We start from the raw sequence: 57170 nt of genomic DNA on the forward strand, positions 1-57170 counted from the left end.
GTTCCTTCGGCGTCGGCCTACACCGATCTATTGTCAGTCTGTCCCAGGACATCCGTTGATGGCGTTCTCGCGACGCCAAGCACATTGACCGAACGGATTGGACGCTTCTGGATCCCTAACGAACCAGTCCTCTACATCGGCATGGCTGGCACTTCAATCCGGACCCGAGTTGGACAGTACTACTCGACCAAGTTGGGCGCTCGCGCACCACACGCTGGTGGCTGGTGGTTAAAGACTCTTGAAAGTCTTGATCAGTTGTACGTGCATTTCGCATCTTGCGACGAGGTCTCGACTCGTGAACAGTCCATGCTCGCTGCCTTTGCCACCAGCATCGATCCCGGGCATCGCCGTCATCTGTTTGATAATGAGAGGGTGGCACCATTTGCCAATATCGACGTAGGCAACGGCCTCCATAAGCGCCATGGCTTGTCGAACTACAAGGTCCCGCGTAATCAGCGTCAATCGTTGGTTACACAGAACCCATTGATGGTTCGTCTGCCGAATCAATAGTCCAGTCGCAACCAGTGACAGACAAGGACCGCATGCGGAGCGAACTTCGTATTCCTTTCGAAGCCAAACATGCATTTCCTGATGTGACTACCAAGCTCCAGGTCGTCCTCGATGGTGTGCACGTCGATGTCCTTTGGCGGCCCAATGGGTCTCGTTCCGGAACTATTGGAGTGGGCGCTGCGTACATGCGAAGACTGCGGGAGAGCGACGAGCCGCTTCAGATCAATGTCAACAATAGAATCTACACCATCTTGCGTAAGTAACCATAAGCCGGCCTGCACGGACAGAATATCAACTGACGTCTGTTCCGATCCCAGGATTGGTCACGCTGCCGCACGATGGCCATTTCGTTTTGCCGGGCGCCGAACTGGCGCCTGCAGCAAGTCTCGAATCTCCTCTACCTCCAAGTCGAGTCCAGCAGCTTCGGTCCGATTTCGAGGGCGCTGAAATCATTTCAATGGATGAGCACCAACAGATAATCCACCAGAGCACCGGGCAACTCGGAGAGAACTTTCGTTTGCCGTTCCCCCGAGAAGTTATGGCAATTCTTAGCCACATCGACAGGAGTGGGCGGCGGGTCGAGTCGGCTCGGCTCGCAGCTTGGACGATTGTGAGGAAGACACATGGATCGGCAAGCTTTCGAGCCACCAGATCTATGGTGGCCAGTAGGCACCAAATGTGACCATGTGGTTATCTTCAGAGCGAGAAGCAAGGTTACTAAAGCGAAATGGTGTCTACGCGATACGAGGGGCATAAAGTATGGAGGTGACGTGGATCAAAACCGCTGGTTGGAAGTTAGCCCGTCGCAATTCGCCCGCGAAACCGTGGGCCTCAAGTACCCTAAAGCCAAGGTGCCGTCCCAGAGACTCTTCGGGAGTCTCCTCGAAGACCGCTAGTTCCTGACGATACAGCGATCAGCGGCCTGACTGCTTCCGAACATGCGAATAACGACCGCGTCGCTGACCGAGCCGATGAATGTCATTTCCCCATACTGGTCAGGCGCGCAACATCCGGGTAATGCCGCTGGACGGACCGTTTCGCAGGCCATCCCGCGGCCAGCTAAGAATTCCGGCTACAACGTAAGTCGGTGCACGAACATGCCGTTCCAGGTGCTTGGATAGAAACCATGAAAATGGATTTCTACTCAGAAGATGTTTGGCCGCACATCACCGAAATTGTTGACGGCTCCGGCAAGATTCACGCCGCGATTGCATTCCTGGGGAACGACGCACCGGACCGACTACCACTCAAGGCTGGCGATGTACTGCTGGTCAATGCACGGGCCAACAATGTATCTTCACGAGCCACCAGCCCATTCGCAATCGAGCGATACATCGACCGAGGCGTCAAGGTTTACAGCTCAGAACGCCTTCATGCCAAAGTAATTGCGACAGACAAGCACGCTATCGTCGGATCAGCCAATGCCTCCGCAAGCTCTGCGCGATCCTCTGAAGCCATCATCGTTACTGACAGCATAAAAAATCGTAGAAGCGTCAAGGAGTTTGTTCTCCGCGAGATCGATGACCATGGAATGAAAATAACCCAGGAGAAGCTGGCAGATCTCAAGCGTCTGTACAAAGAAGGGAAAGCAATATCCGGAATCACCGGAGTCAACACGTCGAAGCCACTGGTTACAGGCTTCCCATGGGCGGTCGAGAACGTGTATTTGGTGACGAGGTACGACGCAGACCTAACGGAAGAAGAGCAGGACGAGATCCTCACCGGCACAACGAGACCCACCGGCTTCAACCTTGACGTCATGCAAATCGAGAACGCCGACGACGCGTACAAGTGTGGAGACATCGTCATATTCTGCGACGATATGTACATTTATCCACCGATCAAAATCGACAGCGGCGTGGTCTTTGTAAACGACGAAGAATCGAGAATGGGGCAGGTAACTCAGCAGAGAAGCAAGGGGATGAGGGTCCTGAAGCGATCAGGATTTTCGCCTCGGTACGTCACGGATACGGAAAGCTTCGATGATCTTATGGATCTTCTGGACGAAGCTTCCGGTCACCTGAAGCTTTCGGGCGGTCGCCGTGATGCAATGATCCGAGTTTGGTTCCCTGAATTCAAGGAACTGTCAGCCCCAATTGAATAACATGGCGTTACTGGCCGACCTTTTCCTCGGCTATTTCCCCCATACGGCGGCCATTCAAATCTCGTGGCGCCGGCTCCCGTTGCGGCTGAGGGCTCTGCGTTAGATCCGTGGTGGACTGCGCGCCTGCTGGTCATCGATTGAGCATGTCTAGCGCGTCCCGGATGCGGATCCCCGGACCGGCATGCAGCTGGCTTTCGTCGACGACCGCCGGTCCCTACTCGCCGATTGTCTAGGCGATCTGGTAAACGGTCGGTAGAGTCCGCCACGTCAGTTCTCGGCCTTCTTGTAATTTTCGATTTGCGACTCCCAATCGCAAGCCTTGGGAAGGTCTCGAAGAGTTGCGCCACCAAGATACTGACCACGACGTCATGGAAAAGTGTGTGACTTATACAGAATTTTTTCGAGCATGGGCCAAGTTAGCGACATTCTGCACCCGCTCCAACAGCCGTTCTGGACTCAATGACAGGTCCAACGGAAAGTGCACGATTTCCTTGTTTGTATTTCTGACTTTCACGATTCTGGGGCTTCCAGCACCTGCATAAAGCAACCATGCCCTCGGCACGTCCAAAGCAGTGCAGTACGCAAGCATCTGGTACTCATCTGCGTTTGAGTAGCTACCGAACTGTGAAGCTTTGTATTTGGCGTCGAATACAACCCGGGGTATGCCAGCCTCGCAATAGACGGCATCAACGTACATGGTCGTACGTGGTCTTTCCCCTTGTCTGGGCTCATCCAAATGAGCTTCGAACTGAGCGTGAACAGTCCCCGGAAAGAAACGCATGGACTCCTTTATCGCTGTCGTCACGAAATCTTCAAATACCTTCGCCATGTCCACAGCAAATGAGCTCATCCTGCTGCGTCCCTTGCCCGACTCTACAGATAGTCCATCACGAATCAGGGCGGCCATACGAAGCGCCGGAATATAGTGGGCGTTGGCCCTACTTTCTTGCCATTGCGGCCATGGAGCAACCCGAGGGAGAAGTTTCACACCATCGAGGTTCCGGTCCAAACGCGAGAGACGTTCCCGCACCGCAGGAGGCACCGCGGTAAGATCGAGAACGATTCTTATTGCGGTCCGAAGTATCCGGTTCTCGGCGATGTCCTTCGTGAAATCGTCAAAGGTGACTTCCAACGGAATGGGAAGTCCAAGGTGTCGTGAGATCTGGTCTCCAACACGGATCTTGCCACGAAGCACTCGCAGTGACTCCTCCACGGTGACGTAGCTAGAGAGCGGCCCGCGTTGCAGGGCTCTCTCGCATTGTCGTGCAAAAGAATGTGCGATCGCCGCAAAAAAATCTGGTTCCTCCACCGCGTCCGTGTCCGCTTCACTAAAGCCCGGGTCAGCAGCGTAGCCGAGCATGAACATCAGCCGACTCAGGCCCACCTTATCTTTGGGACGAACCTCAATCAGCAGTTCCCCCACCTGCACGGCGCCCACCATTCCCGTCGGGCTGATGTCCCAGCCGCCGCACCAGGCACGAGAAACATTAACCAACTTCGAGGCCCGCAGCATTTCAGCGTCGTCCTCGCTTAGTTCCACGGATCGAGGTGTGGTTTCGAGCTCGTGAAATGTCATGGGTGTACACACGTCAGCTCAAGCCTTCTTCAATTACTACTGTCGACTCGACGGCAGAAACTTCGCGGTCTTCATCGCTCGCGACGAGCTTCCTGGCTTTCTTGCGGATGCTGGACAGACCGAACCGACTGCGTACTTCGTCTCGACTGAATCGTCCAAAGTAGTGTTCCTCCAGCAAGGGCAAGAGTTCGTACTTCCAGATCCGTTCCAAGCCAACATCACTCTCGGCATGATTCCCCATGAAGTACGACGGACCGATCATCAAATCACGGTCCGTTCCTTCGATTTCCAAGTTCAACGCCCTGAGCAGATCAGCCCGCAACGAAGGTTGCCCCGTAGCCTGAAGGAATCGATCGAGCATTCCCTCAATTAGGCCATCCTGGGGATGCAACTCAATGAAGGCGAAACGACGGCGGATGGCCGCATCGATCATCGCTACCGATCGATCCGCGGTATTCATTGTTCCAATGATGAATAGATTCGGTGGAAGCTTAAATGTCGATCCGGGACTGTATTGAAGGTTGATGCTCTGGTCTCGGTATTCAAGCAGGAAGTAAAGCTCGCCGAAGATCTTGGCCAGATTGCCGCGGTTCATCTCATCAATTATCAAGAAGAAAGGCTTGTTCCGGTTCCCCTCTGCTGATGCTTCTGCCGCAATGCGTCGCAGTGGTCCAGGCTCCAAAGCAAATCCCAATTGGCCGTTGTCGGCGGCAGACGGACGATAGCCTTCAAAGAAGTCTTCATAGGCGTAGGAAGGGTGAAACTGGACGACCTGGACATGGTCAGAGTGTTCCCCCGTCGCCAAAAACCTGGCAAGTTTGCCCGCGAGGAAGGTCTTTCCCGTTCCCGGTGGGCCATAAAGAACAATTTGTCTGCGAGTACGCAACATCTCCACGACCTCTTGCAGCTGATCCCTCTCGATGTGGATTGAAGCGGCAAACGTCTGGTCAATCTCGGACAGGAGTTCAGGTTGCGTGGCGGGCTCTTGTGCAATCGGGATTTCAGGTTCCTCGGATTCTTCCGCTTCGCCGGTTTCGGAGAGAAAAACCGTCAAGTCAGATAGTGCCGCCGTCGCGTCAACAAACGGTCCCCGTTCGTCAAAAATTCCAAGGACGAGCTTACCTGCACGGTCAGCAGGGAGTTCTACTAGTTGCCAGTCCACGTCGCAGGCCAGATGCGCCGGCTCGTCAGCAACAAAACGGACTTCGGACTCAACGATTCCAACAAATAGTTCATCACCGCGACGGGTGAATACCACGTCCCCCACCCCCATCAAGGTCAGGAATCGGTGGAATGCGTGGGCGCTTTGCTTCCGTTCCGCATAATCAACGTGGTCATACCCCAATTCCACGGCGCGCTGAATCTGTGGCAAAGTACTTCCCGGTTCCACTTCGCCGAGGTGAGTCGCCTGCAGAGAGATCTCCCCGCGATCCAACCAGTCGTCTAAGAGCTGCTGGCTCCCCTGCTGTTGCCGAACCAGCCAGGCCCTCTGTCCTGCCTTCGTCGACGACTTCCTCAGCCAGTCGTTGATGAATAGTTCTCCATACCAATCAACACGGTGGCCTGCCTTGGAATTGTGGATCTTGTGGATAGCAGCAAGATCGTTGGCAATTGATCGTTGATCCGAGCCACTTTGACCGCCAATTTCCCAGGCGTATGCCTCGAGAAGTAATTTTCGATGGTTCTGGCTAACCACCGGTTCGAAGAAGTTCGGCCACATCATGTATTCGACCGCAAAACGGACACCTTGTATCCGATCGTCCACCGCGTCGGTGATTGCGCCGAATGCATCCGGGCCAGCCAGGGCTTCTTCCAATACTTTTTGGGGCTGCGCACGCACCTGCAGCACGAAGCGGGCAAGCCAAACGAAATTATGCCATTTCCGGCTGCTGTAGCCCCGCCCGCCGTTGAAAGCCCCAGAAGATTTCATCCCCTTGAGGATTTCATCAGGTATCTGCGTATCGGCATTCACCCAAGACAGAATCAATTCGATGTGGTCCTGCTTGGTATCACTCCTAACATTGACGAGCGGCAGCTGAGTGAGGGTCATCAGCTCGGCAGCCAGAACAATAACGGCGGTTTCGGCCCCTTCCAGCTGGGCTTGCAGCTTGACCAAGAAATTGCCCGTGCCACCGTCATAGTTGTCGAAAGTCCTGCGGAGCAGTTCCGTCGCGTTGTGTTCAGTCCACGTCGTCTGGTTCCAGAATGGAGAAGGTTCACCACGCAGGCCTCGTTCGAGGATCATTTGGCCAGCTGATTCCAGTTCTGGCGCGGGCCCCCTTCGGTTCGTCATCATCGATTCATCGGCACTGAACTCATTCAAGATGTCTCCCTGGTTACTAGCTTGGCGCTGCGGTCTTGAGAAACACTATATGGCAGGGAAACAGCTGGCTCAGCGAGAACGCGGAGCATCGGTTACGGTGTGCGTGAGCCAAATCAATACGACTAGGAGGTTCCATGCCGTTCTAATGTCTCGACCACTCTGGATCGGTGGTCGGCAAGTCGAATACGTCGCTACCTGCGGCGGATTCTGCTCCGATGACCGCTTCGCACACGATTCCAACTTAGGTAGATTCCGACTCTCGGCTATCGCTATTCACTGAACATTGGTAACCCTCAACTCTGGAGCGTCCAAGTCCAAATGAGCCGTGATGCACCCGTGCGAACTTGAACCCTTCGCTATTCGTGCTTCGAGCGCCCCAACCTTGATCGAGACCTTGGAAGATGCGGACGATTCCAGTGCCAGGACGAAGGTCACCTCGGCTTCGGCCAGCCTGATGATGACTTGTCATGGTCCTAGCTCGGCGATCCGACCCGCCAACTCCATAGGGTCGTCGCTTGGCCCCACGGCGATGGCTGCTTCCTCATCCCCGGCAAAAACAATGCCTGCCTTGGCCAGGATGGCGCCCAGTAGGCCACCCCGGCTTTTCTTCACTCCACAGTGCCGCACGGTAGTCCAATTCGAAAAACACCAGCACTCCAGCGGCATTGCTGTGTAAGTTCTGCTGCGCAACATGGCCGAATCGTGCGAAGTCTCAAACCTAGAGTTCCTTTTAGTCTGCGGCATGGAACATGGCATCGATGGTGGTTTCACCGCGTCCAAACACGCTTGAAAGACCAGCTGCGGCATTCAGCCTGTCGTGCTGCGCCCATCCGGCGACTCGGCAAGGCACACTCGTCATCGACGAGCTGCTCAGGGCAAAAGGCCCTTACCCGGTGGCGTCGAGGAACTGCGCGGTCAGCCGTTCCAGGGTGCGTTCCATATTGGGCCCGGTGCTCCGGGTGAAGCCCATCAGCCTCAGCAGCCATTGGTGCCGCACCCGGCTCGCGTCCCAGGTTTCGCTGACCAGCGTCCCTGACCCGACAGCTTCCAGCTCGTAGCGCCACCGATGCCCGCTGAAGTGCCGCCAGGCGATCTGCCGGTCTTGCTCGAATTCCACCACGGTATTGCTGATCCGGTAGGGGACACCCAGACGCATCTGCATGCCGAACTCGCTGCCCAGGTTGAGCTTACTTCCCTTCGCGTTCGAGGACCGCACCGTTCCGGAGCCGTCGATGACCGGGTGCATGGCCGGATCCCTGAGCAGTTCGAAGATCTCTCGGGGCGCGGCAGCCACGAAGCGGCGGCGGGTTTGCAGATACGGGGATGGACTCATCAGCCCATCCTAGGCAGCATCTGATCCCGTGCCCGGCAGCCGGGCCTATCCGCAACGATGTTATTGTGCCATTCTTGGTTGACCTGCACCATCAGGAAGGGAAATCGATGAGCCACCGAAACGATCAGGACCTTGTACTTGGCCCGATGCTCCGCCACGTGGATGCCACCTCCGCCAGTATCTGGGTGGAGACAGCTCGGTCTGGCACCGTCGAGATCCGTTGCGGTGAAAGCACATGGAGTGCGCCGACTTTTGGTGCCCACGGCCACCACTATGCGTTAGTTGAGGTGACGGGGCTGGAGGTTGGAAGCGTCAATCCCTACAGCGTGCATCTTCAGGGGACAGCGATCTGGCCGCGCGAGGATGGCTTCCCCGATTCCATGATCGCCACCATCGACCCCGCCAAGAATCCACGGCTGGCCTTCGGGTCCTGCCGCACCAGCATCCCGCACGACGCGGCGGGCAACCGCAAGCACGGTGTTGACGCGATGCGCGCCTATGCCCTGTCCATGGCGGGCCCGGCGCACGGACCCTGGCCGGATTTGATGCTCTTCCTCGGCGATCAGGTTTATGCGGACTCCACCAGTGACCAGATGCGCGAGTTCATCCGCAGCCGGCGCGATATCAGGGACGAACCCGGGGCTGAGCTGAAGGACTTCGCGGAATACGCCCACCTGTACCGGTTGGCTTGGTCGGACCCGGCCAACCGCTGGCTTCTTTCCACCCTGCCCAGCGCCATGATCTTCGACGACCACGACATCCGCGACGATTGGAACTCCTCGCGCAGTTGGAAGCAGGACATGGAGCAGACCAGCTGGTGGCACGAACGCATTGTTGCGGGCCTCGGCTCATATTGGATCTATCAGCACCTCGGCAATCTCTCCGCCGACGAGCGGGCTGCAGATCCACTGTGGCAACGCATCGCGGCCCACACCGGCCTCGACGAATTGGACATCACTGCCGACTTGGACCGGTTCGCCGAGCGCGTCGATGCTGCACCGGAAGAATACCGCTGGAGCTACTGCCGCGACTGGGATACGGTGCGGCTGATCGTGGTGGACTCCCGTGCCTCCCGCACCCTCGACACCGAAGCGCGTGCCCTGCTCGATCCACCGGAAAATGCGTGGCTCGACGAGCAGATGCAAGGCGGATTCCGCCACCTGCTGGTCGCTACCTCATTGCCCTTCCTGCTGCCCATGGGCCTGCATCATGTGGAAGCGTGGAACGAGGTCTACTCCTCAGGGGAACGCGGCCAGGTCCGGGCGTGGCTCGGGGAACGACTGCGCCGGGCCGTGGACCTTGAGCATTGGGCGGCGTTCCAACAAAGCTTCCAGGACGTGGCCCGGTGGTCCACCGAGGTCGCCGATGGGCAGCGCGGCCCCGCTCCGCAGTCCGTCACGTTCCTCTCCGGCGACGTGCACTTCTCCTACGTTTCCGAAGTCGAGCGCGAGAACGGGAGCAGGATCCTGCAAGCTGTGTGTTCGCCCATCCGCAACCCACTGCCCCGGTTGATGCGCTACTTTGCCGCAGCCTTGGCCTTGGGGCCGGCCGTTCCGTTCGGGGCTTGGATGGCGCGCAGGGCACATGTGCCAGACCCGCCTTTTCGATGGAACGGCATCAAGGGGCCGTGGTTCGACAACAACCTAGCCATCCTTCAGGACACCGAAGACGGGCTGGTGGTCAGCTGGGTCACGGGGGTGGTTGAGCACGGAGACCACCTGCACCCAAGGCTGGAAACCGTCGTAGTGGCAGCGATCGAACCGCGCGAGAAATGACGCGACCGTCAGGTATCGGGGTGGGTCTCCACCATGGCTTCGAGGTGAGTGGCGACGTCAGCACGCTTGGCGTGCAAGAAAAACAGCTGCCGAACCATCGGCGGAATGACTAACCCGATTGCATCGGTACCGTTAGTAATGACGCTTTGCTCGTCTAACGCATCCATCATGGCCGCCGCCTATGCGCTATGCCGTTGAGCTCCATGTTTCTTTAGCTTCGCATCGATACGACGGGTGAATTGAAGGGCTAAGAGTTCCTGCGCTTTCTTTAGTCATTGCTCGCCTCCAGGAGTATTAGATCCAGCAGAACTGATTTTCATGTGAAACAGGGAATCGATTCATTTCATCGCTTTTCGGCAAATCCATGCATGGAACGCATTACTGCGTAGAACGATCACGGATCCCGAGGCGACCTCAAGGCAAAAATCCAGAACTTCGCAACTGCCGCACAGTTGCAACAATTAGTCCAAGAAACCGCGCAAGAGAGTCGCAGTGCCATCAAGATGTTCTTGCATCAGCTTCTTTGCGCTGGCTCCATCGCCGCGGAGGATGGCGTTCAAGATGTCCTCGTGCTGGCGGCTGGAGTGCGCGATATTCGGCTTCAGGAACGGAATCCGATCCAGCAGCTCGCTGGTTGCGTCGCGCGCCTCTGCAACCGCTTTTGCCAGCATGCTCGAAGCTGACAAATCGGCGATCATGACATGGAGCCGGGCATCCAGCGGCCGGTAGTTCGTCGCGTCGGCCGAATTGACGGCTTCGTGCGCCAGCATCAAATTATTTCGCTGGGTTGCAGTGAGCGATGCCCCCGCGGCCAATTCAGCTGCGGCAGGTTCCACGACCGACCTGAATGCAAGCACATCCTCAATGCGTGCACGGTCCGAATCATCCAATGGATTCTCATGCGACTTCGGATGAGCAGCAACAACCGTTCCACCGTAGCGACCTCGCTGGACCTGCAAGTAGCCTGCGCTCTGCAATTCCGCCAATGAGTCGCGCAATGTAGCTCGTGAAACACCCAGGGCCTCGGCAAGCTCCCTCTCCGCAGGCAATTTTTCGCCGGGCGGGAAGACGCCTAGCCTCATGGCGCGCAACAGTTGCCCGAGGGTCTCCTCGAAGACGTTTCCCCGGCGCACTTGCCCAAGGAACCTCATCCCATCCCGGGAATCCAATGGTTTAGTTTCGGCCATGATCTAAGAATGGCACACAATTTGGTTCAAGAAAACACCTTTCATTTTCTCTTACCAGCTCAATTTTCAAACTAACCTATTGACTTTACTCCGTGACCCCTGCCACAGTTGAGCGCATGCAAAGGACTGATTTCAGTCCATTAGATTCAGGACTCATGGACCGAGGAAGCTCACATGACCAAGAATTCACACATCGACTACGCATCGGTCGACAAAGACTATCTACGACATAGGCAGCTCAAGAAAGGCGCCGCAGGTTGGATCCTGCTTGCCGGCTTGGGTATTGCCTACGTCATTTCCGGTGATTTTTCAGGCTGGAATCTCGGCTTGGCCGCTGGCGGCTGGGGCGGATTGCTCATTGCCTTCGTGCTGATGGGCATCATGTACACCTGCATGGTGTTCGGCCTGGCAGAAATGTCCTCGACGCTACCCACAGCCGGTGCGGGCTACGGCTTCGCCCGCAGGGCCATGGGACCACTGGGCGGTTTCGCCACCGGCATGGCAGTGCTCATCGAGTACGCCGTGGCCCCTGCCGCTATCGCCACCTTCATCGGCGGCTACATCGAGGCCCTCGGCCTGTTCGGGATGACCAATTCGTGGCCCGTCTACCTGATCACCTACATTGTTTTCATCGGCATCCATATGTGGGGCGTAGGCGAAGCACTCAAGCTGATGTTCGGCATCACCGCTATCGCCATTGTGGCGCTGGTAGTCACCGTCTTTGGCCTGATACCGCACTTTGAGCCAAGCAACCTCTTCGACATCGTGCCAGACGGTTCGGCCGGCTCCTCAGCCTTCATGCCGTTCGGCATTTCCGGAACCCTTGCCGCGCTGGTCTTCGGCATCTGGTTCTTCCTCGCAGTAGAGGGGGTCCCACTGGCCGCCGAGGAATCGCAAGACCCGAAACGCGATATGCCCAAGGGCATCATTACCGCAGTAATCTTCCTGGTCTTCTCCGGTGCTGCCATGCTCATCCTGGTGCCCGGAGTCGCGGGAGCCGAAGCCATGAGCGTCTCCGGTTCCCCACTTCCCGAGGCGCTGCGCGAAGCCTACGGGCAGAATTCAGCGCTGGCGAACTTCGTGAACTATGCGGGCCTGGCAGGATTGGTGGCCAGCTTCTTCTCTATCGTCTATGCCTACTCCCGGCAGCTGTTCGCCTTGTCCCGTGCCGGCTACTTGCCCCGGGTTCTCTCGCTGACCGGCTCCCGCCATACACCATGGGTGGCCCTGCTGGTTCCAGGCACCATCGGATTCATCCTGGCAGCAGTCATCCGCAATGGCGACCAGCTGATCAATATCGCAGTCTTCGGCGCCACCGTCTCCTACGTGCTGCTGAATCTGAGCCACATTGTCTTGCGGATCAAGGAACCCGACCTGCCCCGCGGGTATCGCACCCCGGGCGGTATCGTCACCACTTCCATTGCGCTGGTGCTGGCTGTCATTGCCCTCATCGCAACATTCGTCGTGGACATCCTCGCCGCAGGAATCACCGCAGGAGTCTTCGTCCTGGCACTCGCGTACTTCTGGTTCTATAGCCGGCATCGCCTGGTTGCCAGCGCGCCCGAAGAAGAATTCGCCATCCTGGAGTCCGAAGAAAATGCCCTGAAGTAAACCGGTCCCAGGCCACAGAACCAATCCCCGACAATCGAAGGAACATTCTCCATGCAAGACATCCAAGAACTCGTCAAGGCCTCCAAGAACGAACGCATGCTAAGCGTTGAACAGTTGACCGAGGGCATCCGCACCGGAGTCTATGATTCGGTCATTCTCGCCTTCACCGACATGCAGGGCCGGCTCCAGGGAAAAATCGTCCATGCCCAGTTCTTCCTGGACACCGTGCTGAATCACGGCACCGAAGCTTGTAACTACCTGTTGGCAGTGGATACCGAAATGAACACCGTGGAAGGCTATTCGCTGACCAGCTGGGACACCGGCTACGGCGACATGGAGTTCGCGCTGGATTACGACACCATCCGCCCAGTTCCGTACTTGGAACGCACGGCGCTGATCCAGACCGACTTGGCCACCACGGACGGACGTCCGGTTCCAGTGGCCCCGCGGTCCCTGCTCAAGGCGCAGCAGGAGAAAGCCGCTGCGTTGGGCTTGCGCGCCATGGCAGGTACGGAACTGGAGTTCTTGATCTTCAACGACTCCTACGAAGATGCGCAGCAGCGCGGCTACCGGGACCTCACCCCTGCCAACCAGCACAACGTCGACTACTCGATCCTGGGCTCAATGCGCGTCGAACCGCTACTGCGCGATATCCGCAACGCCATGTACGAATCGGGTATGATCGTCGAATCGGCCAAGGGCGAGTGCAACTTCGGGCAGCACGAGATCGCTTTCAAATACGACGACGTGGTCACCACAGGCGATAACCACACCTTCTACAAGCTCTCGGCCAAGCACATGGCCTCGCAGCGCGGGCAATCCATCACCTTCATGGCCAAGCCCAACCAGCGCGAAGGTTCCAGCTGCCACATCCACATGTCGCTGCGCAAGCTTGATGGCTCGCTGGCCTTCTGGGACGAAGCCCGCGGAGAACGCACGGAAATGTACAACCACTTCATCGCCGGAGTCTTGGCCACGATGCGGGAGTTCACCCTGTTCTACGCCCCGAATATCAACTCCTACAAGCGATTCGCCAAGGGGTCCTTCGCACCTACCGCAGTTGCCTGGGGCCTGGACAACCGCAGCTGCGCGGTCCGGCTGGTAGGCAAGGGATACGGCGCGCGCATGGAGAACCGCCTGCCAGGAGCGGACGCCAACCCGTACCTGGCCATGGCCGCCATGCTGGCGGCCGGTCTCTATGGCATGGAGAAGAAGCTTGAACTGCCCGAGATGGTGACCGGAAGCGCCTACGACTCCGGATCCCAGCATGTGCCCCAAACCATGGCCGAGGCCCGAGAGCTCTTCGCGAACTCGGAAATCGCTTTAGAAATCTTCGGCAAGGAAGTAGTGGAACACTACACCCGCTACGCGGACGTGGAAATCGAGCAGTTCAACACCGCGGTCACCGACTGGGAAGTTTCCCGTGGTTTCGAACGCCACTGATCACGAAGGACAACTACAAGTGAACTATCCATCGGACCCAGCAACGCAGCGCAGGCCGCGCATCGGGCTGACCACCTACTGGCAGGAAGCCAAATGGGGTGTCTGGGAAAGAACCGCGGCCATTGTCCCAGGCAAGTACATCAAGTCAGTGGTTGCGGCCGGTGGTACGCCAATGCTCCTGCCACCGGTTGCCACCGACGCCTCCGTCTTGGACGTCCTGGATGGGCTGATAGTCATCGGCGGCGTGGATGTGGATCCTGCTAACTACGGGCATCAACCGCACCCGCGCACGGCGGCACAGCCGGAGCGGGACCTGCACGACATGGCTTTGGCCGCCGCCGCGCTGGAGCGGGCCGTTCCGCTGTTCGCCATCTGCCGTGGCGCCCAAGTGCTCAACGTGCAGCAAGGCGGAACCCTGAACCAGCACCTGCCCGATCTGCTTCCGGATGCTGCCGAAAAGTACCAGCCAGCTCCCGGCGTCTTCGGCACAGTGGATTTCACCACCGCGCATGGTTCTCTGGCGGAGCAGATCCTGGGCAACCAGGCCAGCGCTCCGTGCTACCACCACCAGTCCCTGCAGGAGGTAGCCAAAGGTCTGGAGGTCACCGCCCGCGCCAGCGACGGGACGGTGGAAATCGTTGAAATGCCGCAGGCCCGAGGCTGGGTTCTGGGCACGCAATTCCACCCGGAAGAGAACTTGGAAGACATCCGGCTCATGCAGGCTTTCGTCCAGGCTGCGCATGACTACGCCACCAGCAAATCTATTTCGACACCACGGGAAGCGCTATGAGCACTGATACCGCAGTGAAAGACACCTTTACCGTGATCAACCCGGCGACGGGGCAAGCAGTCCAGGATGTCGCGCTGGCTGATACCGCGGAGGCGGATGCCGCAATTGCCCGGGCCTCCGAGGCTTTTCCCGCCTGGAGCCAGGTCGCTCCTGCTGAGCGCGCCGCGCTGCTGCGCAGATTCGCGGCCGCAGTAGACCGCGATCTGGAGAATCTGGCCCAGCTGGAAGTGCTCAATGCCGGGCACACCATCGGCAACGCCCGCTGGGAGGCCGGAAACGTCAGGGATGTGCTGAACTACTACGCAGCAGCCCCGGAACGGAACTTCGGCAAGCAGATTCCCGTCGCAGGCGGAGTGAACGTTACCTTCCACGAACCGCTGGGTGTCGTTGGGATCATCGTTCCATGGAATTTCCCCATGCCGATCGCGGGGTGGGGGTTCGCCCCAGCACTGGCTGCGGGCAATACTGTCGTGCTCAAGCCAGCGGAACTGACACCCTTGACCGCCATCCGCCTGGGCGAGTTGGCCCGCGAGGCCGGTATCCCCGAGGGTGTCTTCACCGTCATCCCGGGCAAGGGCTCGGTAGTCGGCGAGCGCTTTGTCACCCATCCTGACGTCCGCAAAGTTGTTTTCACCGGTTCCACCCAAGTGGGCCAGGGCATCATGCGCGGATGCGCGGACCAGCTGAAGCGTGTCACCCTGGAGCTGGGCGGCAAGAGCGCCAATATCATCTTCGCCGATGCCGACCTCGACAAGGCAGCCGCCCAGGCACCGGGCGGTGTCTTCGACAATGCCGGACAGGACTGCTGCGCCCGCTCCCGGATCCTGGTGCAGCGCAGCGTTCTGGATGTGTTCATGGAGCGATTCACCCAGGCTGTCGCGGCGGTTACTGTCGGGGATCCGAGCGACGAAGCTACGGTGATGGGCCCTTTGGTCTCCGCCAAGCAATTGCAGACGGTGTCTTCCTTCCTGCTCGATGAGCAGGGAAATCGCCGCAAGGATATCGCCTACCAGGGCAAGGTTCCCCCGGGCGAGGGCTTCTGGTTCCCGCCTACGGTCGTGGTTCCCGAAGATTCGCAGGACCGGATCCTGCGCGAAGAGATTTTCGGCCCGATCGTCGCGGTGATCCCATTCGAGGACGAGGCCGATGCCATCCGCATTGCCAATGACTCGGAGTACGGGCTCTCCGGATCCATCTGGACACGGGATGTGGGCCGTGCCCTGCGCGTGGCCCGCGCGGTCGAGGCCGGGAACCTGTCGGTGAACTCCCATTCCTCGGTGCGCTATTCCACTCCTTTCGGCGGCTACAAGAAATCCGGACTCGGCCGCGAGCTGGGACCAGATGCCCTCGAAGCCTTCAGCGAGGTCAAGAACGTCTTCATTGACACCGAAAGCTGATTTACCGCAAAGCATCATCCAACTAAAACAAATCACTAGCAAGGAGAACCATCAAATGAGCGAAACTGCCCCGTACAACGGCTTGGTCACCAATCGGCTTGCCGGACGAGTCGCCACTATTACTGGCGGCGCCTCCGGCATCGGCCTGGCCACCGCCAAGCGCTTGGCCCATGAAGGCGCCAAGGTGGTCATTGGCGATATCTGCGCCGAGGAGATCGGCCAGAAAGCCGCCGAAGAAGTCGGCGGGCTTTTCGTCCGCACCGATGTTACCAATGAGGAAGACGTCAAGAACTTGTTCGCCACAGCCAAGTCGACCTACGGTTCGGTGGATATCGCATTCAACAACGCGGGGATTTCCCCGGCAGACGACGCTTCCATCCTGGATACCGGCATCGACGCCTGGCGCAAGGTCCAGGAGGTCAACCTGACCAGCGTGTACTACTGCTGTAAGCACGTGCTGCCGTACATGCAGGAACAGGGCCGGGGCTCCATCATCAACACCGCTTCCTTCGTCGCTGTCATGGGTGCGGCGACTAGCCAGATCAGCTACTCGGCTTCCAAGGGCGGGGTGCTGTCCATGAGCCGCGAACTCGGTGTCGAGTTCGCCCGGCAGGGCATCCGGGTCAATGCGCTTTGCCCCGGCCCGGTAAATACCCCGCTGCTAAAGGAGCTCTTCGCCAAGGACCCGGAGCGCGCCGCGCGCCGCTTGGTGCATGTGCCGCTTGGTCGGTTCGCAGAACCGGATGAACTGGCGGCCTCGGTAGCCTTCCTTGCCTCCGACGATTCCTCCTTCATCACCGCGAGCCAGTTCCTGGTGGACGGCGGCATCGCTGGAGCCTACGTGACCCCGCTGTAAGGGATAGGACCCACTCAAGCACTCCCCTGGATCTGGCATTCGCCTACATACAGGGGAGTGTTTTTGCTTTCGGGGCTTTCCTGTCACTATTCCCGGCGGATTGCCTGTGGCGCGGGATCAGCCAGTTCTAGCCGGCTGTCAGCACGGTGCCTTTACCCCACGAGCAAGTCAGCAGTATCGATGCCGTCGAGGATCCAATCAACGCCATCAATGACGAGGTTCTTCGCCAACGGCAACTGGTGCGAAGCGCTCTCGATAATGTGCATCAAGTACCCGCCGGTATTCGGGAAAGCGACGAGATCTCCCTTGGCCACACCTGCCGGGAACTCGAACCGCCTGCGCAGGATCAATTCTTCTTCAATGCAATAGGCACCCACCAGGAATCCTTCGTATGGCGCCCGATCCTGCACTTTCGGCCCTGTGGGAATCAGCAACGGATCCAGCAAGAAGTCGGCGGAAGTTGAACGGCATTGGGTTCTATTCATATGCAGGCCAACCAATGGTGCTCCATCGCTGCGGTTCTTGACGAAGGCCACTTCAGCAAGCGTCAGTCCGCACCCATCCAAAAGTGAACGCCCCGGTTCGCAGCGAAGCTGGATCCCCCGCTCGATAAGCATCTGTGCGACGGTCCTTCGAGTAGTGGTTTCTTCTGTTGCCAGAACTTTCCGCAACCATTCGCCGCGGATCAGTTTCTGGTGGTACGGGTACAGAGCGATACTGGCTTCAGGCCCCGTGGCTCCCAGACGATCTGATTTCCAAGTCAATGACTCATCGCCCTCGGGGAGTTCGGCGAGCGCTTCCCAGAACCCTGCCCATTGCTTTCCGTCATCCAGGTAGGACATCGGAATGCCTCCGCCCATATCCACAAAGCTTGGGTCGTGCCCGCGGTCCCGCAGCGCATCGATCAGCGCCAGCGCTTCCAAGGCCAGTTGCGCTCGTTGCCCACCGTCATATCCGTTGAGATGGAAGTGGATTCCTTCAACTTTGAGGGTTTCAGGCTTATCCGCTTGATCCAGGAAAGTGAGCCATTCTCCAGCCCGCAAACCGAATCGCGTCGGCGGGATGGATGGGTTATCCGATGCCAGGCGCAGTGCGACGGCAGCAGGTTTCCCGGACTCCTGCACAATCGCTTGCAGCTCTGCCGTCTCATCCAAGTTGTCCAGGCTCAGAACGACACCATGTTCCACCGCAAGCCTCAGCAGGGCCACGGATTTCACTGCCGCGGTGACAATGATCCGATCCGCTGGCACTCCCCGCTTGAGGCACTGGTCCAGCTCATTGAAACTGGCCACATCAATTCCGCAGCCTTCGGCTACAGCATGGTCAATTGCTCCGAGGGTCTTGTTGGCTTTGCGTGCCAGATAAATCTCGAAATCAATCCCGTGCTCATCTGCTGCCTCCCGCAGCTCAGCGATGTTCCGGCTCATCGAAGAGTAATCATGCAGATTCAATGGAGAACCGTACTGCTTGATCAGCTCCTGGCAGAGCTTGGGATCTGCAATCAGGGAATCCATCCAAGGTTCGAGCCGTGCCGTCAACGGAATGGTTCCGTGCATCAGGGGTTGAGTCACTGGGCTACTTTCTGTTGGGAGGCGGCCACCTGCCGCGCTATGCGACGTGCCCAACCTCGGTATTCAAGGTGCAAGCCACGATTCAAGGTGTCATGACCCAACGTGGGGTCTTCTGTTGGACGGCCTAGTGCCGTGAGGGACTCGTTGCGTTCGCCAGTTGAGTCCAGGCAAGTGCCGTCGGTATCAGTGAGCAGTCCACGCTCCCCTGCCCGAACTTGCACCTCGCCCTCGGCGAGTAGATCGCTGAACAAGCTGGACGCGCTGTCACCTCCAGAGGACGAGGCATAGAGCACCCCGGCAGGCGCGGTGACAGCATCTATCGTGAGGGCTGCTCCAGCAAAAACCGATAAATCGGATTGCTCGTGGTGCAATAGCCCGTCCTCGAAGAGCGCCAGCAGCTTCAGGGCCGTAGGTTCAGGCGGGCCGAAGGCCATCCGCTCAAGATTCGCGGCAAGGGTCTTGAATTGCTCTCGCTCATCCGCATTCCAGCTGATCCGCGTCAGCGCGTCAACCAGCTGCGGATACAGACCCGACCAAACGGTTCCCCATACCCACTGTGTGCTGGGAGCCGCCAAGCCATGATTGATGCGCACACTGGCACGTAGCTCTTCGGCAGCGGATGTCCTCTCTGCCATCTGTTCCAATTTTCCATCCCGCAAGGTCTTCCACAAGGCATCCTGGTCAGTCTCCGAACCGCTGGCTTTGGCGCATTCCATCGCACAGGACAGCAGGATCTGCCACAGCTCATCCAACCCCGGATGCAGAAGCTTTCCACCTGTTGCCGTTCCATGGCGTTCGATCCCCCACTGGCGCACCTGATCTCGATAGCCATCAAGGACTTCGTCTACGCTGGCAGGTCGGGTGTTGGGCTTGGGTGTCATGGGAATGCCGCTGCGAGATGTCATGGTTATGGAAACAGGTTCTTCTCCGCTTGGAATATAGCGCAGGAATTCCAAACCATCTGAAGTTGTGGTCTCCCAGCGTCCCCCGCGTCCCTCGGTTAATCGCAACACGACATCGTAGGCAGTCAGCGCGGCTCCCTTGATCACAACCTTGCTTCCGGCCAGCACAGTATCGTCTTCAGCCTGGTCATGTTCTACGGTCAACGCTGCAGCCGATATTGAACCGCGCGGTGAATCCTCTGCCCGATAGCCGCCCAAGCCATGCCCGGTAGCAAGAACTACCTCGTCATAGAGTTCTGTACCGTGCACGGTACGGACCTCCCAGTGCGGGCCCTTTCGCGCCACTCCGTCGACTACGCAAGAACGATGGGCAACTGGCAGGGACCCGTGTTCTGCAAGCCGTTCGAACTGCTCACGCAGGTATTCCCCAACCAGCGCGCGGGCAGGGAAAGATCCATCAGCTGAAGCAATATTCCTTGCCTCCTGCCATCGGTTGAAATCCTGGGAACACAAGTTGGAGGACGCGTCGATAATGCGCGGGTTGACGTTGAGTTTCAGTTCCCTCGGTTGCGCGGTGTTCCATACTCGCCCGGCCCCGGGCGGGTAGGGATCATAAACATCCACTTGTAATTCTCCGGCTAGATGCGGAGGCAGCGAATCGTTGAGTTCAAGCAACGCATATAAGCACTTCGGCCCACCGCCGATCATTGCAATGCGTGTCATCGCACCTGCTGGTCTACAAGGTTCGCCGTGCCGTCTGCCTCGGGTTCTTCGCCCAAGGTCTCGCGTACCCAATCATCGTCATAGACGCTATGCAGATAAGGAACTCCGGAGTCGTGGACCAGGAAGGCTACCCGCGAACCTGCAGGAATCTCCGGCAGCATCTGGCTCATGGCGGAAACGATGGCACCGGTAGACGCGCCAGCCAGGATTCCCTCACGCTGGGCAAGCATTCGGCAGCCGCGAACCATGTCAATCTCGCGGATGCGGAACACATGATCGGGTTCGGCCTGCAAGGCCAGCTCCGGAACGATGCCTGCTCCCAAACCGGGCAAGCGGCGGTTCCCGGATTCTCCGCCAAAGAGCACGGATCCCAATGCGTCCACGGCGACCAGCTTGGTGTTCAAGCCATGCTCCCGGATGTACTTCTGGCATCCGAGAATTGTGCCCGTGGTGCTGGTCGCGACAAAGAGCATATCCACTTTTCCGTCCAGCGCGTCCACGATTTCGGGCATGGTGGATGAGTAATGCGCCTTGGGATTATCAGGGGACCCGTACTGATTGGTGGTCACTGCGCCCGGGTTCTGGGCCAGTAGCTGCTGCACCCGCTGCCGGCGGGCAGCCAGCTTGTTCCCATCGGGCTGGTTGACTACCAACTCAACGGCGGCCCCATAAGCGCGCATGATGTCCAAGGCGGATTTGTTGGCGTTCTCGTCGACTACTGCCACGAATTTGATGCCCCGCACCACGCATTGCCGAGACAAGGCGATACCCAGGTTGCCGGAGGTTGATTCGATGACCATCCCTCCGGGCTGCAGCTGGCCGGATTCCATAAAGGATTCAATCAGGCTTCCTGCAGTGCGTTCCTTGGTGCTGCCCGAGAGCTGCAGCAAATCCAATTTGGCAAATATTTCGATATCCGGACTGTCGAAAAGGCGTTCCAATGTCACGACAGGGGAATTGAACGGGCTAAGAGTTCCTGCACTATCCATGTTCGTCGCTCGCATTCAGGTGTGGCAATTACGGAAAACTGCTCTTCATGCGCGATTAGGGATTTAATCCATTTCATCGCATTTTCGGCAAGTCTAAGTGCGCAATGCCGAACTGCCTAGGATATTCAAGGATTCCTTGGCAGGCTCAAAGCGAATTCACTGGAGTTCCCAGCGAGTGTCGCCGGATATTTGCCGGACATGGAACCAACAGAGCAACAGAGCAACCGCGCAACCGCGCAACCCTGGATGCGCCGCCAGCAGATTCAGCTACCCGGCTTTGAAGGACTCCAGCATTGCGGGACGCTTCCGGGACAACCTAATCCTCCAGGAAGCATCACGCAGCACAGGGAGAATCCAGTGGGATGGGACTGCCAGCAATCCCCGCCATACCGTTTCAAATGCGGTCTCGCACCTGGCGCGGGTTTCCGGCGAACCGAAGCCCAGGCCTGCACCAACCAGCCCGCCCAAACGGAGTTCCTCCGGGTACCGAAGCTCCCCTAATCACTGTGCGAGGCCCCGGCAGAAGACCAGGAGAGCTGCTTGGGCACCGATCCCAGCTTCGAATATTGCCCCTCTCCGACGAGCGCAGCGGCTCATCTGCCGCCGAGCGGAGAAAGGTCCTGCACCCGCCCGTCGCTGCCCAGCTGGACCGTGCGGTGGGCTTGGGCAATTGTCGCGGGACGATGGGCGACCAGGAGAATCGCACGGTCCCGGGATTGCCTCAGGATATCCATGACGGCGTTGTCGGCATCCGGATCGAGCGAAGCGGTTGGTTCATCGAGGATGAGCACGCGCGGGTTCCCCAGCAAGGCCCGCGCGATCGCAACCCGGGCCCGCTGGCCTCCCGACAGGCCGCTCCCGTGCTCGCCCACCGGGGTATCCAGCCCGCCCGGGATCCCTGCAGCAGAATCGAGCAGGCCGGCTGCGGATGCGGCCTGGCGGACTGCGGCATCGGTGGCGCCAGGGTTGCCGAGGGTGATATTCGAGCGGATCGTGCCTCGCAGCAACGGCGAGGACTGCGGCACGGCGGAGACCAGCCGGCGCAGGTCCGCGTCGGGCAGCCCGCGCAGATCAGCGCCGTCGATCCGGATGCTCCCCTCATCCGGATCCCAGATGCGCAGCGCAAGACGGGCGGCGGTGGTCTTGCCCGCGCCCGAGGCCCCGGTGAGTGCAACGATCTCCCCTGGGCTGACACGCATCGAGAACCCGTCGAGGACACGGCGGCCATCGGCGTAGGCGAAGCCGACGCCATCGAACACCAACCCGGGCTCCTGCACTAGTCCGCCGGAGCTCCAGCTGCCGGTGCCCCGGATGGAGGGCGGGTGCTCGAGGACGCCGGTGATGCGTTCGGTGGCGGCACTGAGCGTGCCGGCGTTGCGCAGCAGGTCGGCGATCTGGGCTGCCGGCCCGAGGCCGGCGACCGCCACGGTGATGGCCAGCGGGATGTCCTGCGGCGCGATCGCGGTGCGGTCCAGGAGGATGATGAGGATGCAGCCCAGGGCCGCGAGGGCGTGGGCGGCGTCGCTGATGCCGCGTTCGGCCCCGAGCCGGGGTGCCTCGCGCAGCTGGGTGCGCGCCAGCTTGCGGGTCCTGCCGCTAAGCCGGTCCAGCTGCTGCTGAAGCGCCCCGGAGCCGGCCAGTTCACGCAGGCCGCGCAGCGTATCGAGCAATTCCGAGCGGAGGGCGGCGGACCCCTGCGCCAGCAGCGTGCCGTCCTGCCGGGCGCGGCGGGCGGTGAGCCACGGGACGATGGCGCCGATGAGCAGCAGCGGGATCCACACCAGCAGCAGCGGGCTCAGAAGCAGCGAGACGGCGGTGCTGATGCCCAGCACCAGCAGTGCGCTGAGCGCCTGGGCGGCGGTGTGGGCATAGAGCCATTCCAGGGTCCCGATATCCGCGACCACGGTGGCTGACAGGTCCCCGGTGCGCCGGTAATCGGTGCGGGCGGGCAGCGAACGGCGCAGCACATCGAAGACGCGGCCGCGCAGCGTGGCGATCAGCCGGTAGGCGAGGTCGTGGGACACCCAGGATTCCCGCCATGCGGCCAGCGCGGCGAAGATCGCCAATCCGGCCAGGGCGACCCCGGCGGGGGCGATCGGGAAGTCCTGGCCGGCCAGCAGCTGCCCGCCCATCCAGGCCAGGCCCAGGGCGATCCCGAGCACCGCGGCCTGGGTGGCAGCGCTCCACGCGACGGTCTCGATGAACAAGGCCCCGCCGCGTGGCGATGAGCGGCAGCAGGCGCAGCATCGTCCTCATGGGGTTTGCCTCCTCGATAGGGCGCCATCGGCGGGTGCCCCGGTGCCGGTGGCGGCGATCCGGCCGCCACGCAGCGCCATCCAGCCGGTGGCATGGGCGCAGGCCGAGGCGCGGTGGGCGATGATGATGACCGTGCGGCCACCGGTGGCTTCGGCGAGGGAATCGACCACTTGCCGCTCGGTGCCGGGGTCGAGCGCGGACGTGGCCTCGTCGAGCACGAGCACCGGGGCAGGCGAGAGCAGCGCACGGGCAATCGCGAGCCGTTGCCGCTGGCCGCCGGAAAGCTGCTCGCCGTTCTCCGCAAGCACGGTGCCATACCCCTAGGGAAGGGCGGTGATGGCTTCGTCGATGCGCGCGGTGCGCGCGGCGGCTTCCAGCTCGGCGTTGCTCGCCTCGGGCCGGTACAGCCGCAGGTTCTCGGCCACGGTCCAGGCGAAGAGCACCGGATCCTGCGGGAGCACCACCACGCTGCGCGCCCTGACCGGCGCGGTGAAGTCCCGCAGGTCGGTGCCGCCGATGCGGATGGTGCCCGCGTCCGGATCGATATATCGTTCCAGCAGCCGTGCCAGGGTGCTCTTTCCCGAGCCCGACGGCCCGATCATCGCCAAGGTCTGGCCCGGCGCGACATGGAAGGTGCACCCGGCAAGGCCCGTGGAAGCCCCGGGATACAGGTAGGACACGCCCTGGACCTCGATGGATCCGGTCGTGGCTGGTTGGTTGTGGCGGCCTTCGCCCATCGGTTGCGCGCCGAGTAGCCGGTCGAGCCCGTCAACCGCGGTGAGGCCGAGATAGCCGGCATGCCAGTAGGTGCCCAGGTCCTGCACCGGGCGGAAACACTCCCGGGCGAGCAGCAGCACCATGACCGCAGGCGCCGTGCCCAGCGGCCCAGCGGGCCCGGCGGCCAGAGAGCCCAGCACGGTGCCAAGCTGCATGGCCAACGCGCCCAGCGCGGTGTCGACCAGGGACAGGCGCAGCTGGCGCATGGTGCAGTCCGCCAGGCCGTCAGCTTCCCGCGCGAAGCGGGCCGCCTGGCGCTCGGCGGCCCCGAAGGCGCGCAGCAGCTCGATGTTCTGCAGGGCCTCGACATAGGCGGAGGACAGCCTGGTGAAACGCGCGGTGCGCCCGCTGGTACTCGTGGTCGTCCTGGTAGCCCTGGGCATCACGGTTCATTTCGAGGCAAGCGTTGATGCGCAGGGCGCTGCCTATGCCACCGGCGTGCTGGTTCTCGTGAGTTCCGCGGCGATAGCGGTAACGATTTCTGCTCGTCGACAGCGTGAACGAGGCAAGACGATTCTCTTTTCCTGTGTCAGCTTGGTGTTCATCTACACCACCATCGCGAACCGCGTTGAACGCCCGGACGGCCTGAAAATTGCGGCCTTCTTCATTGCCGCAGTTCTCCTGGTGTCGCTGCTGTCGAGGTTCCGCCGCTCCACTGAGCTTCGAGCCACCTCGGTCATGTTCGACACCCAAGCGCAGAACATCATCCAGCAGGCCACCAGCGCTGGCCTGATTCGCCTGATCGCCCACGAACCGGTGAACACGTCCAAGGAACGCTACGTGCATAAACACGAGCATGCGATTCTCGCCAGCCACATTCCCGTGCATGCACCTGTGGTCTTCCTGGAAGTCCGGGTCAGCGATTACTCCGATTTTGCGCAGGACATTGACGTTCGCGGCGTCACCCGGCATAGCCAATGGGTACTTGAAGCAACCGCGCCTTCGGTATCAACAGCCATTGCCGCATTGTCCATGGCCATCCGGGACCAGTATGAGGTCATGCCGCATATCTACTTCCGCTGGACCGAAGGCAATCCATTGCTGAACCTGGCCAAGTTCATCTTCCTTGGACAAGGAGAAATCGCTCCGCTGACCCGTGAGGTCCTGCGCGAAGCAGAACCTAATCTGCAACGCCGACCATGGGTGCATGTGGGCTAGCCGCATAGCGCATTGAGGTTGGCAATACGTTCGGCCCGGGCTGGACGGCCCAGCCTCCGTGCGGTGCGCAGGCGCCGGGCGCCACAGCCATTCGCTGTTGTTCCGGCCCTGCATCCTCGCCCGTTCGCCGCTGCCTGCCCGGTCATGCGGATACGAATTCGCACCGGTGCGGTCCTTCAAAGTCAGCGTCGCGATCAGCGAAGCGCCCACCCAGATGGACAGGTACGTGGAGACCGCAACAGTGGCATCAAACTTGCCCACCAGCGCCACGGCAATGGTCGGAGCAAATGCGCCGTCAACCACCGAGCCCAGGGCATAGCTGATCGAAGAACCGCTCAAGCGGATGCGGGCCGGGAAAAACTCTGCATACAGCGCTGGCAACGGGCCATAGGAGAAGCCTAAGAACGCGCCGAAGACCACCAGGGACACGCTAACCCAGACCAGGTTCCGGGTCTCGATGAGCAGGAACAGCGGGAAGATCCAGACCAGCAGCAGCACTCAGCCGATGGTGATGATGCTCAGAAGGTCTCCGGCTTGCAGTCCCAGCTTGTTTGTCGCGTAGCCCAGGATGAAACCGCCGGTGAGCATGTAGCCTGCCGTGTTGTTTCTCATGAAAACCAAGGTGGCCTGAATGACCTTCTTCGGATGCTTGCTGAACAGCGTGGACAGCGGGGCTGACTCGGTCTGCTCGGTTTGCTCGGTTTGCTTCGTCTTGGCCATTTCCTCGAAGACCGGGTACTCCTCCACGTGCCGGCGGATGCAGTAGCCGATGAGGATCAGCACGGAGCTGAGCAGGAACGACGTGCTCCAGCCCCAGGCGTTGAATTGCTCCGGGGTGACCACAGCGGCAATGATCGCGCTGACCGCGGAGGCCAGCAGCATGCCTGCCGGAACCCCGAGCTGTGGGAAGGCGCCGAACTTGCCGCGGGCATCATCAGGTGCGTGTTCAACTGCCATCAATGCCGCGCCGCCCCACTCGCCACCGGCGGAGAAGCCCTGGACGATGCGCAGGAAGATCAAGAGAATCGGAGCCCACACGCCGATGGTTGCGTAGGTGGGCAGCAGGCCCACCAGGACCAGTGTGACGATCAGTACCGCTCGGCGGCCGTACTTGTCAGGCTTGCGCGAACAGCTTGGCGGCATCAGCGGCTACCTGCTTCGCACCGCCCTGGTTCCAGCTCTCGAGTTGGCGCGTGGCTCCATTTCCGAAAGTGGCGAGCGAGTCCAGGAAATTGGCTACGAACTGTTCATCGCCATTGCGATGCAATGCCCGGCCCGTATAGTCGAGCACCCGCTGGATCACGGCCTTGACAGGCACGGAGGTCCTGGATTCGCTATCGAAATAAGTGCCATCCACTCCCGATTTCGCCGCTTGCCACAGGCCCAGGTCAAGCACTTCGGATGCTGCCGTGACGGCAGAGCCGTCAGTTTCCGAGGCGGTATCCACAATGGCCCGGATGAGCAGGGCCAGGGCCACGGATTCGCCGGCTGTCATCTGCGTGTCCGCAGCGCGGACTTCAATGGTCGGATGGTTCACCGACAAGCGGGCGACCCAGCTAATGTGGCCCGGATCGAGCAGCGACCCGGAAGCAATCATGTCCTCCACCCGCTGCTGGTATTCATGCACTGTCGCAAAAGCCGGCGGAATGCCTGTCGCAGACCATCTGCGGTAGTGCACCGTCCGCCATGACGCGAAACCCGTCAGTTCCCCGTTCCAGATGGGAGAGTTCGCGCCAATTCCCGCAATCAGCGGCAACCAGCCGCGCAAGGCATTCAGCGCCCGGACTCCGGCTTCGGCATCCGGGATATGCACATGGATGTGCAGTCCGTTGATGAAATGCTCGCGGGCGATCCCCGGGACGAACTCGTGGATGGTTGCGTAGCGCTGGCCCTTGGTGAAGTCCGTAGCGCTCGGCAGCTGCAGCGCCGTTCCAGAAGCAAAGGGAAGCACCTGGTGTTCGCGGCATATCCGCTCAATGGCGGCGCGTCGCCGCACCAGCGCTTCCAGGGCTTCGCCCGCGGAGGCGCAGATTCCGGTGACGATTTCCAGCTGGCTGGCCAGCAGTTCACGGTGGACCGTGGTGCCCGGCAGTTCCAGGCCAAGCAGCTGGGAGCTGAGCGGATCGGGCATCGGCACCGGGGCGGCAGTTGCCGGATCCACGAGGAAGAATTCCTCCTCGATCCCAAAGGTCCTATTCATGGATGCTGGTTCGCCTTCCTTGGGCAGCAGTACGAACTGAACATTAGACCGCAGCTAGCCGGGACGGCCGTTCCAGGCACGAAGCCCAGCGATTTTCCAGCTTCGCCGCAGCGACGCACGCGGCTGTCCACAGGCACCCGTTCACCCTCCTGGCCCTACGCCCGATGGCTGCCCCGGGCACCTGCTGCCTGCTTTTCACAGCTGCTACCGAGCTTGCGGCCATGCAAGTACAAGCCCCGGCGCGGGCGCTTGCGTAGTGTGCGACGATCGATTCACCGCGGCTCGGCAAAGCACCGCAAGACGCAGAGTTGCGGGCCGTCACGCCCATTTGGAGGCGCAGCTTCACCCGGCCGGCTACTGGCCAGCCGGATCGAGATTACTGGATTGATCCGAAGTCGAACGCAGCAGGAGGACAGAGCCATGATCAGCACAGAACAGCTTCAGGAACTCAGCGCAATTGGCGGCACCGTCATTGGCCCCGACGGCCAGAAGATCGGCAAATTCGGCCAGATTTTCCTTGATGACCGCAGCGGGCAACCGGAATGGGCGACGGTCCGCACCGGACTCTTCGGCCTCTCCGAGAGCTTCGTCCCGCTCAGCCAGGCGACCGTCGCAGGCGATACGCTCTCGGTGCCCTATGACAAGCAGACCGTCAAGGACGCCCCGAACATCGACCCCGAGGGCCAGCTCACGCCAGAGCAGGAGCAGGAGCTCTACCACTACTACAGCCTGTCCTATCATGAAGCGGACCAGGCCGCCGTGCAGCCGGGCGTCCCGGACACCGATGCCCGCGCCGAGTATTCGCGGGAAGACGTGGAAACCGGCAAAGTGCGCCTGCGAAAGCACGTGGTCACCCGGGATGCGGCAACAACCGTGCCGTTAAGCCATGGGGAAGCGCGGCATGAGCGCGAGCCCATCACGGATGCCGCAGCCGCCGGCACAAGCGGCGAACTGGCTGGGGACGAGCAGAAGGTGGCCTTGGACGAGGAACGCCCCGCTGCAAAGAAGGCTGTTGATCCGGTCGAGCGAGTCAGCCTGGAAGAGGAAGCAATCACCGAGGAAGAGCGCCGCGAAGCGCAATTGCGCATGGAACAGGCGCAAGCCGAGGGCTGGGAAGGCGGCCGGCAGACCCGCTAGCGCCGGCGCGCTGGCTTAGCGCAGGAGCTGAACCTGCACGCAGCGGTGATCGGGGCGGAATCAGGCGGGTGCCGGGTTCCGCCCCGATCCGTTTTCCGGAAGCATGCTGGGTATCCGCCGTTGCCCTCGAATCCATTGCCGCACCCGATTAGATTCGGGATCCAAGGAGGCAAGCACCATGGCGAAGCAAAAAGGACACCGGATCTACCGGTGGGAACAGGCCGAGCTGCTTGCCACGCGCCTGGACCGTCCCATGGGGATGCTCGGCGTGATCTTCGTCTTTGTGGTTCTCGGGCAGTTGCTGGTGACCGACCCGTTCTGGACCCGGACGCTGGCCATCGCAGGATGGATTTTCTGGGCAATCTTCGCTGCTGAATTCGCCTTGCGGGCGATCATCGCCAGGTCCCAAGCTGATTTCTGGCGCCGCAACTGGTGGCAGGTGCTGTTCCTTCTGTTCCCTTTCTTACGTTTTCTGCGCGCTTTCCAGGCCTCCCGCCTGCTGCGGGTGGGCCGTGCCGCCCGGGTGAGCGGCATCCTCTCGGCAGGGGTCCGCGGTTCGCGCTCCGCAGGCAGGTTGCTCAGCGGCCGCATCGGCTGGCTGGCTGCGGTGACCGCCGTGGTCATCCTTGCCTCCAGCCAACTGCTCTACGCGATGGAATCGACCAGCGACTATTCTTCGGCACTGTACGAGACCGCCATGGCAACGATTACCGGCTCCGGGATCACCAGCACGGATACGTTCTCCAAAGCCCTGCAGCTGATCTTGGCGAGCTACTCCGTGGTGGTGTTCGCTACCTTGGCAGGTTCACTCGGCGCGTTCTTCCTCCAGACGCAAGACGAAGCGAAGAGCGAGGATCACGCACCGCGGCACCAGTGATCTGCGCACCACCGATTCTGGACGTTCCCTAGGTACTGGAAGATTCGCGTGCCATCCAGTCGGCAATCCCCTAGCGTGGCTTGCATGACGGCGGCCAGCATGCCTGGCCAACGTTTCCTTCCGATCGCAACAGCCAGAATGAAGGAGCAAGATCATGGAACATCCAAAAGATCCTGTCATAGCAACACGTCCGCTGGTGCAAAAGGCCGCATTAGCGGTCGGCATCGTGTTCTTCCTGGTCGGAGTCCTCGGATTCATTCCGGGAATCACCACCAACTACGCATCGCTCTCAGGTGCCGGCCACCACTCCGAGGCCAAGCTGCTGGGAATCTTCCAGGTCTCGTACCTGCACAATGCCGTGCATCTGCTCTTCGGTGTCGCCGGCTACCTGATGGCTCGGACCGTGCCTGCTGCCCGCAGCTACCTCATCGGCGGCGGAATCATCTACCTGGTCTTGTGGGTCTACGGGCTGGTCATTGATTTCGACAGTGCCGCCAACTTCATTCCCCTGAATGATGCAGATAACTGGCTGCATCTCGGGCTCGGTGCGCTCATGATTGCCTTGGGATTGTTCCTCTCCCGCAAGGCGGCCGGACAGCCTCGGGACCCGTACGCGGCATGACCAGACGATGAATTGCCGAAGCGGGCACCCCGGCATGCGGGGTGCCCGCTTCGTCAATGCAGTTCATGGCAAAGCCCTCAGCGCCTTCGCTACACGCAACGGTTCGAAAAGCCGAGACCGCCAGACACCGGGAATCCCAGGAATCCAAGCGAGTTCGCTGTCGCCGGATTTCCAGCAGGCGCAGCGGAACTCACCTGCTGTTTGCGGGAGGATTTCAATACTCAGATCTTCCTCGACGGCGGTTCCGTGCCCTTGGATCACCAAAAACTTGGATGCCGGGCCCTGGTCCCAGCACAGCCAAGCCGCCGTCCGGAAAGCTGGCTCGGACGGCGGCTGGACCGGCTGGCCGCCAACTGCTAGGAGCTGAGCTCCTCGGCAATGGCACTGCTGAACGCGTCGAGGTCGTCCGGATTACGCGAGGTAATCAGCACGTAGCCGTTCGCCGGGCAGCGGAAAACCTGTTCGTCCTTCCAGGTGCCGCCGGCATTGACCACATCGGTCTTGATCGAGGTGTACGAGGTCAAGGTCTTGTCCTTGGCCAATCCAGTTTCCACCAGCAGCCATGGCCCATGGCAGATGGAAGCGATCGGCCGGCCCGAACCGGCAAAGGACTTGGCAATGCGCTGGGCGTCGGCGTCCAAGCGGAGGTTGTCGGCATTCAGCGTTCCGCCGGGGATCAGCAGCAGGTCGAAATCCTGCTCGTCCACTGCCGCCAGTGCTTCGCTGGCTTCGAAGACCTCCCCCAGATCCCAATCGCCAACCAGCGACTTGACCTGGCCGGCCTCTGGGGCCGCGATCACCACCTCAGCACCGGCTTGGCGCAAGTGCTCCACTGGCTTCTTCAGCTCATCCTGCTCGACTCCGCGGTTGGAAACTGCCGCAAGGACTTTCTTGCCTGCTAGATCTGGCATATTCATGCTCCTTTCATCGACCACTGCCCACTGTGCTTTGCGCAACCAACGAAGGCAAGCCGCGCTCAGGAAGCATCCAGCTGCCGGCTGCGAATGGGGTACGTTGCCTGCTGCAAGGCCTGCTGCGCAGGGCATAGGATGCTCAGGCGTTGGCCGGCTGGCCCTGCTCCTCGGCCAGGGCTTTGGCCTCCTTCTTCTCGCAAATGTGCTTGATGCCGGCGAATGCCAGGGCCAGCACGAGGATGGTGTAGAGGATGACCGTGATGGAGCTGTCCACCAGGATTCCAATATCGCCTTCCGACACGGTCAGTGCACGGCGCAGTTCATGCCCAGCTCAAGAACGACTTGCTGCAAGGCGCATTCCAGCCCGGAGACGCCCTGCGCGAGGTTGCTTTGGCCGAACGCTTTGGCGTGTCCCGCACCCCGGTGCGCGAAGCCCTGACCCGCCTGCTGCACGAAGGGTTGCTAGAGCGCCGCGCCCGCGGACTTTTCGTCAAGGAAACCGACCCCGAGCAGATCATGCAGGTCGATGACCTGCGCATCCTGCTCGAAGGCCAGACCGCCCAGGAAGCCGCCTCGGTGCGCACCGAAGTGGACCTGATGCGCCTGCAGGCCCTGGTTGACCGCGACCGCGCGCTTGCCGAGCCGGATGATGCCACCCGATTGGCCACCAACATCGAGTTCCACCGCGCGCTTTGGCGCGCAGCGCACAATCCGGTGCTCGAGGATCTGCTGGAGCGCCTGGCCACCCACCAGATCAATGCCCCATCATCCACGCTGTCCGTCGGCTCGCGCTGGACCGAATCGCTGGACGAGCACCAGCGCATCGTGGATCACGTCCGCGAACGCGACAGCGCAAAGGCCAGCGAACTCATCCAGAAGCATATGTCCACCGCCAAGGCGCTGCGCTTGAAGATGTTCGCCAGCCTGATGCACTAGCGCCAGACCCGAAGCAGCTGGGCCGTTCCGGGTTACGCCAGAGCATCGTCGATCTGTAGAATGGAAGCATGGCTTTGGTCCTTTCAACGCATGCGCAGCGGCTTCGCGCTGCCGTTTTCCCCAAGGGGAAACTGCTGACCAAACTTGCCAACGGCACCAACGGGTGGTTGAGTTCCTGGGGAACCAACGCCCACGGCGAGATCGCCGGCTGCCCGCCACCGCGCCACTAATTGCGCGGTCCCACCACCTGTTCTTTCTTTCGTGGATTCCGCGCGCCCTCGTGCCCCTTCTTCCCGGATCCCAGAAAGACCCGTTACCTTGCCATACCCTTCAACTGGCGTATCCCGCCAAGCACCCCACGCCATCTGGCGCGGTATCCACCAGACCCTCAAGCAGGATTCGATGGGCGGACTGCTGCTGCTCTGCGCCACCCTCGCCGCACTGATCCTGGCCAATTCCCCGGCAGCCCTCTGGTACGAGGGGCTGCGCGATTTCCGTTTCGGCCCCGAGGCCCTGCATCTGAACCTCTCGGTAGGATCTTGGGCCGCAGACGGCTTGCTCGCCATCTTCTTCTTTGTCGTCGGCCTGGAGCTCAAAGAAGAATTCGTTGTCGGCAAATTGCGCAATCCGCGCACGGCGATCGTTCCCGTCGCGGCCGCCGTGGGAGGCGTGGCGCTGCCTGCACTGTTCTACGTCCTTGCCATCTCCGCTGCGGGCAGCTCCGCCATCAACGGCTGGGCGATTCCCGCGGCCACTGACATCGCCTTCGCAATTGCCGTTATCGCCGTCGTGGGCAAGTTCCTCCCACCGGCCCTGCGCACTTTCCTGCTCACCCTGGCGGTGGTCGATGACCTCCTGGCCATTTCCATCATCGCCATCTTCTACACCGAGAACCTGTCGTGGCTGCCGCTGTTCATCGCCCTGCTCCCGCTAGCCGCGTTTGCTTTCGCCGTGCAGCGCGGGGTCCGCGCCTGGTGGATCCTCATCCCGCTCGGGGTAGCCGTCTGGGCATTGGTGCACGCCTCGGGAATCCATGCCACGGTAGCCGGCGTACTGCTGGGCTTCATGGTTCCGGTAGTGGCTACCCAGCGAGCCCATGTCCGAATCGGAACCAACGAACAGGGCGACGAAATCCATGAGGGACTGGCCGCCCATTTCGCCGACCGATGGTCCATTCCCTCATCGATCTTCGCAATTCCCCTGTTCGCCTTCTTCGCGGCCGGGGTTCCACTCGGGGGCCTTTCCGGCTTGGGAGAATCGCTGCTGAGTCCGGTTGCGCTGGGCATCATCTTCGGACTTGTCCTGGGCAAGTCGATTGGAATCACCTGCTCCACTTTCCTGGTCACCAGGATTCCCGGAATCAAGATGGATAGCAGCATCAAGTGGCCGGACGTGCTGGGCCTTTCCTTCGTGGCCGGCATCGGCTTCACCGTCTCCCTGCTGGTAGGCGAACTGGCCTTCGGCCAAGGCGCGGATGAAGCGCAGTATGTCAAGGTCGGGGTGCTGTGCGGCTCACTGCTGGCCGCATCCATCGGCGCGATGCTCCTCGGGGCGCGAAATCGCCTGTACCGAGCGGCAGCCGCCTCGCGCGCGTAGCAAGTCTTGCTGCATCCGCCCCTCGGACGGATGCAGCAAGACTGGTCAACGGCCCTGCTAGCGCACAGTGATCGAATCGATGGCCTCGCGGGCTTCCTTTGCCAGCTGCTGTGGCATGGGCGCGCTCTTGGCCGAGTCGGCCGCCGTCTTCTGCCCCTGATCACTGACCACGTACTGCCCGAAGGTCTTGACCAGTTCCACGGTCTGCGGATCCTCATAACCACTGCAGAACAGCAGGTAGGAGACCAGCACCATCGGGTAGGCGCCTTCGGCGGTGGTCTTCCGGTCAAGTTCCAGGGCGATATCGTGCTCCCCGCGTCCTTCGACACGCTCGGATTCGGCCACGGCCTTGGCCGCGGCTTCCCCGCTGACGGCGACGAATTCATCTCCGACCTTCAGCTTCACCTTGCCCAGCGACTGATCCACCAGCGAATCGTCGGCGTAGGTGACCGCTCCGACAGCGCGGGTCACAGTGGTGACCACACCGGCATTGCCCTGGGCTTTCTCCAGGCCAGTGGCATCCGGCCAGCCGCCATCGGGCTCATGGGTCCATACCTCGGGAACCACGCTATGCAGGTATTCGGTGAAATTCTCCGTGGTGCCCGAGTCATCGGCACGGGCCACCCCGGTTACCGGGATGTCGGGCAGCTCCACCTCGGGGTTCAGCTTGGCGATGGCAGGGTCCTGCCAAGAACGGATCTCGCCGGAGAAGATCCGGGCGATCGTTTCGGCATCCATATTCAATTCCTTGATGCCCGGCAGGTTGAAGGCGATGCTGATCGGGGAAATATATGCCGGAATATTGATCGCGCCCTGCGGCCCGCAAGTTTCGATGGAACGCTGGACTTCCTCGTCCTTCAGATACGCATCGGATCCGGCGAACTCGGTACCGCCAGCCAGCAGTCCTGCGCGTCCGGCGCCGGATCCAACCGAAGCGTATTGCACCTGAACCTTGGGGTGCAGGGTGGAGAATTCAGTGCTCCAGGCATTCATAGCTGAGTTCTGCGCGGTGGACCCGCCGCCGGTCAGCGTGCCTTCCAGGTTGGAGGTATTCGCTTCGGCGGCCTTGCGCTGCTCCTCCCCCAACGGATAATCCGAACCGCAGCCCGAGAGCAGCAAGGCCAAGCCAAGGCTGGAAGCGGTGATTGCTCCTGCCCGGCGGGCAAGTGAATGACGGGCAAAGCGGGTGGGGCGCACAACAGCTCCTGGATCATCGGGGTGCATTTCAACTAGTTCGTAAACTCCAGTCAAACATCATCCCAACATTTTTGCGCTTCTCAAACCCGCCGGCACCTATCCCACCGCATTCCCAGCCGCTTACGCCGGTCCAGGTGATTTGCCTCGCCCCAAAAGCTTAAGTGATAATGATTCTCATTATGACTTATGTGAATTCCCCATCGGCCGGCCAGCCTGGCGCCCAGCAACCGCCTGCTCCGGTGTTCCGCCTGCGCAACGCACGCCTGGGACTGCCCGCGGAGAACCGCGCACTGCTTGAAATCCAGGAGTTCACGCTTCTTCCCGGCGAGCGCGTGGTCATCACCGGCTCCTCGGGTGCTGGCAAGTCGCTGCTGCTGTCCATGATCACCGGACACTGGGCACCCGGATTGGAATTCTCCGGCACCCGCATTGCCGACTCGCTCCGCATTGGCTGCATACCGCAACGCGGCCAAGATGCCCTGCACCCCCTGCTGCCGCTGGGACGGCAGCTGCGCAAGGCCACCGGCGCCAGCGCGCAGCAGGTTGCCAGCACGCTGGACGCCGTGGGACTTGGTGATCCGTCATTGCTCGCACGGCGTCCCGCTGAATTATCCGGAGGGCAGGCGCAACGCGCCGCCATAGCGCTGGCAGTGCTCAGCGAGGCCCCGGTGATCATTGCCGATGAACCAACCAGCGCACTTGATGACCCCTCCCGCGATCTGGTCCTCGACCTGCTGGGTACGGTCCTGGATGAACGGCAGGCTCTGGTGCTGTCCACCCATGACGCGGCCGCAGCCCGGGCACTGGCCACCCGGCACCTCGTTCTGGACTCCGGAAAGATCGCCAGTGCCAGTCCCAGTCCCAGTGCGAGCGCACCGCGCGGGGAACGAGTTCCAGCTTGAGCATCCCCGCACTGGAAGCATCCAACCTCAGCGCACGGCGCGGGCACGGCGAAGCCCGCCGGCTGGTCCTGGATCCCATTGGATTCACGCTGGCGCGGGGCGAAGCCGTGGCCATCACCGGCCCATCAGGTGCCGGCAAATCCACCCTGGCCGACATCGTGCTGGGCCTGGGGCTGTCGGACTCCGGGGAGATCCGGGTGCTGGGCGAGCCGTGGAGCGCACCGAAACGCAGTCATGCGGCGGCACGCCGCCGGCTGGTCCAGGGCGTGCCGCAGGATCCCGCCGCCGCCTTCGTGCCGCGCTGGAGCATCCGCACCTCGCTGCAGCACGCCATCACCCGGCTGCTCCCCTCCGCCCACCCGGCAACGCTCATTACCGAGGCCGCCGAGCTGGCCCAGTTCGACCCCGGGCTGCTGGACCGCCGTCCGCATCAGCTCTCCGGCGGGCAGCTGCAGCGGGCCGCGCTGGCCCGCGCCGTGGCGGTGAAGCCGTGCGTGCTCGTGGCTGATGAACCGACCAGCGCCCTGGATCCTGGCACCGCCCAGGCCGTTGCCGGCCAGCTGCTTTCCACCGCCGCAGCTTCAGGCATTGCCCTGCTGCTGATCACCCATGACCCGCAGCTGGCGGCGTGCTGCGCGCGCACCATCAGCATCCAACCGCCCGTCCAATAAGCCACCTGACCGCTCCCCTTATCTTCCAAGGACACCGCACCCATGAATCGACTCCGCAAGAAAACACTGGCCTTGCTCGCCATCCCGCTGGCCGGAACGCTGGCCCTCAGTGGCTGCTTCTCCGCGGCGGCCGAGCAGGCCGGCAGCACCGGCCGCATCTCCGTGGCCCACATGCAGCCTCCCCGCTCCGGGCTCAGCCCGCTCAGCGATGACGCGTTCAAGCTCTCGCGCTGGTCCACCGCCGAAACCCTGGTCACCCTCGATGAGTCCGGGGATGCCCAACCGGCCTTGGCGACCAGCTGGGAACGCATCGATGACCTGGTCTGGGAATTCTCCATCCGGAAGGGCGTCACGTTCCATAACGGGCAGCCGCTGGGTGCCACTTCGGTGGCGAACTCCCTGCAGCGGGCCATCGATTCCACCCCGGTGCCGCGCATCCTGAACGGCACCGCGCTGGACGTCGAGGTGCTCGGGGAACACGGGCTGCGGATCACCACCGCGGATCCCGACCCGCTGCTGCCCCAGCGGCTCTCCAGCCCGCAGCTGGCCATCTTCGCGCCCGAGGCCTACACCGACAGCGGGGTTGACCCGGCAGGCCACGGCACCGGCCCGTTCCAGATCACGGCAGTAGACGGGATGTCCGGGGCCACGCTGGATCGCTACGAGGATTATTGGGGCGACAAGGCCGAGGCTGCCGGCATCGACGTGAAGTTCGTGCCCGATGGCACCGCGCGCACCGCCGCGCTGCGCACCGGGGAAGCGGATATCGTCGAGGCCATCCCGGCCGGCCAGGCCGCCCCGGTGGACCAGGAGCTGCTCACCGAAGTGCCGATGCCGCGCACCAATACGTTGTACTTGAACACCGCCAAGGGTCCCTTCGCCGACCCGGCGGTGCGCGCCGCGGCCCGGGAGGCCATTGACCGGGCCGCCATCATCCAGTCCGTGTACGAGACCCGGGCGGACCTCGCCGACGGCCTGCTCGGCCCGGCCCTGCCCTACGCCGCCGGACTGCGCGAAACGGATGAGTACCGGCAGCTGCTGTCCCAGCGCGCCGAACCCGCGCAGGTCCAGGACGTGGAGATCACCCTGGGAACCTTCACCGACCGCGCCGAACTGCCAGAGGTTGCGGTGATCCTCCAGCAGCAGCTGGAAGCCGCCGGATTCATCGTGAAGCAGGATGTGCGCGAGTACCAGTACATAGAAGCCGATGCGCTGGACGGGGCCTTCGATGCCTTCATCCTCTCCCGCGCCACCGTGCTCGATTCCGGGGACCCGGTGGCGTACTTCGCCTCGGACTTCACCTGCGAGGGCGGCTTCGCCATCGCCCAGCTCTGCGACAAGGACGTGGAGCAGGCCATCGACCGGGCCGCGCAAACCGATGCCGGGGAGCAGCGCCAGCAGCAGATCATGCTCGCCGAGGCCCGCATCCTGGGCACCGACGCCGCCATCCCGCTGCTGCACGAACGGGTGATCCAGGGCGAGAGCCCTGCCGTGCACGGCGCCGCGCAGGATCCGCGCGAACGCGAACTGGTCACCGCGCAGACCCGCCTGGGCAGCGAGTAGGGGCCGGGCTGCCGATGAACTGGTTCTCCCGCCGCCGGCGGCGCATCGCCTGGGCGTCCTTCGCCTCCTGCCTGCTCAGCGCGCTGGCGCTGCTGCTGGTGGCCGGCGCCCTGCCCTGGCTTTCGCGCACCGATCCGGCCGCGGCGGTGCTCCGTGCCCGCTATGCCGAACTGGAACCCACCGCACAGGCGCTGGCCGCCGTGCGCGCGCAGCTGGGCCTTGACCGCGGACCGCTGGCCACCAGCTGGCACTGGTGGTCCGGGGTGCTGCACGGGGATCTGGGCAGCTCCTGGGTCAGCGGGGCGCCGATCGCTCCCGGAGCCTGGCGGGCCCTGTCGGTCTCCGCCACGCTCACCGCCTTCGCCGTCCTGGTGGCACTGGCCGTGGCCTTGCTACTGGTGCTGCCGGCGGCGTTGCGCGTGCTGCGCAACCAGCGGCAGACCGGGTCCGGTCCGCTGGGCGTGGCGCTGACCTCGTTGCCGGAATTCCTGCTGGCCAGCATGCTGCTGGTGCTGGTTGCGGTGCAGCTGCAATGGCTTCCGCCCTATGGGTGGACCGGGCTGGACACCGCAATCCTGCCCGCGCTGGCGCTGGGCATCCCGGCTGGCGGGTTGCTGGGCCGGCTGCTGGCAGATGCCATTGCCGCGGTGGCCGGCGAACGTTGGGTCGGGATCTGGCACCTGGCCGGGGCGCCGGCGCCGGCCATCCTTTCCGGGGTGCTGCGCCGGGCCGCGGCCGCGGTCATCGACCAGCTTGGCCTGGCGTTCATCGGATTGCTCGGCGGCGCGGTGGCCGTGGAGCAGGTCTTCGCAATCCCCGGGCTCGGCCGCTACCTGCTCGGGGCCGCCAATGCGCAGGACATTCCCGCCCTGCAGGCAGGCCTGCTGCTGATGGCGGCCTCGGCCGTGCTGATCGGGGCGCTCACCGCGGCGGCTCGGCGCACGCTGCGCGGAGGCGCCCTGCCGCCCGGGTCGCTGCCTGCCCCGCCCGAGGCCCGCGGCACCGGCAGGATCCAGCGCTGGACCGCGGGGATCACCTGCGCCGCGCTGCTGGCCATCCTGGCTTCCGGGTTGCCGCGCGATCCCTATGCCATTGCATTCCGGCGGCTGCAGGCCCCGGAACCGGGCCTGCCTTTCGGCGCGGATGCCAGCGGCAGGGATCTGCTGGCACGGGTAGCCCACGGAACCCTGGGCACGGTGGGCCCGGCACTGCTGATCGTGGCCGGCGCGATCCTGATCGGCCTGCTGCTGGCGGCGGCCGGCGAGATCTCGCGCGGGCCGGCGGTAATTGCCAATGCGACGCCGCCGATTCTTGCCGGGGTGGTCATCGCGGCCCTGATGGGCCCGTCGGTGGGCGGTGCCGCGCTGGCCGTGCTCTGGGTGAGCTGGCCTCCGCTGGCCACCCATGCGGCCTCGCTGCTTGATGAGGCGCGGGCCATGCCGCATATCCGCTGGCTTCCGCTCTCGGGGGTGCCGCGGAGCAGGATCTGGATCCAGCATTTGCTGCCAGCGGTGATTCCCGCATTGCTGCGGCACGGGATGCTGCGGCTGCCCGGGGTGGCTTTGGCCTTGGCTGCCCTCGGATTCCTCGGGCTCGGGGCGCAACCGCCCACCCCGGAGTGGGGTCTGCTGCTGGCCGAAGGCATCGGCTACGTCGAGCGGGCTCCGTTCACAGCCATCGCCCCGGCTGCCGCACTGGTGCTGACCTCCGTGTGCGCGGTGGCAGTGGCAGGGATTCCGGCGCCGCGGCGTGCCGGTTCCCGCGGCCCTTCGAAGAAGCTGGAGGCGCAGTCCGGGAGCTCCCAGGTGCCGGTGAGCTGAACGGCGGGCCTACCGTCCCGCCGCCAGTTCGCTATTGCCGTGCAGCGTTCCGGTGGGCAGGCCCAGGCTCACCGGCTGCGGCGAACTGCAGCAGCCGCTGGTTTCGGCAGGTTCGGCCGGTTCGGTTCCGCAGGAGGATTCGCTGGCCGCCGGGGCATCGCAGGAACCTCCCAGATCCGTTGAGCAAACACCTGTTTCCGGCAGCTCCAGTTCCACCCGGCCGGCCGCCTCCGCATCACCGGAGAGGGCGGCGGCAATGGAGCGCACCTGCTCGTAGCCGGTAGCCATCAGGAATGTCGGGGCACGTCCATAGCTCTTCATGCCAACGATGTAGAAGTTCTTTTCCGGGTGCGCCAGTTCCTTGGCGCCGTGCGCGCTGACCGTTCCGCAACTGTGGAACTCCGGATCGATCAAGGGACCGAGCTGGCGCGGGGCCTCGACGCATTCGTCCAGCTCCAGGCGCAGTTCGGAAAGCATCTGCAGATCGGGGCGGAAACCGGTGGCGGCGATAATGCGGTCAACGGCCAGCTCGCGTCCATCAGCCAGCACGACTGCCAGCTGCTCCCCTGCGTTCATCGACGCGACGGAGACATTCTCCAGCAGTTCCACGTGGCCGTTTTCCACCAGCCGGCGCAGCGAGGTGCCCAGCTGGCCCCGGGCCGGAAGCTGGTCGGCCGCTCCGCCGCCGTAGAGCCGGATCGGGTTGGCGTCCCCGCGCAGGCCCCAGCGGATGCGGGTATCCGGATACTGCTTCTGCAACCGGCCCAGGGCGATGATGGTGTTTGCCGCCGAATGCCCGGCGCCGAGCACCAGCAGGTCCTTGCCTGCCAGCTGTTGCTCATCGGCGCCCAGCGGATCGGGAAGCCCGCCGGTGATGAAACCCTGTTCGCGTGCCTGGGCTTCGCCGATTGCCTCGATGCCGCCACGGCCTACCGGGCTTGGCTGGTTCCAGGTTCCGCTGGCGTCAACTACGGCGCGGCCGAGCAGATCCACCAGGCCGCCAGGGGTTTCGGTGCGCACCAAAAACGGTGCGTCGTCGCGGTTCGCGGTGCGGGCCTTGTCGGCGCCGCGGCCGTCGGCCAGCACGCGGCTGATCTTCACCACGCGGTGGCCGTAGCGGATGCGCGGTGCCAGTTCCGGGTGGGCTGCCAGCGGCTGCAGGTACTCGCTGACCAGTTCCGCACCGGTAGGCAGCTTGGTGATACGCGGCTCTTCCCAATCCCCGGCATATCCTTCGCTGGGGGTTTCCAGCAGCCGTCGGGACGCGGCATCGATATTGAAGCGCCATGGGGAGAAAAGCTTGATGTGGGACCACTGGGCAATCGCGGCACCGGCGCTGTCCCCGGCTTCCAGGACGAGCACGTCCTGCCCGCGCTCGCGCAGGTTGGCTGCGGTGGCCAGCCCGATGGGGCCGGCGCCAATGACGATCACTGGAAGGTTCTGGTTCATGGATTTCTCCTTGGCTGCTGGATTCCGGGTGGCGGGTGCCGCTTAGCTGGCTGGCAGCAGTTCGGCGATGAGCCGCTCTATCCGGGTGCGGATTTCATCGCGGATCGGGCGCACGCCGTCGATGCCCTGGCCTGCAGGGTCCTCCAGCTTCCAGTCCTCATAGCGCTTGCCCGGGAAGAATGGACATGCGTCCCCGCAGCCCATGGTGATCACCACATCGGAGTCCTGCACCGCTTCGGTGGTCAGCACCTTGGGAATTTCCGCCGACATGTCGATGCCGACTTCCTTCATGGCCTCGACCGCCGCCGGGTTAACCGAATCAGCGGGAGCCGAGCCGGCCGAGCGGACCTCGATCCGCCCTTCGGACAGGTGGGAGAGGAAGGCAGCGGCCATCTGGGAGCGTCCGGCGTTGTGCACGCAGACAAAGAGAACTGAAGGCTTCTCGGTTGCAGTCATGGTTATTTTCCTCAGGCAGAAGTTGTGACGGTGCTGGATGCGGGGAAGAATTTCCGGGCCCACAGGGCGACATAGACCAAGGCGACCAGGATAGGCACCTCGATCAGCGGGCCGACCACCCCGGCCAGGGCCTGTCCGCTGGTGGCGCCGAAGGTGGCGATGGCCACCGCAATGGCCAGCTCGAAGTTGTTCCCGGCCGCGGTGAAGGCCAAGGTGGTGGTGCGCGGGTACCCCAGCTTCAGCCAGTGGCCAATGAGCATGCCGGCGCCGAAGACCACCACGAAGTAGACCAGCAGCGGGATCGCCATGCGCAGCACATCCAGCGGCTTGGAGATGATGTTGTCCCCCTGCAGCGCGAAGAGCAGGACAATGGTGAACAGCAATCCGTACAGCGCCCACGGGCCGATCTTCGGCAGGAATTTGCCCTCGTACCAGTCGCGGCCCTTGGCCTTTTCGCCCAGCGTGCGGGTCAGGTAGCCGGCCACCAGCGGGATGCCCAGGAAGACCAGCACCGAGGCGGTGATCGCGGCAATGGAGAATTGCGCGCTGGTGGTTTCCAGTCCCAGCCAGGAAGGCAGCACCTGCAGGTAGAACCAGCCCAGGGCACCGAAGGCGATGACCTGGAATACCGAGTTGATGGCCACCAGCACGGCGGCCGCTTCGCGGTCCCCGCAGGCCAGGTCATTCCAGATGAACACCATGGCGATGCAGCGGGCCAGCCCCACGATGATCAGCCCGGTGCGGTATTCCGGCAGGTCAGCCAGGAAGATCCAGGCCAGCACGAACATGAATGCCGGGGCGAGGATCCAGTTGATCACCAGCGAGGTGACCATCAGTTTCTTGTCGGCCAGCACGCGGCCGGTTTCGTTGTAGCGCACCTTGGCCAGCACCGGGTACATCATGACCAGCAGGCCGATGGCGATGGGCACCGACACCCCGGCCACGGTGAAGCGGTCCAGCAAGGCGCCGAGCTGCGGGAAGATACGGCCCAGGCCCAGGCCGACGGCCATGGCGAGCAGGATCCACAAGGCCAGGTAGCGGTCCAGGAAGGAAAGTTTGGCCGCCACGGGGGCCGTGTCTAGCGCAGGGGCAGGTGCCACTGAATCATCACTCCAAGAATAGACATCGACGATTATCGATGTTTTGAGTATGATGAAACATATCGACGTTTGTCAATCTCTGGCGCCGGCCAAGACGCCAAGACAAGAAAAGAGCCGAGGTCCATGAGCACAGCCACCGCGAATCCTGCCGACGGCACCTGCACCGCGCCGGCTGCCGATGCCTGCTGCGTGCCATCCCCCGGGGAGGCAATCCTGAACGCCGAGGAAGCCGAACTGCTGGCACTGCGATTCAAGGCGCTGAGCGACCCCAACCGCCTGCGCATCCTGTCCATCGTCTCCAGCAGCGAGGCAGCCGAGACCTGCGTTTGCGACCTGCCCGAGCCGCTGGGCCTCAAGCAGCCCACCGTCTCGCACCATTTGAAGATCCTGGTGGATGCCGGGATCCTGCACCGCGAGAAGCGCGGGGTCTGGGCCTACTTCTCCGTGGTCCCCGGCGCCTTGGAATCCCTGGGCGCCAGCTTGGCGCCTAAGCCCTAGGCGGGTTTGCCACGCGCCCTTGCTTGCAGGCACGGGCGAGTGCCCTATTTCGGGCGCTCGAACTTCATGAGCTTGTGCGTGCCATCGCAAAAGGGCTTGATGGCGGAGCCCCCGCAGCGGCATAGCGCTACGGGCCCTTGCCGGGCTTCGATGGATTGCCCTTCGGCATCAACGATTTCAAAATCTCCCCTGAGCAGCAATGGTCCCTGCGGGCAAACTGTAATGGTGGCCGCTTCCGAGGCGCAGTCCCCGCCGCTCATGCGACTGCCCCAGCTCCGGCCCCGGCCCCGGCAAGCAACGCCGAGCTGCCAGCTTCCCACGCGTCCAGATACTGTGCGCCGGCCAACGCGTCAACGGCCGCCGCGGCTTGGGCTCCGAACAGTATGCCGGGGACCAGTTCCGGTTCGTCTTCGGCCAGTCCCCCGGCCAGGTCGCGGCCGGCGATCTGCTCATGGACCGCATCAGCTTCCACATGCTCATCGAAGTAATCGGTGACCGCGGATCCATAGCCCAGGCGCCGGAAGCCGCGGGCATAAGCCGCCTGGGGTATCGAGGAAGTCATCTCGTACAGCGCCAGGTGGCCAGTGATGGCTCCCCGATGGCGCCGGTGCATGCCGAAGAGCGAAATCATGTTGACCGCCGCCAGCGTCACCGCCGGAATGCGGTCGATGTAGGCGCCGAAGTCATCACGCAGGCCCATCCCCCTCATCGTCTGCCTGAACAGCTCGCTATGCATTCGAGGCAGATGCCCATTTCCGTATTCATCGGCCTGGATCTCCACCATTGCAGCTTTTGCACGTCCCTGGAGTTTCGGGATCGCCCAGGTGTGCGGGTCAGCTTCCTTCAGCTGGTAGATCGACTTCAGAATCAAGAATTCGCGGGCCTGGGCGGCATTGGCCTTGCGCTGGATGAATTTCGATACTGACGGCCCGGCATCGCTCGCAGCGAGCGCGAACAGGGCTTGGGCCACCTCGGAGGAGCTGGGTTCCACGCTTGGAACCGGGCCTGCAGCCTCGCGAAGTGCTTGCTCGAAAGCCTCCTCGATCTGGGCCCGAAGCGAAATCAGCCCAGGGTTCCATTCCCAGCGATCATCGACGCCTGCGAATCCCCGATAGTGCAGCTCATAGAGCATGAAAAGGCTCAATTGCAGGTCCCCGTCGTCAAGCACATCCGAAGCCGAAGCCAACCGTCCCGTCGCGACCGTTGCCAGGTAGGCTGCGTGTTCTCCCGAGGGATTGCACAGCAACGCGTTGGCCAGCTCTCGGGACAGGTCTCCGCGGGGTACGGGCAAATGCATGACGCTCCTTCGGTGTCGCTGGTTGCATAGCCGGCAATAGCGGCTTGAGGATGATCGTGCCAGCATCCCCCGGATATCACCACCATTAGGAGGAAAGGCCAAGGTAAGCCGCCAAGGCAGGCAATCAATTGGACTCTGCGACCTAGTCGGGTGCGGCTGCGCTCCGCGGAATTCGTGTCTACCTGCTTGTCATGAGGTATTCTCAGAAGAACACTCCACGATGATCACCGAGCGCCAATGGCGAAACCCGGGGATCCCTCGGCTTCGCGCCACAGGGTTTCGTGGGCGGTCCCCTTTCGGAGAGCTGCCATCAGCGGAGGATTATATGAACATGCCCGAACGCCGTATTCGCGCCATGCAACGCGTCGAAGAACTTTTGCATTGCCCTGAGGCAAGAACCCTTCTCACCTCGTACGGCTGGTTCGAGGGGACGCCGGTGGTATTCGCCCAATACGCCGATCCAGTAGATGAAGTCATGGGCTTCGTATCGGTCCATGGCCGGGCAGTGCTCATGGTTGTCGATGACGGCCAAACCGATGAGCTGCAGCTATGGCACATCACGGTGCCCAGCCCGCTTTTTCCCAAAGTTCCGCCACTGCCAGCGGGAACCACAATCAGCGAACTGTGCAACATGCACCGCACGGAGAAATTGATGCCGTTTCGCGTAGCTTTTTGGTCCCATAGCGCGGCACTCCACGAAATTCCCTGCTTTGTCCGCAACGACAGGCCTGTCCAGGCAACCCGGTCGACGACTGACATCGGCTAGCTCGGCGGGCCAGCCCGGACAGCCATCGGAGCGCTCCCCCTCGCGCCACGCGCCAGCCTGCGCCATCCCGATCGCGGATTCCGTCTTGGACTACTGGGTCCGGACGGAATTTCCTTCCACGGGCTTTCCCGTTCAATGACACGAATGCCGGATCGCTGCCCGGCCCGTGCCACAATCCGAAGTGGAAAGTAGCGCCGAGCACCAGTTGGCGCGTCCTATGCGAGGAGGCATCGGCGGCAGTGCAAGTCAACATGGAGCAGGTCCAGCAGCGGACCAACGCGGCCTGGATCATCATCGTGGCCTCCGGTGTCGTGGCAGGCCTGCACATCTGGAAGCTCGCCCCGGCGCTGACCGTCATCCAGAACGAACTGGGGTTCTCGCTGATCTTCTCCGGCGTGCTGCTAGGCGTGGTCCAGGTGGCCGGCATGGCCGGCGGGCTGGCAGTATCCCTGCTCTCGGAAGTCATCTCCCAACGCCGCACCCTGATCCTCGGCTTGCTGCTGCTGGTGCTGGGCAGCACGCTGGGCGCCTTGTCCCCCAGCGCGCCGCTGCTGCTGGCCACCCGCATCCTGGAAGGCGCGGGTGTCATCATGGCCACCGTCATGGGGCCCGGACTCGTGCGCCTGCATGCCCCGATCAGGAACCTGAACATGGCCGTGGGGTGGTGGGCCGCCTACATGGGCATGGCCACCTTCATCGGCGTCTTCTCCACCGCACTGGTGCTCCAGCACCTGTCTTGGCACCTGTGGTGGGGCCTCCTCGCGTTCATCACACTGCTGCCCATTCCGCTGATACTGAAGTTCGTGGCAGCGGATAGGCCCTCGGGTTCCGCGGCCCTGCGCGAAGCTGCCCGGCGCATTGCCATCACCGCCCGGGCACCGCGCGTGTGGATCAGCGGACTGATTTTCGGCTGCTATACGGTGCAATGGATGGCAGTAGTGGGGTTCCTGCCCACGATCTACGAGGAATTCGGCCTGGATTCGGTGGCCGGTGGATTGGCCTCAGCCGTGATCGGCGGGCTGAATGCGGTGGGCGCGATCATCTGCGGCGGGCTGCTCCAGCGCGGGGTCAACGGGCGCACCCTGCTGCTTACCGGCTTCGCCCTGATGTCGCTGAGCTCCATCCTGACCTTCGCCATCGACTACCCTACGGAGCTGCTGCTGATCCAGATGGTCTGCGTCGGCTTCTTCTCGCTGGCCGGGGCCACCATCCCTACCACCATGACCCGCGTGGTGGTCGACCTGGCACCGCCGGGCGGTTCGGCCCCTGCCTCGATGGGGTTGACCCAGCAGATCTTCAATATCGGCAATTTCACCGGCCCGATGCTGCTCGCAGCCACGGCGACACTGACCGGAGGCTGGAATGCCACCTGGTGGCTGACCACGTTCTTCGCACTGCTCGGGGCGGCGCTGACGCTGGTGCTTTCGCGCCGGAATTCGCCGTTCGCCACAACACGCTGACGGCCTGAACCAGCAGGGGGCTGGAGGCTGAACGGTTTCCCGTCCTGCCTCCAGCCCCATTTCACTGCTTTCTTTCTGCGTTGCGCCGCTAGTGCGCGCTGCGGTGCTCGTCCCTGATCTGGCCGACCAGCTCGGCAAGCATGTCCTCCAAGGTCACCATGCCGGTGACCTTTCCGGTTCCGCCCTCACGCACCAGCGCCAAGTGGGCACCGGAGAGCTGCATTTCCTGCAGTGCGGTGCGCACGCTTTGCTGCGGGGCGAAGGACGGCAGCTCGCGGATGCCGCTGGGCTGCAGCGGGCGCTCGCGGGTTTGCGCATCGGCACCCAGCACGTCCTTCACGTGCACATAGCCCACTGGAGTGCCATCGGCCTGAACCAGCGGGAAGCGGGAGAAGCCATGCGCGGCCGCCGCCTCGATGCCGGCCACCGTGCAATCCACCGGCAGGGTCTGCACCTCATCGAAGCTGATCGCCACCGACTCGATGCTGCGCGCATCGAAGTGCAGGGCGCCCATCAGCAGCTGCTCGTCCTGCTCATCCAGGACACCGCCCTCGCGGGATTCGGCCACCATGGAGGAAACCTCGTCGCGGGTGAACGTGCTGGCCACCTCGTTCTTCGGGGCCACCCCGAAGATCCGCAGGACCAGGTTGCCCATGGCGTTCATCAGCCACAGCACCGGGCGCAGGATCTTCACCAGCACCACCATGCTCGGGCCCAGGATCAGCGCCATGCGTTCCGGACCGGCCAGGGCCATGTTCTTCGGCACCATCTCGGCGAGCACCACGTGCAGGTAGGTCACCACGATCAGCGCAATCGCGTAGGACAGCGCATCGATCATGCCCTCCGGAATCCCGATGGCCTCGAAGGGACCTGCTACCGCGTACTTCACCAGCGGCTTGGTGACGTAGCCCAGTGCCAGCGAGCACACGGTGATGCCCAGCTGGGCGCCGGCCATCACCAGCGAGACGTTCTCGATGGCCCACAGGGTCAGCTTGGCGCTGCGACTGCCGGCCAGCGCCTTGGGCTCGATGATGCTTCGGCGCGCAGAGATCAGCGCGAACTCGGCGCCGACAAAGTAGAAGTTCGCCGCAAGCAGCAGGACCGTCACAAGAATTCCGATAAGATCGCTCATCGCCCGGCCTCTTCCTCATCAAGCTCGGACACTTCCACGTCAACGATCGCGATCCGCTGCTCATCGGTGGCGTGGATGGTGAATACCAGCTGCTTGTCCGGTCCGCCGGGAACGCCGGGCACCACGAGGGTGACCACGTCGCCGACCTGGCCGAAGCGTCCCAGCTGCACGGTCAGCAATCCGGCCAGGGTCTCATAGTCCGAGTCCTCGGGGATCTGGCAGCCCAGCAGCTCGCTGGCTTCATCAGGGCGCAGCGCCGCATCCAGCCGCCAGGCATTCTCCGAGAGAACCTGGACGCTGGAGTCCTGCGGGTCATGCTCATCGCGCACTTCCCCGACGATCTCTTCCACGAGGTCTTCGAGGGTCAGCATGCCGGCGACGTCGCCGGTCTCGTCGATCAGCACCGCCAGCTGCATCCCGCCGCCGCGCAGCTGGTCCATCAGCTCATCGAGCTCGATGGTATCCGGGACCAGCAGGGCCTGTTGGGCGGAGTCCCCCACCGCGGTGTGCGCGCGCTGCTCGAAAGGCACGGCGAGCAAGGCGCGGATATGCACCAGTCCCAGCACCCGGTGGCCGTCCTCGGCCACCAGCGGGAAGCGCGAATGGCCGGTTTGCGCGGCCAGCTGCAGCACGTCTTCCACGCTCTGCTGCGCGGTCACGGTGGCCATCCGCGAACGGGCGGTCATCACGTCGTGGCCACGGCGGTTGCCGAAGGCCACGGTGCGGCGCAGCATCTCCGCGGTTTCCGAGGGCAGCACGCCTTCGCGGGCGGAGTGCCCCACCAGCGCGACGAGTTCCTCGGCGGAGCGGGTGGAGGCCAGTTCTTCCTGGGGCTCGATGCCGAACCGGCGGACAATCCAGTTGGCGTTGCCGTTGAAGAATGAGAGGAAAGGCTTGGTGACGGTGCTGAAGCCGCGCTGGAAGCCCACCACCGCCTTGGCGGTGGCAAAGGGCTTGGCAATGGCCAGGTTCTTGGGGACCAGCTCGCCGAAGACCATGGTCAGGATCGTGGCCAGCACCAGCGCGATGGCAACGGAGACCGTGCGGGCCAGGGCCGCGTCGAGGCCTGCATCCTGCAGCGGGCCCACCACGAGGGCGGCGATGGCGGGCTCGGCCAGGAAGCCGATGCCGAGGTTGGTCAGGGTGATGCCCAGCTGGGCACCTGAAAGCTGGGTGGACAGGGTGCTCATGCCCTTGAGCACGCCTTGGGCGCGGCGGTCGCCATCGGCGGCGGCCTGCTTGACTTGATTTCGGTTAACCGTGATCAACGCGAATTCCGCGGCTACGAAGAGCCCGCATCCGAGAATGAGGAGCACGGCCAAAGCCAGAGAAATCCATTCCATTATCTGCACCCCCTGTCCTTCGAAGCCTGGCCGGCAATCCTGCCGGGCAGAGGGCTGGAACTATGAGATCTACTGTCGCCTGAAGCGTCCATCATTCCCTTCCGATCGGAGTATCTTCCTCCGATCTGCTGTGTTCCAATAATTGTCCAGCATGCTGCTGCCCATTTTGCTTGAAAGTTCCATTTGTTTGCCAGATCCCCGGCATCCGCATAGCAATTTCACAAGATTGCGGCGCATCCGATTCCCGGTTCAGCAAAGAGAACACCGCGCAACCCGCCTCGGGCGGCTAGATTGGAGTCAGCACCGGTACGGCTGGAGCTGACGTCCGATTCGATCTTGAGGATTGCACCCATGCAGAATCCGATTCCCGATTACCTGCGCGAAGTGCTCGACGCATTGCGCGATGACACCAGCGGCGAGCGTGCCGGCTACATTCCCGAGCTGGCCGAAGCCAATCCCGACTATTTCGCCTTGGCCGTGACCACCGCCATGGGCAGCACCTACACCGCCGGGGATGCCGGCATCGAGTTCAGCATCCAGTCCATCTCCAAGCCCTTCGCCTACGCCGCGGCCATCATGGACCGCGGCCTGGAGCAGGTTCTGGAGCGCATCGGGGTGGAACCCTCGGGCGAAGCCTTCAACGAGCTGTCGCTGGAAGCCGGGACCAACCGGCCGAAGAACCCGATGATCAATGCCGGGGCCATCGCCGCCCACGGGCTGCTGGTCGGTGCCGACGCCACCGGCGAGCAACGGGTCGACCGGGCCCTCGAGCTGTTCTCGGCACTGGCCGGACGGCAGCTGCGCATCGACGAGGCGGTCTTCAACTCGGAGCTGGGCACCGCCGACCACAACCTGTCCATGGCCCATATGCTGCGCAAGCACGGGATCATTGCCGATGATCCGCATGAGGTGGTGGCCGGCTACACCCGGCAGTGCTCCATCTTGGTCACCGTGGCCGACCTGTCGGCGATGGCCGCCACCCTGGCCAACGGCGGGGTGCAGCCGTGCACGCACGAGCGGATCATGGATGAGGACACGGCCCGGCAGGTCATGTCGGTGATGGCGGTGGCCGGCATGTATGACGGAGCCGGCGACTGGCTGACCCGAGTCGGGATTCCTGCAAAGAGCGGGGTGGCCGGCGGGCTGGTGGGCGTGCTGCCGAACCAGGTGGGCATCGGCGCCTTCTCGCCTCGGCTGGATCCGCACGGCAACAGCCAGCGGTCGCGGCGGGCCTTCGAACGGCTGTCCACGGATATGGGCATGCACCTGCTGGCCCCGAGCCATGGACGGCTCGATGTCATCGATGTGCGGCGCGGGGGCACCCGCGAGACGTTCACCTTGCAGGGCAATGTGCAGTTCACCGCCGCCGCCGAGCTGCTTGACCTGTTCGCCGAATCGGATTTCGACGGGCCGGCGCACGTGGATATCTCCCGGGTGTTCTCCTTCACCGACGTGGCCCGGCGCATGACCCTGGAGGGGCTGCGCCGGCTGCGCAATGACGGGCGCCGGGTGTTCCTGCATGATCCGCTGCAGTCCCTGGCAGATCCGGATCTGGGTGATGGCACCTACCCGGAGACACCCTGAGCAGCGGAGGCTAGCGGAAGATGTCCAAGTAGGCCAGCGTGGAGCCCACGCGGTAGTCCGCGGCCGGGTAGTTGGCCACCAGGTAGCGATCCCGGATGGCCAGCTCGACGTTGTCGGTGACGATGCCGTCCACGCCGGCGCCCAGCAGCTCGCGGATGGTCGACTCGTCGTTCACCGTCCAGATATGCACCTCGCGGTCCAGCGCATGGGCCTGGGCCAGGAACTCGGGGGTGAAGGATGCCTGCTCCAGCGTGTAGAAGTCGGCCTTCGTCTTCGGCAGTCCGCCCATGCTCATGGCAACGGTCAGCCCGACCCGCAGCTCGGGGCGGCGCTGCTTGATTTCCTTGACCGCACGGGGGTTCAGCGAATGGTAGATATTCTCCGTGGCGGTTCCGGCGGCGTCGGCCTGCGCAAGGAAGCGCGTGAGATAGTCCTTGGATTCATGTCCGGTGACCTTCAGTTCCACGAGCACCTGGATGCCCAGCTGCTCGGCGCGCTGGAGATATTCCTGCATGGTGGGGATGCGCCCGGTGAAGCCGCCTTCGCGGACCGTGACCTTCCGGACTTCGGCCAGGGTCATCTCATGGATGTTCTGGTTCACCCCGGCCACCACCAGCAGGTTGGTGTCATGGCTGGCGACGAAATGCCCGTCCGCGGTTTCCTGGAAATCAGCCTCGACGATATCGGCCTGATGCGCTGCCGCGGCGTCCAGTGCGGCCAGCGTGTTCTCCACCCCGCCGGCGGAATAGCCGCGATGGGCCAGGATCTTGGCCTCCCCGGCTCCGGTTGCGGTCTGTCCCAGGGCCGGGGAGGCGGCAAGGCCGCCCGAAAGCACCAGTGCGGCGGCCGCGGATCCGGCCGCTGCCTTCGGCAAGAGGGACTGAGCCCGGCGATGCCGTTGCGAGCGTTCCTGCAGGGTGACCGGCAACTGCAGGTGCTCGCGGCCCAGGGCCACCACGACCTGGATCGCCATCACGGTTGCCGCCCCGATCAGCAAAAAGCCCAGCGTGTGGCCCACGCCGATGCACAGGGTCGCCACCAGCGCCGAATCCTGCTCGCTAAGCAGCCCGGTGGCCAGATCCGAGATCCATACCAGCGCCTCGACCAGCAGCGAGGCGCATAAGGCGCTGGCACCCAGCGGGATCCCGATCAGCAGCAGGTAGCGCAGGCTGTTGCGGCGGGTGGCTTTCAGGCTGGCGACCAGGGCGGCCAGCGGCTTCATCGGGCCGACGGCCAGCAGCGGCAAGGTGAGCACCAGGCGGAGGTTGGCATAGATGATCGCGCCGATCATCAGCAGGTAGAGGGCCGTGCTCAACGGCGCCTTGAGGTATTCGCGGGTGATGAACGGCGGGATGCCCACACCTTGGATCAGCACGGACGACAGGCCCAGGCCGCCCAGCGGCAGGGCGAGGAAGAAGTACGCCATCATCAGCGGCGAGGGATAGGACAGCATCCGGCGCAGGCAGGAGGCGGTTTCGCGGCATACCGCCCGAAGATTGGGAGGCTGCCCGGATTGCTGGCGGTTGACCATCACTATCAGCGCCACGAACTGCACGCTCACCGCACCCAGTGCTAGCACCGCAATGGCAACCAGGAGCAGCACCGAGACCGGGTGGGCCAGCAGCGCGGTGTAGGTCCGGTCGGTGACGTTGCCCAGGTTGCTATTTTCCAGCGCCAGCCCGAAGAGGTACTTGATCGCGGGGATCACCAGCAGGCCGTTAACTGCCTGCAAAGTGGTGATCACCGCGAGGTAGCGGAGCACTCGCACGTGGCTGAGCTTCAGCACGCGCAGCAGGAAGCTGAAAATCTGCTTCAGGAAGGGCAGCCCGCGGCCCGAGGGCAGCGCAGCGGCAGGAAAGTTCGCACTGTGCTTGCTCGATGGAATCCTGGGGGCCACTGCTTGATTTGCCTTTCCGTCCGCCGGGAACGCTTCGGCGGCTAATTGCAATTCTATCGCCGCCATCTCCCGTTCGCTGTGCGCCTGCTGGATGGAAGCTGGACGACTCGGCCACCCCCGTCAGCCGGCGCCGCCTCCCCTGCTGGCACCACCTGCGCGTAATCTTCCGCAAAACCATTGACCACCAGCTCGATCTTCCCTATTGTGTGAACCAGATCACTGATATATCAATAAGATATTAATCAATATCCCCAGTCAACCAGAAGATGGCAGATCGGATTCAGCATGACAGACAGAACCGCAGTGCAACCGCTCGGAGCCAGCACCCGCAAGCTGAGCCCCAAGCGCGTCCTGACATTCGCGGGGGCAATCATTGCCTTCCTGATCGGATCCGGGTTCGCCACCGGCCAGGAAATCCTGCAGTACTTCACGTCCTACGGCTACTGGGGAATCTTCGGCACCGGCGCTCTGGTGCTGGCGCTCATGTCCTACGTCATCATCGAGCTCTTCGTGGTGGGCCAAGCCAAGAAATTCGACAAGCCCTCGCAGATCTTCCACTACTACTGCGGCAAGCAACTGGGCAGCTTCTTCGACTACTTCTCGATACTCTTCGTCTTCCTGAGCTTTGCCGTCATGGTCGCCGGTGCCGGCGCCGTGTTCGAGGAGCACTACGGGCTCTCGCGCTTCATCGGCGGCGGCGCCCTGTCCATCGTGGTCGGTGCAAGTGTCTGGTTCGGCCTGCGCTCGCTGGTGGACATCATCGGCAAGATCGGCCCGCTCATTGTCGTGATTGCCATTGCCCTGGGCATCATGGGAATTGTCCGCGGCAGCGACGGCATCAGCGAGGGCAATGCGCTACTGCCGGGCCTGGATGTCACCCAGGCTTCCAGCAACTGGGTGCTCTCCGCCCTGTCCTACGTCGGGTTCTGCATACTATGGCTGGCCGCGTTCCTGACTGCTCTGGGAAAGACGGCGCGCAGCCGCAAGGAAGCGCTCGCCGGGGGAAGCCTGGGGGCCATCGCCTTCTCGCTGGCATGCATCATCGTGGGCTTGGGCCTGCTGGCCAACATCACCAAGGTAGCCGGGACCGAGATCCCGATGCTGGTGCTGGCCACCGATATCAGCCCGGTGCTCGCCTCCGGAATCTCGGTGATGATCCTCGCTGGCATCTACACAACTGCGGTTCCGCTGTTGTGGACGGTATCCTCGCGGTTCTTCGCGGACAACACTCCTCGATTCCGCTACAGCACCGTCGGCCTCGCGGTTCTTGGAACCGTCATCGGCCTGTTGGTGCCGTTCAGCCAGATGGTCAACGTGGTGTACGTGGTCAACGGCTATGTGGGCATCCTGCTGCTCGTGCTCATGCTGGTCAAGACCGCCACCCGCGCGTGCCGCGATAGGCTGGCGCCGGCAACCGGCCGCAATGCGAAAACTAGCCGAGATCTCCTCTAATGTTTCTTGGGGGACCTGGGCTCGATGGGATGCCTTGCAACCTACCGTTCACGTTTCCTGAATTGCCCCTCGGATACACTCCCCTGATACCCGGCGGGGTACATCCGGCATGAAGATGCCCAACCGCAGATAGGTCGTCGAAAGCGAAAGACAGCCGTCCGCATAGCCGCAACATCATACAAGGGCCAAGGGCACGCAAATCGCAGTTCATGCGAATTCCGCGCCCTTGTCGCTCACACCTTCACGGCTACAGATCTACGGTTGCCGAATCCCCGGGATGGGCGGCTTCTCCGGTTACCTTGCCCTTGACCCAACTGGCGGCCAGGCTCAGTACCCCGCCGGGGTTTTCCCAGTATTGCGCGGAGTCGGATTTCAGCTGGATGAGCACAACCTCCGGGGATTCGGGCTCCTGGCTGAAGAAGGCTGCCACCGCCGAATTCCACAGTTCCTTCTTCTTGGCAACGTCCGTGACCAGATTGGCCTTGCCGCTGAGCGACACCCAGAACTTGTCGTTCGAGAACGCGGCGTTAGCTTCCTGGTCCTTGGAGACCTGCTCGGCAACATCCGAAGAAGCAGCAGTGAAGAACCACACGTCCGCGTCGTTGCCCACCTCGGTGACACTCAGCGGACGACTTTCCAACCCGTCCGGTCCATGAGTCGTTAGCATCGCAATCTTGATGTCCTTGATGGTTTCCACAAGCTTTTCCACTTCGTCAATGTGTGCTGCTTTATCGTGCGCCACGGCAATCTCCCGTTCAACTTGTCCATCAGGTACACACGCCACGCTACCGGGCCCTTGGCACCGCGCAACGGACTTCCAGCGAAAACGCAGGTTCTCGTACCGGACCGGAACTTCTATCAGTCACTGGAACGGCGTCGAAAGCCGTAAGCTAGCCTCAACTCATGCTGAGGCATCAGACCAGGTGTAACTGTCAACGGCGTTGGTGCTTGCACGCAACACCCTCGAGGAACAGGGGCGAGCTGATTTTTCCCTCCATGCACCAGTGATCGTTCCCCCGGCATCGGCCACCTATCAAAGCATGCCTGCCAGGATTCTTCTTTATGAATCATTCTCAGGCTCACACAGTGCTTTTCTTTTCCGATAAAGCCAGATAGCGTCCTGCTAGCCCGGCAGCCGGGTCATGTTGCTCTTTTTGCAGCGTGAGGACTTTTGCCTCCCACCCTCTGAACGTGGTAGTACGCAATGGCGTTTTCGCCCCTATCGCATTCCCTCAGCCATCAGGAATCTTCCAGCAATCAGCCAGTGGCTCTTACTTGCGGGTAGCTTACGGGACAAGGGGCGAGTGTCGCCGACGACGAACAAGACCCGATACAAAATAATGGAGGAGAGCTCATGGGTATTTTAGGTTGGATCGTTCTGGGACTGATAGCCGGTGCTATTGCCAAGGCCATCAAACCCGGAGAGCAGGGTGGCGGATGGCTCGCTACTTTACTGCTGGGCATCGTCGGCGCGGTCGTAGGTGGCTGGATCGGCTCAGCCGTCTTCGGTGAAGGAGTGGATCAGTTCTGGTCCCTGTCCAGTTGGCTTCTGGCCATCGGCGGTTCGTTGATCGTACTGGTCATTTGGGGAGTGCTCACGCGAAAGCGTGCCTAACTGCACCCGCGGAGCAACGGTCCACCACGGAATCGCGGTGGACCGTTGCCGTGCGAGGAAGCGCATCTGGCATGCCTGCGCCGGATGTTCATTGACGAGAATCAGACTCGAAGTCCCGATCCCGAGCCGACTCGACCTCGGGGCCAGTGTCCGCTTCTTTGGTGGAAGACTCGCCCTGTTCGAGCTCGTCAGTACTGTGCTCGTGAATCGTCTCGCGCAGACCCTCGACTTCCGCAGCTCGCCCTTCCCAGTATTCCGGTTCCAAGCCGAAGCCATTGGCCGCCTCTTCGGCCATCCTCTTGAAACCATCTCGATGGTCCTCCAGAGCGTTATTCAGATCTTCGAACTCGTCATGGCTGACACTGACGTCAAGGTGCTTTCGTCGCATTTGCATCATCCTAACTTGTTAGACCGGCTAAATAATTTTGCTGCCCCCACCCTACGGCCCTGGGTTATCCATGGCAGTAGCCATAAGCTTTTCCCCAGAAACCCGGAAATGGGCTCTTTCGCGCATTTGGCACTCGCCCGATAAATGCCTTAGCCGACCAGCCAGGACCGCCCCGCGGCAAGGCTGGCAGTCAAGCCGGCAGCCACGCTGCGCACCATGGGCGAATCACATGCCCTGCGCCTTGTGCCTACCGCGAAGGCAGGGCGCTCTCCCTCACCGCGCCCCTCCCCGCGGACGGCCGGCTTGGCTCGTCATCGATCTCGACACTGCGGATCATAGCCTCCAGGAACTTGGCTGCCGCAACCCGCTCGTCCTCGGAGAGCGTGCCTACGGCATCCATCATCTGCTCATGCATCCGATGCAGCGTTCCACGAACTTCCGTATCGCTGTAATCCGTGGGCACAATTCCCACAGACCGCCGATCCGCAGGATGCACAACACGCTCGGCATACCCATCGCGGCATAACCGGTCGATCAATACCGACACCGAAGCATTGGAGATCCCCAGTTCCTCAGCAAAATCCCGCTGGCGGGGAGTCACCCCTTTGCGGTGCGCGGAGAGCAGGAATCGCAGCGCGGACATATCGGTCTCGTTCATCCCCATCGAACCGCGGGTCGCAGCTCGCATCCTGCGCTCAGCCTCACGGTACCTGCGCATCAGATTCAACAAATCCACTGCCTCGGGCACCGAACCGCCCTCGCCATACCAATACCCGCTGGCTTGATAGCTACTCATGAGAAGAACTCCTTCCGCCGGATACGAACGCCATGCCCGCAACCCCCGGGGCTTCCAATGCCCTTTTCCGCGAGGTCCAGCTTGCCCAACACCGAAAAATTCATGTAACCTAGCTAATAGTTAGCCTGTCTAAAGATATTCTACTACGAAACAGCTATCAGTACCGGAGTGAAAGATGAAAAAATCCTTAGCAGTTCCCGTAGACACCTCCCCGCAGCAAG

At 62.4% G+C, this 57170-nt stretch carries 50 protein-coding genes and 2 pseudogenes (2 of these 52 cut by a window edge); 26 read left to right on the top strand and 26 right to left on the bottom strand.

Features of this window, described 5'->3' with window-relative positions; all coding sequences use genetic code 11:
* Positions 1–510 carry the 3' portion of a hypothetical protein gene (locus BKX98_RS16830; protein ID WP_143181079.1) on the top strand. 156 nt of this gene lie to the left of the window's left edge, so only the last 510 of its 666 coding nucleotides appear in the window; its start codon lies beyond the left edge, outside the window; it ends in the stop codon at positions 508–510.
* 1126 nt (positions 511–1636) lie between these two features.
* On the top strand, positions 1637–2614 hold the full coding sequence (locus BKX98_RS09135) for a hypothetical protein (RefSeq protein ID WP_073706987.1): 978 nt from the start codon (positions 1637–1639) through the stop codon (positions 2612–2614).
* A 385-nt stretch (positions 2615–2999) separates the two neighbouring features.
* Here BKX98_RS09135 and BKX98_RS09140 read toward each other — a convergent pair whose 3' ends face one another.
* The 3 genes from BKX98_RS09140 to BKX98_RS09155 all read right to left on the bottom strand — a co-directional run bounded on the left by BKX98_RS09140 (position 3000) and on the right by BKX98_RS09155 (position 7846).
* Positions 3000–4190, bottom strand: a complete 1191-nt coding sequence (locus BKX98_RS09140; RefSeq protein WP_073706988.1) for an McrC family protein — start codon at positions 4188–4190, stop codon at positions 3000–3002.
* A gap of 13 nt (positions 4191–4203) precedes the next feature.
* Positions 4204–6435, bottom strand: a complete 2232-nt coding sequence (locus tag BKX98_RS09145) for an AAA family ATPase (protein WP_073706989.1) — start codon at positions 6433–6435, stop codon at positions 4204–4206.
* A gap of 964 nt (positions 6436–7399) precedes the next feature.
* Entirely contained in the window at positions 7400–7846 is a 447-nt protein-coding gene (locus tag BKX98_RS09155; protein WP_083586722.1) for an SRPBCC family protein, read from the bottom strand.
* 107 nt (positions 7847–7953) lie between these two features.
* Between BKX98_RS09155 and BKX98_RS09160 the strand changes: the two genes are divergently transcribed.
* Positions 7954–9621 carry an alkaline phosphatase D family protein gene (locus tag BKX98_RS09160; RefSeq protein ID WP_073706991.1) on the top strand — a complete coding sequence of 556 codons (1668 nt, stop codon included), beginning with the start codon at positions 7954–7956 and terminating at the stop codon, positions 9619–9621.
* Positions 9622–9638: 17 nt separating this feature from the next.
* On the opposite strand, the pseudogene BKX98_RS16660 reads toward BKX98_RS09160, so the two are convergent.
* Together BKX98_RS16660 and BKX98_RS09165 are read right to left on the bottom strand one after the other, a co-directional pair.
* Positions 9639–9851: pseudogene (locus BKX98_RS16660) on the bottom strand (IS110 family transposase); the annotation flags it as partial.
* A 231-nt stretch (positions 9852–10082) separates the two neighbouring features.
* The gene (locus BKX98_RS09165; protein ID WP_233125323.1) at positions 10083–10808 is read right to left on the bottom strand and encodes a FadR/GntR family transcriptional regulator; all 726 of its coding nucleotides are present in this window, start codon (positions 10806–10808) and stop codon (positions 10083–10085) included.
* Positions 10809–10982: 174 nt separating this feature from the next.
* Here BKX98_RS09165 and eat point away from each other — a divergent pair, with 174 nt between their 5' ends.
* Genes eat through BKX98_RS09190 form a run of 5 tightly spaced genes read left to right on the top strand, consistent with a single transcriptional unit; the run spans position 10983 to position 16905 of the window.
* The gene (gene eat, locus BKX98_RS09170) at positions 10983–12419 is read left to right on the top strand and encodes an ethanolamine permease (RefSeq protein ID WP_073706993.1); all 1437 of its coding nucleotides are present in this window, start codon (positions 10983–10985) and stop codon (positions 12417–12419) included.
* 51 nt (positions 12420–12470) lie between these two features.
* Positions 12471–13862 carry a glutamine synthetase family protein gene (locus tag BKX98_RS09175; RefSeq protein ID WP_198934356.1) on the top strand — a complete coding sequence of 464 codons (1392 nt, stop codon included), beginning with the start codon at positions 12471–12473 and terminating at the stop codon, positions 13860–13862.
* Between the two features lie 19 nt (positions 13863–13881).
* Positions 13882–14652, top strand: a complete 771-nt coding sequence (locus tag BKX98_RS09180) for a gamma-glutamyl-gamma-aminobutyrate hydrolase family protein (protein WP_233125324.1) — start codon at positions 13882–13884, stop codon at positions 14650–14652.
* Positions 14649–16049: an aldehyde dehydrogenase gene (locus BKX98_RS09185; protein ID WP_073706994.1), complete on the top strand. Its 1401-nt coding sequence runs from the start codon at positions 14649–14651 to the stop codon at positions 16047–16049. Before BKX98_RS09180 ends, BKX98_RS09185 begins: the two co-directional genes overlap by 4 nt.
* A gap of 55 nt (positions 16050–16104) precedes the next feature.
* Positions 16105–16905, top strand: coding sequence for a 3-oxoacyl-ACP reductase (locus tag BKX98_RS09190; protein WP_073706995.1), 801 nt, complete (start codon positions 16105–16107; stop codon positions 16903–16905).
* 152 nt (positions 16906–17057) lie between these two features.
* Here the strand turns inward: BKX98_RS09190 and BKX98_RS09195 are convergent, their stop codons facing one another.
* The 5 genes and pseudogenes from BKX98_RS09195 to BKX98_RS17405 all read right to left on the bottom strand — a co-directional run bounded on the left by BKX98_RS09195 (position 17058) and on the right by BKX98_RS17405 (position 24506).
* Positions 17058–18530: an alanine racemase gene (locus tag BKX98_RS09195; protein WP_198934357.1), complete on the bottom strand. Its 1473-nt coding sequence runs from the start codon at positions 18528–18530 to the stop codon at positions 17058–17060.
* Complete coding sequence (locus tag BKX98_RS09200) at positions 18473–20101, bottom strand: FAD/NAD(P)-binding protein (protein ID WP_083586723.1); 1629 nt, start codon at positions 20099–20101, stop codon at positions 18473–18475. Before BKX98_RS09200 ends, BKX98_RS09195 begins: the two co-directional genes overlap by 58 nt.
* Entirely contained in the window at positions 20098–21105 is a 1008-nt protein-coding gene (sbnA, locus tag BKX98_RS09205) for a 2,3-diaminopropionate biosynthesis protein SbnA (RefSeq protein WP_073706998.1), read from the bottom strand. The genes BKX98_RS09200 and sbnA overlap by 4 nt, the downstream gene beginning before the upstream one ends.
* Positions 21106–21683: 578 nt before the next feature.
* Complete coding sequence (locus tag BKX98_RS09210) at positions 21684–23297, bottom strand: amino acid ABC transporter ATP-binding/permease protein (RefSeq protein ID WP_143181081.1); 1614 nt, start codon at positions 23295–23297, stop codon at positions 21684–21686.
* Between the two features lie 45 nt (positions 23298–23342).
* Positions 23343–24506 (bottom strand): annotated as a pseudogene (locus BKX98_RS17405) (ABC transporter ATP-binding protein/permease).
* On the opposite strand from BKX98_RS17405, the gene BKX98_RS09225 reads away from it, so the two are divergent.
* A complete protein-coding gene (locus tag BKX98_RS09225) occupies positions 24451–25281 on the top strand; it encodes a hypothetical protein (protein WP_143181082.1) in 831 nt (276 codons plus the stop codon). The pseudogene BKX98_RS17405 and the gene BKX98_RS09225 overlap by 56 nt on opposite strands.
* Positions 25282–25779: 498 nt before the next feature.
* On the opposite strand, the gene BKX98_RS09230 is transcribed toward BKX98_RS09225, so the two are convergent.
* Together BKX98_RS09230 and BKX98_RS09235 are read right to left on the bottom strand one after the other, a co-directional pair.
* A complete protein-coding gene (locus BKX98_RS09230) occupies positions 25780–26424 on the bottom strand; it encodes an MFS transporter (RefSeq protein ID WP_073707002.1) in 645 nt (214 codons plus the stop codon).
* Positions 26396–27481 carry a YbdK family carboxylate-amine ligase gene (locus BKX98_RS09235; protein ID WP_073707003.1) on the bottom strand — a complete coding sequence of 362 codons (1086 nt, stop codon included), beginning with the start codon at positions 27479–27481 and terminating at the stop codon, positions 26396–26398. The genes BKX98_RS09230 and BKX98_RS09235 overlap by 29 nt, the downstream gene beginning before the upstream one ends.
* Positions 27482–27901: 420 nt before the next feature.
* Between BKX98_RS09235 and BKX98_RS09240 the strand changes: the two genes are divergently transcribed.
* From BKX98_RS09240 to BKX98_RS09250, 3 genes are all read left to right on the top strand, one after another.
* Positions 27902–28618 carry a YsnF/AvaK domain-containing protein gene (locus tag BKX98_RS09240; protein ID WP_073707004.1) on the top strand — a complete coding sequence of 239 codons (717 nt, stop codon included), beginning with the start codon at positions 27902–27904 and terminating at the stop codon, positions 28616–28618.
* 178 nt (positions 28619–28796) lie between these two features.
* Positions 28797–29495 (top strand): hypothetical protein, encoded by a 699-nt coding sequence (locus BKX98_RS09245; RefSeq protein WP_073707005.1) that lies wholly within the window; start codon positions 28797–28799, stop codon positions 29493–29495.
* 154 nt (positions 29496–29649) lie between these two features.
* Positions 29650–30117 (top strand): DUF4383 domain-containing protein, encoded by a 468-nt coding sequence (locus tag BKX98_RS09250; protein WP_073707006.1) that lies wholly within the window; start codon positions 29650–29652, stop codon positions 30115–30117.
* 356 nt (positions 30118–30473) lie between these two features.
* Here the strand turns inward: BKX98_RS09250 and BKX98_RS09255 are convergent, their stop codons facing one another.
* The gene (locus BKX98_RS09255) at positions 30474–31028 is read right to left on the bottom strand and encodes a type 1 glutamine amidotransferase domain-containing protein (protein WP_083586724.1); all 555 of its coding nucleotides are present in this window, start codon (positions 31026–31028) and stop codon (positions 30474–30476) included.
* 142 nt (positions 31029–31170) lie between these two features.
* Positions 31171–31305 (bottom strand): hypothetical protein, encoded by a 135-nt coding sequence (locus BKX98_RS17325; protein WP_255372327.1) that lies wholly within the window; start codon positions 31303–31305, stop codon positions 31171–31173.
* Between the two features lie 32 nt (positions 31306–31337).
* Here BKX98_RS17325 and BKX98_RS09260 point away from each other — a divergent pair, with 32 nt between their 5' ends.
* From BKX98_RS09260 to nhaA, 3 genes are all read left to right on the top strand, one after another.
* Entirely contained in the window at positions 31338–31967 is a 630-nt protein-coding gene (locus BKX98_RS09260) for a GntR family transcriptional regulator (protein WP_073707008.1), read from the top strand.
* A gap of 68 nt (positions 31968–32035) precedes the next feature.
* On the top strand, positions 32036–32197 hold the full coding sequence (locus BKX98_RS17120) for a hypothetical protein (RefSeq protein ID WP_198934358.1): 162 nt from the start codon (positions 32036–32038) through the stop codon (positions 32195–32197).
* 88 nt (positions 32198–32285) lie between these two features.
* Positions 32286–33563: a Na+/H+ antiporter NhaA gene (gene nhaA, locus BKX98_RS09265; RefSeq protein WP_073707009.1), complete on the top strand. Its 1278-nt coding sequence runs from the start codon at positions 32286–32288 to the stop codon at positions 33561–33563.
* A 57-nt stretch (positions 33564–33620) separates the two neighbouring features.
* Here nhaA and pstS read toward each other — a convergent pair whose 3' ends face one another.
* Positions 33621–34760 (bottom strand): phosphate ABC transporter substrate-binding protein PstS, encoded by a 1140-nt coding sequence (pstS, locus tag BKX98_RS09270; RefSeq protein ID WP_073707010.1) that lies wholly within the window; start codon positions 34758–34760, stop codon positions 33621–33623.
* Positions 34761–34939: 179 nt separating this feature from the next.
* On the opposite strand from pstS, the gene BKX98_RS09275 reads away from it, so the two are divergent.
* The 4 genes from BKX98_RS09275 to BKX98_RS09290 are packed head-to-tail and all read left to right on the top strand — an operon-like array spanning position 34940 to position 39716.
* A complete protein-coding gene (locus BKX98_RS09275) occupies positions 34940–35662 on the top strand; it encodes an ATP-binding cassette domain-containing protein (RefSeq protein WP_073707011.1) in 723 nt (240 codons plus the stop codon).
* Positions 35659–36333, top strand: a complete 675-nt coding sequence (locus BKX98_RS09280; protein ID WP_073707012.1) for an ATP-binding cassette domain-containing protein — start codon at positions 35659–35661, stop codon at positions 36331–36333. The genes BKX98_RS09275 and BKX98_RS09280 overlap by 4 nt, the downstream gene beginning before the upstream one ends.
* 42 nt (positions 36334–36375) lie before the next feature.
* Positions 36376–37896: an ABC transporter substrate-binding protein gene (locus BKX98_RS09285; protein ID WP_073707013.1), complete on the top strand. Its 1521-nt coding sequence runs from the start codon at positions 36376–36378 to the stop codon at positions 37894–37896.
* 14 nt (positions 37897–37910) lie between these two features.
* Positions 37911–39716, top strand: a complete 1806-nt coding sequence (locus BKX98_RS09290; RefSeq protein ID WP_073707014.1) for an ABC transporter permease subunit — start codon at positions 37911–37913, stop codon at positions 39714–39716.
* 9 nt (positions 39717–39725) lie between these two features.
* On the opposite strand, the gene BKX98_RS09295 is transcribed toward BKX98_RS09290, so the two are convergent.
* Genes BKX98_RS09295 through arsB form a run of 3 tightly spaced genes read right to left on the bottom strand, consistent with a single transcriptional unit; the run spans position 39726 to position 42688 of the window.
* Entirely contained in the window at positions 39726–41165 is a 1440-nt protein-coding gene (locus BKX98_RS09295; protein WP_073707015.1) for an FAD-dependent oxidoreductase, read from the bottom strand.
* Between the two features lie 42 nt (positions 41166–41207).
* A complete protein-coding gene (locus BKX98_RS09300; protein WP_073707016.1) occupies positions 41208–41621 on the bottom strand; it encodes an arsenate reductase ArsC in 414 nt (137 codons plus the stop codon).
* Between the two features lie 11 nt (positions 41622–41632).
* Positions 41633–42688: an ACR3 family arsenite efflux transporter gene (gene arsB / locus BKX98_RS09305; protein WP_255372328.1), complete on the bottom strand. Its 1056-nt coding sequence runs from the start codon at positions 42686–42688 to the stop codon at positions 41633–41635.
* A 156-nt stretch (positions 42689–42844) separates the two neighbouring features.
* Between arsB and BKX98_RS09310 the strand changes: the two genes are divergently transcribed.
* Positions 42845–43219: a helix-turn-helix transcriptional regulator gene (locus tag BKX98_RS09310; RefSeq protein ID WP_073707017.1), complete on the top strand. Its 375-nt coding sequence runs from the start codon at positions 42845–42847 to the stop codon at positions 43217–43219.
* A gap of 44 nt (positions 43220–43263) precedes the next feature.
* On the opposite strand, the gene BKX98_RS09315 is transcribed toward BKX98_RS09310, so the two are convergent.
* Positions 43264–43479 (bottom strand): CDGSH iron-sulfur domain-containing protein, encoded by a 216-nt coding sequence (locus tag BKX98_RS09315; protein ID WP_038992980.1) that lies wholly within the window; start codon positions 43477–43479, stop codon positions 43264–43266.
* Positions 43476–44516, bottom strand: a complete 1041-nt coding sequence (locus tag BKX98_RS09320) for an iron-containing redox enzyme family protein (RefSeq protein ID WP_073707018.1) — start codon at positions 44514–44516, stop codon at positions 43476–43478. The genes BKX98_RS09315 and BKX98_RS09320 overlap by 4 nt, the downstream gene beginning before the upstream one ends.
* Positions 44517–44847: 331 nt before the next feature.
* On the opposite strand from BKX98_RS09320, the gene BKX98_RS09325 reads away from it, so the two are divergent.
* Positions 44848–45282: a hypothetical protein gene (locus BKX98_RS09325; protein WP_073707246.1), complete on the top strand. Its 435-nt coding sequence runs from the start codon at positions 44848–44850 to the stop codon at positions 45280–45282.
* A 239-nt stretch (positions 45283–45521) separates the two neighbouring features.
* A complete protein-coding gene (locus BKX98_RS09330) occupies positions 45522–46742 on the top strand; it encodes a CynX/NimT family MFS transporter (protein WP_233125325.1) in 1221 nt (406 codons plus the stop codon).
* A gap of 88 nt (positions 46743–46830) precedes the next feature.
* On the opposite strand, the gene BKX98_RS09335 is transcribed toward BKX98_RS09330, so the two are convergent.
* On the bottom strand, positions 46831–47874 hold the full coding sequence (locus tag BKX98_RS09335) for a hemolysin family protein (RefSeq protein ID WP_073707019.1): 1044 nt from the start codon (positions 47872–47874) through the stop codon (positions 46831–46833).
* Positions 47871–49217, bottom strand: a complete 1347-nt coding sequence (locus tag BKX98_RS09340) for a hemolysin family protein (protein ID WP_073707020.1) — start codon at positions 49215–49217, stop codon at positions 47871–47873. The genes BKX98_RS09335 and BKX98_RS09340 overlap by 4 nt, the downstream gene beginning before the upstream one ends.
* 351 nt (positions 49218–49568) lie before the next feature.
* On the opposite strand from BKX98_RS09340, the gene BKX98_RS09345 reads away from it, so the two are divergent.
* Positions 49569–50801 carry a glutaminase gene (locus BKX98_RS09345; RefSeq protein ID WP_073707021.1) on the top strand — a complete coding sequence of 411 codons (1233 nt, stop codon included), beginning with the start codon at positions 49569–49571 and terminating at the stop codon, positions 50799–50801.
* 10 nt (positions 50802–50811) lie between these two features.
* Here the strand turns inward: BKX98_RS09345 and BKX98_RS09350 are convergent, their stop codons facing one another.
* Entirely contained in the window at positions 50812–52698 is a 1887-nt protein-coding gene (locus tag BKX98_RS09350) for a glycerophosphoryl diester phosphodiesterase membrane domain-containing protein (protein ID WP_073707022.1), read from the bottom strand.
* 285 nt (positions 52699–52983) lie between these two features.
* Between BKX98_RS09350 and BKX98_RS09355 the strand changes: the two genes are divergently transcribed.
* On the top strand, positions 52984–54150 hold the full coding sequence (locus tag BKX98_RS09355; RefSeq protein WP_073707023.1) for a hypothetical protein: 1167 nt from the start codon (positions 52984–52986) through the stop codon (positions 54148–54150).
* A 247-nt stretch (positions 54151–54397) separates the two neighbouring features.
* Here BKX98_RS09355 and BKX98_RS09360 read toward each other — a convergent pair whose 3' ends face one another.
* Positions 54398–54892, bottom strand: a complete 495-nt coding sequence (locus tag BKX98_RS09360) for a pyridoxamine 5'-phosphate oxidase family protein (RefSeq protein WP_233125326.1) — start codon at positions 54890–54892, stop codon at positions 54398–54400.
* Positions 54893–55504: 612 nt separating this feature from the next.
* On the opposite strand from BKX98_RS09360, the gene BKX98_RS09365 reads away from it, so the two are divergent.
* Positions 55505–55765, top strand: a complete 261-nt coding sequence (locus BKX98_RS09365; protein ID WP_066142438.1) for a GlsB/YeaQ/YmgE family stress response membrane protein — start codon at positions 55505–55507, stop codon at positions 55763–55765.
* A gap of 88 nt (positions 55766–55853) precedes the next feature.
* On the opposite strand, the gene BKX98_RS09370 is transcribed toward BKX98_RS09365, so the two are convergent.
* Complete coding sequence (locus BKX98_RS09370) at positions 55854–56153, bottom strand: hypothetical protein (RefSeq protein WP_073707024.1); 300 nt, start codon at positions 56151–56153, stop codon at positions 55854–55856.
* A 247-nt stretch (positions 56154–56400) separates the two neighbouring features.
* On the bottom strand, positions 56401–56949 hold the full coding sequence (locus tag BKX98_RS09375; RefSeq protein ID WP_073707025.1) for a MarR family winged helix-turn-helix transcriptional regulator: 549 nt from the start codon (positions 56947–56949) through the stop codon (positions 56401–56403).
* A 175-nt stretch (positions 56950–57124) separates the two neighbouring features.
* Between BKX98_RS09375 and BKX98_RS09380 the strand changes: the two genes are divergently transcribed.
* A protein-coding gene (locus BKX98_RS09380; protein ID WP_073707026.1) for a hypothetical protein crosses the window boundary here: on the top strand, positions 57125–57170 show its beginning. It continues 434 nt past the right edge of the window; the window shows 46 of its 480 coding nt (coding positions 1–46); it begins with the start codon at positions 57125–57127; the stop codon falls past the right edge of the window.

It is taken from the genome of Glutamicibacter sp. 0426 (assembly GCF_001906485.1).
Taxonomy (GTDB): Bacteria; Actinomycetota; Actinomycetes; order Actinomycetales; family Micrococcaceae; genus Glutamicibacter; species Glutamicibacter nicotianae.

What these genes read in the sequence shown, in the direction of transcription:
- sbnA (WP_073706998.1), bottom strand. Translation starts at nt 21,105, where the DNA reads ATGCGAGCGACGAACATGGATAGTGCAGGAACTCTTAGCCCGTTCAAT.
- BKX98_RS09160 (WP_073706991.1), top strand. Translation starts at nt 7,954, where the DNA reads ATGAGCCACCGAAACGATCAGGACCTTGTACTTGGCCCGATGCTCCGC.
- BKX98_RS09145 (WP_073706989.1), bottom strand. Translation starts at nt 6,435, where the DNA reads ATGATCCTCGAACGAGGCCTGCGTGGTGAACCTTCTCCATTCTGGAAC.
- BKX98_RS09300 (WP_073707016.1), bottom strand. Translation starts at nt 41,621, where the DNA reads ATGACTGCAACCGAGAAGCCTTCAGTTCTCTTTGTCTGCGTGCACAAC.
- BKX98_RS09365 (WP_066142438.1), top strand. Translation starts at nt 55,505, where the DNA reads ATGGGTATTTTAGGTTGGATCGTTCTGGGACTGATAGCCGGTGCTATT.
- BKX98_RS09295 (WP_073707015.1), bottom strand. Translation starts at nt 41,165, where the DNA reads ATGAACCAGAACCTTCCAGTGATCGTCATTGGCGCCGGCCCCATCGGG.
- BKX98_RS09315 (WP_038992980.1), bottom strand. Translation starts at nt 43,479, where the DNA reads ATGAGCGGCGGGGACTGCGCCTCGGAAGCGGCCACCATTACAGTTTGC.
- BKX98_RS09235 (WP_073707003.1), bottom strand. Translation starts at nt 27,481, where the DNA reads ATGAATAGGACCTTTGGGATCGAGGAGGAATTCTTCCTCGTGGATCCG.
- BKX98_RS09310 (WP_073707017.1), top strand. Translation starts at nt 42,845, where the DNA reads ATGAGCACAGCCACCGCGAATCCTGCCGACGGCACCTGCACCGCGCCG.
- BKX98_RS09240 (WP_073707004.1), top strand. Translation starts at nt 27,902, where the DNA reads ATGATCAGCACAGAACAGCTTCAGGAACTCAGCGCAATTGGCGGCACC.
- BKX98_RS09135 (WP_073706987.1), top strand. Translation starts at nt 1,637, where the DNA reads ATGAAAATGGATTTCTACTCAGAAGATGTTTGGCCGCACATCACCGAA.
- BKX98_RS09140 (WP_073706988.1), bottom strand. Translation starts at nt 4,190, where the DNA reads ATGACATTTCACGAGCTCGAAACCACACCTCGATCCGTGGAACTAAGC.
- BKX98_RS09320 (WP_073707018.1), bottom strand. Translation starts at nt 44,516, where the DNA reads ATGCATTTGCCCGTACCCCGCGGAGACCTGTCCCGAGAGCTGGCCAAC.
- BKX98_RS09290 (WP_073707014.1), top strand. Translation starts at nt 37,911, where the DNA reads ATGAACTGGTTCTCCCGCCGCCGGCGGCGCATCGCCTGGGCGTCCTTC.
- BKX98_RS09345 (WP_073707021.1), top strand. Translation starts at nt 49,569, where the DNA reads ATGCAGAATCCGATTCCCGATTACCTGCGCGAAGTGCTCGACGCATTG.
- BKX98_RS09285 (WP_073707013.1), top strand. Translation starts at nt 36,376, where the DNA reads ATGAATCGACTCCGCAAGAAAACACTGGCCTTGCTCGCCATCCCGCTG.
- eat (WP_073706993.1), top strand. Translation starts at nt 10,983, where the DNA reads ATGACCAAGAATTCACACATCGACTACGCATCGGTCGACAAAGACTAT.
- BKX98_RS09340 (WP_073707020.1), bottom strand. Translation starts at nt 49,217, where the DNA reads ATGGAATGGATTTCTCTGGCTTTGGCCGTGCTCCTCATTCTCGGATGC.
- BKX98_RS09190 (WP_073706995.1), top strand. Translation starts at nt 16,105, where the DNA reads ATGAGCGAAACTGCCCCGTACAACGGCTTGGTCACCAATCGGCTTGCC.
- BKX98_RS09165 (WP_233125323.1), bottom strand. Translation starts at nt 10,808, where the DNA reads ATGGCCGAAACTAAACCATTGGATTCCCGGGATGGGATGAGGTTCCTT.
- BKX98_RS09255 (WP_083586724.1), bottom strand. Translation starts at nt 31,028, where the DNA reads ATGCCAGATCTAGCAGGCAAGAAAGTCCTTGCGGCAGTTTCCAACCGC.
- BKX98_RS09230 (WP_073707002.1), bottom strand. Translation starts at nt 26,424, where the DNA reads ATGCCGCCAAGCTGTTCGCGCAAGCCTGACAAGTACGGCCGCCGAGCG.
- BKX98_RS09155 (WP_083586722.1), bottom strand. Translation starts at nt 7,846, where the DNA reads ATGAGTCCATCCCCGTATCTGCAAACCCGCCGCCGCTTCGTGGCTGCC.
- BKX98_RS09245 (WP_073707005.1), top strand. Translation starts at nt 28,797, where the DNA reads ATGGCGAAGCAAAAAGGACACCGGATCTACCGGTGGGAACAGGCCGAG.
- BKX98_RS09335 (WP_073707019.1), bottom strand. Translation starts at nt 47,874, where the DNA reads ATGAGCGATCTTATCGGAATTCTTGTGACGGTCCTGCTGCTTGCGGCG.
- BKX98_RS09275 (WP_073707011.1), top strand. Translation starts at nt 34,940, where the DNA reads ATGACTTATGTGAATTCCCCATCGGCCGGCCAGCCTGGCGCCCAGCAA.
- BKX98_RS09355 (WP_073707023.1), top strand. Translation starts at nt 52,984, where the DNA reads ATGACAGACAGAACCGCAGTGCAACCGCTCGGAGCCAGCACCCGCAAG.
- BKX98_RS09375 (WP_073707025.1), bottom strand. Translation starts at nt 56,949, where the DNA reads ATGAGTAGCTATCAAGCCAGCGGGTATTGGTATGGCGAGGGCGGTTCG.
- BKX98_RS09185 (WP_073706994.1), top strand. Translation starts at nt 14,649, where the DNA reads ATGAGCACTGATACCGCAGTGAAAGACACCTTTACCGTGATCAACCCG.
- BKX98_RS09325 (WP_073707246.1), top strand. Translation starts at nt 44,848, where the DNA reads ATGCCCGAACGCCGTATTCGCGCCATGCAACGCGTCGAAGAACTTTTG.
- BKX98_RS09200 (WP_083586723.1), bottom strand. Translation starts at nt 20,101, where the DNA reads ATGACACGCATTGCAATGATCGGCGGTGGGCCGAAGTGCTTATATGCG.
- BKX98_RS17120 (WP_198934358.1), top strand. Translation starts at nt 32,036, where the DNA reads ATGGCTTTGGTCCTTTCAACGCATGCGCAGCGGCTTCGCGCTGCCGTT.
- BKX98_RS09175 (WP_198934356.1), top strand. Translation starts at nt 12,471, where the DNA reads ATGCAAGACATCCAAGAACTCGTCAAGGCCTCCAAGAACGAACGCATG.
- BKX98_RS09370 (WP_073707024.1), bottom strand. Translation starts at nt 56,153, where the DNA reads ATGCGACGAAAGCACCTTGACGTCAGTGTCAGCCATGACGAGTTCGAA.
- BKX98_RS09250 (WP_073707006.1), top strand. Translation starts at nt 29,650, where the DNA reads ATGGAACATCCAAAAGATCCTGTCATAGCAACACGTCCGCTGGTGCAA.